The organism is Spiribacter salilacus (assembly GCF_009649225.1).
In the GTDB taxonomy this organism is placed as follows: domain Bacteria; phylum Pseudomonadota; class Gammaproteobacteria; order Nitrococcales; family Nitrococcaceae; genus Spiribacter; species Spiribacter salilacus.
The window spans coordinates 569718-619072 of the sequence record NZ_WJPP01000001.1 but is presented as its reverse complement, the minus strand read 5'-3'; the positions used below and the strand labels follow the sequence as shown (position 1 = coordinate 619072).

Sequence of the window (49355 nt, the reverse complement as noted above, 5' to 3'; positions counted from 1 at the left end):
ACGCCATGTGGTCGGGCAATGGATCCGGTTTTACAATAACGAACGGCCGCATCAGTCTCTGGGCTATGCGGCACCCAGTGCACACCCAGCATTAGGGTCATAAGGTGTGCAGAAACCCGGGGGTCATTACAGCACGCTACAAGCGAAAAAAGTAGTATAGGAAAAACTATACTACTTTTAAATAAAAAAATAGCGCCGATATGGCGCTAAATTGTTGATTGGATTGGTAAAAAATTGGTGGGCGGTACTGGGATTGAACCAGTGACCCCTGCCGTGTGAAGGCAGTGCTCTCCCGCTGAGCTAACTGCCCATCTGCCTTGGAAGTTTAGAAACTCCCCGACAAGCTGTCAACGAAACGGTTCTGGTAAACTAGGCGCTATGACAGTTATTACTCGTTTTGCGCCTAGTCCTACCGGCTTTCTTCATATCGGCGGGGCTCGTACCGCCTTATTTTCTTGGCTCTACGCGCGCCGGCACGGCGGTCGGTTCGTTTTGCGTATTGAAGATACCGATTTGGAGCGATCCACGCCCGAGGCCATTAACGCCATCTTAGAAGGGATGAGCTGGCTGGGTCTTGATTATGATGATGGGCCGTTTTACCAAACCCATCGATTTGATCGTTACAAAGAAGTGCTGGATCAGATGTTAGCTGATGGCACCGCTTATCGATGTTATTGCTCACGAGAGAGACTCGATGCCCTGCGTGCCGGTCAAATTGAGGCCAAGGTTAAAGCCCGCTATGACGGGCGCTGTCGCGACCTTGATGCGCCACCCACCGGTGATGATGTATCAGATCAGCCCGTTATCCGTTTTCGTCAGCCACGCGAAGGCCATACGGTTGTGCATGATCAGGTGAAAGGGAATGTGGTGTTTGATAACCACGAACTTGATGATCTGATTATTGCACGGGGCGATGGTACCCCCACCTATAATTTTGTGGTGGTGGTTGATGATATGGATATGAAGGTGAGCCATGTCATTCGTGGCGATGATCATCTAAATAACAGCGCCCGGCAGTCCAATATTTTACAGGCGCTTGGCGTAGAGCCGCCCGTGTATGCGCATGTGCCAATGATTTTGGATGAAGAAGGTAAAAAGCTCTCTAAGCGCACCGGCGCTGCTAACGTGATGGAGTTTCGGGACGCCGGCTATCTGCCGGAGGCAATGATTAATTATTTGGTGCGCTTGGGCTGGGCGCATGGTGATCAAGAAATATTTAGTCTAGATGAGATGGTTGAGCTGTTTGATGTGGCTGATATCAATCATTCAGCAAGCAGTATTAACCCCTCTAAACTCGACTGGCTTAATCAGCACTACATTAAAACACTACCGGTTGCCTATGTAGCAAGGCATTTGGCCTGGCATTTAGGGGCGATTGGGTTAGATCCGGCCGCTGAGGGTGCACCGGATATTGAAACCTTGGTGCAAGCGCAGGCCGAGCGCAGTCGCACGTTGGTTGAAATGGCGCAAAACAGTCGGTTTTTTTATGAAGCGCCGCAAAGCTATGATGAAAAAGCGGGGCGTAAGCATCTGTGTGGCGCAGAAGACACGCTAGAGGCGCTCTATCATGCGCTGTCTTTAGTTGAACATTGGACGGCAGAAAGCGCGCATCAAGCCGTACTCGGCGTGGCAGAAGAGCACGACCTAAAGCTGGGCAAAGTTGCCCAGCCACTGCGCGTAGCAGTTGCTGGTGGCCCGGTGTCTCCACCTATCGATATAACTTTGGCGTTGCTAGGCCGCGATGCCACGTTAAGCCGCATCAAAAGCGCAATTGCCTGGGCAAAAGCGCAAGTTGAAGCTTGACATTAACCCGTCTGATTTCTAGACTCTGCGTTCCTTTCGGGGGCCATAGCTCAGCTGGGAGAGCGCCTGCATGGCATGCAGGAGGTCGGCGGTTCGATCCCGCCTGGCTCCACCACTTATTTCTAACGTTTCAATTGCCCCGTTACTGCGGCAGAGAACACTTGGGTGTACTCCTCGGCCGATAGTTTACGCGGGTTTGACATGGCCGGCGGGTCAACGGCCGCCAGAGCCCCAATTTCGTCGGCCAGCGCTAAATCAACGTCTAAATCACTCAGGGTATGTGGAATGCCGAGTTGCTCACGGAATGTAAGAACCCAATCAAGCACGGCATCGAATGACTCAGCCTTTAGGCCAAGCGTGCGCGCAATTGGATACATTCTATCTTCAATCTCAGGCCGATTATGAAGCATCATATAAGGCAGGATGACCGCATTAGTTAGGCCGTGATGCGTGCCAAAACGTGCACCAACGGGGTGGGCAATCGCATGCACACCACCGAGTCCTTTTTGGAACGCAACGGCACCCATGCTCGCGGCAGCCAGCATTTTTGTTCTGGCCTCTAAGTCAGCCCCGTGACTCGTCGCTTTGGGTAGAGCTTCTGCAACAAGGCGCATGCCCTCTAGGGCAATGCCATCTGCCATGGGATGAAAACCGGGTGCACACCATGCTTCAAAGCAGTGCACAAAAGCATCCATGCCGGTTGCGGCCGTTAATCCAGCCGGTAAGCCGACGGTTAGCTCAGGATCGAGAATGACGGTTTTTGGCAGCATCAACGGGTGAAAGATAATCACTTTGCGATGCGTCTGAGTATTGGTGATAACGCTGGCACGACCCACCTCCGATCCTGTTCCAGCCGTTGTTGGAATCGCGATAACGGGTGCAATCACATCCGGGTTGGCGCGTTTCCAATAATCTCCAATATCCTCAAAGTCCCAAATTGGGCGGTTTTGGCCCAGCATCAGTGCAATGGCTTTGCCCACATCCAAGGCGCTACCGCCGCCAATGGCAATCACGCCATCATGACTGCCCTGCTGATAGGCCGTTACGCCGGCATCAACGTTGCTGTCTACCGGGTTACCATCAACATCGGAGAAGAGCGCACTTTTTACTCCGGCCTTATCGAGCGTCTGCATTGTCTCGTGAACCGGTGGAAGTTCTCGTAAGCCCGGGTCGGTAACAACTAACGGATTGGTGATACCCAAATCGCTGCAAACTTGCGCCAATTCAGATAGACGCCCAGGCCCCACCAAGATTTGGTTTGGAAACCCCCAGTTACCGGTTACCGCAGCGGGGTCAAACGCATTAGTCATAGAGTTACTCCGTTATATCTTTTTAAAGTGAAAACTTTTGGCACGGGTCAGTTGTTCAAAGCCCACCACGGATAGGCTGCAGCCCCGGCCGGTATTCTTAACGCCAACCCAAGCTAATGCGGGGTCTAGGTAATCGCAGCGGTTCATATAAACCGTTCCGGTTTGCAGTTGTTCGCCAATCTCTCGTGCACGCTCAATATCTTTTGTCCAAACCGAAGCAGTTAAGCCAAACTCACTATCGTTCATTAGCTCAATGGCTTGTTCGTCTGAGTCAACCGGCATGACGCCGACTACCGGCCCAAAGCTTTCCTCTGTCATAACGCGCATGTCATGGTTCACATCAACCAAGACCTGTGGCGCCAGATAGGGCGTGCCCGGTGCATCGGCGGGGAACTCGGCAACATCGATGAGTGCACGAGCGCCCATTTTAATGGCGTCATCAATTTGGCCTCGTACGAAAGCGGCAGCCTCTGTGTTTACAACAGGCCCGAGTGAGGTATCAGGCGCCATGGGGTTGCCCAGTTTGAGCGCGTTGACCTCGGCACAAAGCTTCTCGAGAAATGTTTCATACACCGACCGATCAACATAAATCCGCTCGATAGAACAGCAGGATTGACCGCTATTAAATAGGGCACCATCTGCAAGGCCTGCTGCGGCAACATCTAGGTCTGCATCGGAGCGGACATAGGCGGGGTCTTTGCCCCCAAGCTCAAGACCTGAGCCTGCAAAATTACCGCCATCAGCAATGGCTCGTTGCACTGCTTGGCCACCTTTTACGGAGCCTGTAAAACAGACCAGCCTAACTGGCTCTGCTTGCATAATTCGGGCTGCGGTGGCGTGCGACATATCGTATGCCTGAAAAACCCCTTCGGGTAAGCCCGCCTTTGTGAGCACACGTGCAATTCGATCAGAGCAAACGGCAGTTTGCTTAGCCTGTTTTAAAATCACGGCGTTACCCGACAGCAGGGCAGGCCAAATGGTGTTCACTGCCGTCATGTAGGGAAAATTCCACGGGGCAATGGTAAACACTACACCAACGGGTACCCTTTGAATGCAACGCTCAAAGCCAGCCTTTTCGCCAGGGTTGATGTCGGCAAGCGCGGCCGGGGCGGCCTCTATCATGTATTGAGCACGCTCCGTGAAGCCGCCAACCTCACCGCCACCTTGGCTGATTGGGCGGCCGATCGTCCATGCCAGCTCTTCGGTAATGGATGCTTTGTCTTCGTTAAAGTAATCCACTGCTGCAGAGAGGATTTGTTGGCGCTCTGCAAGCGGTACGCGTTGCCATTGGGCCTGAGCGGCATGCGCGGTAGCAACAGCTGCATCCGCTTTTGCATCAGAAATCAATGGTCGTTCTGCGTAAACCGATCCATCAACGGGTGTAATAATTTGAAACGTATCGCTCACGAGTGCTCCTAAGAAGGGTTGTGACTTTACAGGCGTTCAAAGCTGCGCACGTGCTCCCAGTCCGTTACGGCGGCATTGAACGCAGCAATTTCTACGTCAGCCATATTGAGATAGTGCGCTACAACATCATCACCAAAGGCCTGCCTTGCAAGGGTGCTTTCGGCAAATAAGTTGCGGGCTTCTTGTAGTGTTGAGGGTATCTGCGGCTTGCCTGATTCGTAGGCATTGCCGATGTTTTCTGGCTCTAAGGCGAGTTTCTGTTCGATGCCATTAATACCGGCCGCAATGAGTGCAGCAAGGCCAAGATAAGGGTTAACGTCGCCACCCGGCACTCGGTTTTCGATGCGTAATGAATGCCCCGATCCCACCAGTCGCAACGCACAGGTTCGATTATCACGCCCCCATGCAACCGAGGTTGGCGCAAAGCTGCCCGGCACGTAGCGCTTGTAGGAATTGATGTTTGGTGCACTAAACAGACTCATCTCACGAAGGCTTTGCAGCATGCCCGCAACAAAATGCTGACCGAGTTCAGACAGATCATGTCCGTCTGCCATCACTGGCTTATTCTCAAGATCCCGCACACTCAGGTGGATATGGCATGAATTACCTTCACGCGCGTTGAATTTCGGCATGAAGGTTAAGGAATATCTTTGTTGTGCCGCAATTTCCTTGGCGCCGTTTCGGTAAATAGCATGTCCGTCTGCCGTGCGCAGGGCCTCGTTATAGAGGAAATTGACTTCGTGCTGCCCAAAATTACATTCGCCTTTTGAGTCAAGCACAGTCAGGCCTGCCGCCTGCATATTGTTACGAATGCGGGTGAGCAGGGGCTCTATACCTGCCGTGTCCAATAGTGAGTAATCAACGTTATATAGATTGGCGGGCGTCAGGTTTCGATACCCTTGTTGCCATGCCTGCTCATAGGTTTCTCGGAAGATGATGAACTCAAGCTCGGTGCCAGCAAGCGGTTTAAGACCATGCTCGGCAAGACGTTCAATTTGGTGACGTAAAATTTGCCGAGGAGACACACGAACAGGGCTACCATCCTCCCACTCAAGGTCGCACATCACTAGCGCCGCGCCCGGGTGCCACGGTAACCGACGAAGGGTGGTCAGATCGGGCGCAAACACAAAATCACCGTAACCCGAAGACCAAGAGGCATGCTCATAGCCGCCCACGGTGTTCATCTCGACATCAACTGCAAGCTGGTAGTTACAGCCTTCCGCTTTGGCATTAATAACTTCGTTAACAAAATGCTCGGCAGTTAAACGCTTACCCTGCAGCCTTCCCTGCATGTCGACCATGGCCATGGCAACGGTGTGGAATTCGCCGGTATCGATGCCAGCACGCAATTCTTCAACCGTTAAAAATCCTCGAGTTTCGCGATCAGACATCGCCATCTCCCTACGTTAATTTTGTGTTTTGTACCATATATTGCAGACTTGAAAACAGTCTGTACAATCCAGAACAGGTACGAGGAGGGAATATTACCTGTGAATCTGCCGGCAAGACCCGATGCAACGGGTGCAGAAAAAGAGCCACTATTAACGGTGGCCGACCGTGTTCATAAACTGCTCGATCGGTTAACACCCGCTGAGCACAAAGCGGCTCGTGTGTTGCTGGATAACTATCCACTGATCGGGCTTGAGTCACTGGGTAAAGTTGCTGCTCGTGCAAAGGTGAGCCATCCCACGGTGCTGCGTTTTGTTAATAAGCTGGGCTACGATGGCTATCCGGCCTTTCAAAGTGCGCTCAGAACAGAACTTAAAAGCCGACTGCAGTCACCACTTTCTAAAAAAACAAAGCATGATTTGCGTGGGGATGCGCCAGATTTTTTGCAGAACTTTGCGGATGCAATTTGCAGCAATGTTCAACAAGGCATTGGCTCGTTACCCCGGCAACAGTTTGAGAGTGTCTTGGCAATGCTCGCGGATCCCTCTCAATCAATTTACCTGCTCGGCGGTCGGATTACCGATGCGATTGCCCAATACTTTTATATGCATCTTCGAGTGCTAAGAAGTGGAGTTAACCAGATCACTGGGCCGTCAATTTCCTGGCCGGATTATCTGGTTGATTTGGATAGCACTAAGCGGCTGATTGTATTTGACGTTCGTCGCTATCAGCCGGATGTTATCCAGTTTGCGCAAGAGGCAGCACGCCGTGATTGTCATGTTGTGTTATTCACCGACCAGTGGCTTTCACCCATTGCATCGGTCGCAAAAGATGTGTTTATCGCACATATCGATGTGCCCTCTAATTGGGATTCGATGAGCGCGATGATGGCGCAGGTTGAAGCGCTCATTGCGGCGCTGAATTATCGAGATTGGCCACGCCTTGAGCCGCGCATGCAGGAGCATGAAGCGGTACGCATGCACTATCAACAAATTATGAAGCCCCCATCCTAGGAGCAGTTGAATGCATATTGGGATTTTGCAGTGTGACCATGTAGTGGATGAGCTGATGCCAACGTTTGGAGATTATCCAGACATGTTTCGTCGTCTTTTGCTGCGCACTGATCCAACCCTCCAGTTTACGGTCTACGACCTGACTCGTAACCAATTCCCCGCCTCAGCGAATGCTCACGATGCCTGGCTTATCACCGGCAGTAAGTGGTCAACCTACGATGCTGACCCATGGATACGCCGTGCCGAAGAGTTTATTCGTGAGCTGCATGCACATAAAAGCCGCACCGTTGGTATTTGTTTTGGGCATCAGCTGATTGCACAGTCACTAGGGGGGAAGGTTGAGCAAGCCGGTCATGTTGGTTGGGGTGTCGGCGTGCATGAGGCAGAGATTAAGGTTCAGCGACCGTGGATGGATCCCCCCGCGTCAACCCTATCCTTATTGGTCAGTCATCAAGACCAAGTGACGGCTTTGCCTGAGGGGGCTCAAGTTTTGGCCAGCCATGATTTTTGCCCGATTGATATGTATGAGCTGGAAGGCCATATGCTCGGATTTCAGGGTCACCCTGAATTTCCAAAAGAATACTCGCGCTCCACGATGGTTCGTCGCAGGCACCTTATTGGTGAAGACACCTTCGAGTCTGGTGTGTCATCGCTGGAGAATCCCATAAACGAGTCCATTGCAGCTCAGTGGATCTTGCGATTTATGTCGGCATAGATCGTGCATAAACCTAAACTATGAGACGAGTGAACGTATGCCAAAAGTAATCCAACTTTACGTGCGAGCAGTCGATCGAATATCGCATTTAACCGGTTTGGTTGCGATGTATCTGATATTCGCAATGATCGCTGTGCTGCTTACCGATACCCTCACTCGAAACATCTTTGATGTTTATGTGCACTGGGCTTTGGAAATGGGGCAGTTTTTGCTGGCGGCGTACTACATTCTTGGAGGGGCTTATTCGTTGCAGGCCGGTCAGCATGTGCGCATGGATCTTATCTATTCACACCTATCTGTTAAGGGTCGAGCTTGGGTTGATGTGTTCACCAGCAGCTTCATGCTGTTTTATTTAGTAATTTTACTAATCGGTTCAATCTCAAGTGCGATGTATGCCATCGAGACGGGAGAGCGGAAATTTTCGATGTGGAGTCCATCGATGATTCCGATAAAGATCATTATGGTGATCGGCATTACGTTGATGTTGCTACAGGCAATAGCCATGTTGTTTAAAGACCTGGCTCGGGCTCGTGGTCAGCGCATCGAAGGGGTTTACCAACCATGAGTTATGAAGCGATTGCCCTTTTGATGTTTACAACGATGCTGGTCATGCTGCTGACCGGTCAGCGCGTTTTTGCAGCGATTGGCTTTGTTGCCGCTGCGGCAGCTCTACTGCTATATGGCACAGGCAGCTATGAGATGCCCTTTAATGCCGCCTTCAAGCTATTTAACTGGTTCCCGCTGCTTACACTGCCCTTGTTTGTGTACATGGGCTACATCATGTCTGAATCTGGCATTGCCGATGATCTTTATCGAATGTTTCATGTGTGGTTTGGGCGCATTCGCGGTGGGCTAGCGATTGGCACCATTTTGCTGATGGTGGTTATTTCGGCGATGAACGGGTTGAGTGTTGCGGGTATGGCCATTGGCACCACAATTGCTCTGCCCGAGTTGCTTAAGCGTAACTACGACAAACGAATGGTAACGGGCGTTATTCAGGCCGGCAGTTCATTAGGTATTTTGGTGCCCCCCAGTATTGTGTTGGTGCTTTACGGCATGATCGCCCGTCAGCCGGTCAGTCAGTTGTGGCTAGCAGGTGCCGTACCAGGCTTGCTGATGGCATTCATCTTTATCGTGTATATCGCGATTCGCTGTCGCATCCAGCCGAGCCTAGGCCCGGTGTTGGATCGATCTGAACTCGACATTCCAATGCGTGAAAAACTCGCAACGCTGCGTGCGGGTATTACGCCATTTCTCATTTTCTTCTTTATGACGGGGCTTTTCGTTATGGGGGTAACGAGCCTTGTAGAGAGTTCGGCGGTTGGCGCAACGGCCGCCACGATTGCCGCTCTGGTGCGGCGGCGGCTGACATTCAAGATCCTGCATGAAACGGCTAAGAAAACCTTGGGCATCTCATGCATGTTTTTATGGATTATTTTGGCAGCGCTGGCATTTGGCGCCATTTTTGATGGTATCGGGGCCGGTAATGCCATTGAGGCTTTCTTTGTAGACCGCATGGAGATGACGCCGCTAGAGATTTTGATCTTGATGCAGATCTCTTATTTGGTGCTGGGTATGTTTTTGGATGACACGGCAATGCTTGTGATTGTGGCGCCGCTGTATGTTCCGTTGGTCATTGCACTGGGTTTTGATCCGATTTGGTACGGCGTGCTGTACACCATTACCTGCCAGATCGCGTATATGACGCCACCATTTGGTTACAACTTATTTTTAATGCGCTCAATGGCGCCGTCTGAAGTCACGTTAATGGATATTTATCGCTCGATAATTCCATTTGTGCTGCTGATGGTGTTTACGCTTGGGCTGTTGATCGCATTTCCTGAAATTGCCCTGTGGTTGCCAAACAAGGTAGCTGGGTAATGGGGCAAGTGCCTCGCCATTGTAAAAAGGAGAAGTTGATGAGCAAGAAACTGACTGATAACAATGCACAGATCGACAAGCCCGAGAAGGGCCGGCGTGACTTTCTAAAAACTGCAGGTGTTGGCGGTGTCGCCCTTGCCTCGGGTTTTGGTGCTCCCGCCGTTATCTCTCAGACAGGCCCAATTCGTTGGCGTCTACAGACTTACTCTGGTGCACCACTGGGCGCGCATGTCATCAAGCCGCAGATTGAGGCCTTTAACAAGGCAGCAAACGGTGAGATGGAGATCGAGCTTTATTATGCGGATCAGTTAGTCTCAACGAATGAGCTGTTCCGCTCTTTACAGAATGGAACCCTTGATGCGGTGCAGTCTGACGATGCCACTATGGCCTCGCCAGTCGATGTGTCCGTGTTTGGCGGTTATTTCCCATTCTCTACTCGTTATAGCCTTGACCTGCCCGTTTTATTTCAGCGCTATGGGCTGAACGAGATTTGGGCTGAGGCATATGGTGAGGTAGATGGCGTTGAGTGGTTAAGCGCCGGTGCGTGGGATCCGCTGCATATCTTTACCAAAGAGCCGATTAACTCGTTGGCAGATATGCGTGGCAAGCGCGTATTTGGTGTGCCAACCGCAGGTCGCTTCCTATCCCGCTATGGGCTTATCCCGGTCACAGTGCCATGGGATGATGTGGAAGTGGCGCTCCAGACGGGTGAGCTGGATGGCGTTGCTTGGTGTGGATTCACCGAGGCTTATGAGGTGGGTTGGGCAGATATCTGCAACTACGCTCTGAGTAACAACGTGACGGGTGCTTGGTGTGGTTCGTACTTTGCGAACAGCGATAGCTGGGCTAACCTGCCAGAGCATCTCAAGCAGTTATTCCTCTCAACCATTGATCAGTCGCATTACTATCGCCAGGTTTGGTACTGGGGCGGTGAGGCTGATCTTCGGGTTAACGGCGATAAGCTTCAGCTGACCGAGATTCCGTCAGAGGAATGGGATCAGGTGAATGCCGATGCCGAAGAGTTCTGGGAGGAGATCGCGGCTCAAAGTGATCGTAATCGTCGGGTTGTGGATATCTTCCGTGAGTACAATGCACTCATGGGTAAAGCGGGTATTCCTTACCGCTACTCCTAATAGTTGCGGTTGAAATAACGACAACGCTGCCAAGGTGTTCTTTGGCAGCGTTTTTTATGATGTTGACGACGTTGGCCACTGACTTGTTAGGGCAATCGCCTGCTCTAAAATGCCGATTAAGTCAGATTGATCCTGCTTGGGGCTGACCTGATGGGTTTTCTGAGTGATAGTGAGTGGCGTATTCATTGCGTCTGCGATTAGCGCCAGCACACCAGCGGCTGTGAGCTCTGCTAAGTTGGGTACTTTGATTGTTTGCTGTGTTACATCAGCCATCAGCTGCTGAAACCAAGTATTGGCAGCAAGCCCGCCATCCATGCCTAGCTGATTTAAAGCAACACCGCTCTGGGAAATAGCACTAAGCACCTGCGCACTGCGGCAAGCAACGCCCTCTAAGGCTACACGAATGAGATCATCTCTTGATGTATCGAGCGTGAGCCCTAGCCAACTGCCGCGTACATCACGGCGCCAATAAGGGCATGCCAGCCCTGCAAGCGCCGGGACAAAGACGGTGCCACGGCGCATGGGCGACTCACCCGCGAACTGGGATAGGGCTGCTAGATCCTCAATTACACCTATTCTCTCGAGCCAGCTAATCACCGCGCTGGCGGTATAGACGCCCCCCTCAAGTGCGTAAACGGGAGCGGCGTCATGATGCTGCCAGGCAATCGTTGGCAGCAGTCCGGAGTTGGGTGGTAATTGGGGTTTTTCCCCAGTCAGCATTAACGCAAAGGCGCCTGTCCCAAAGGTGATCTTTCCATCGCCAGCGGCTCGGCAGCCATGCCCGTACAATGCGGCCTGTTGGTCGACAACACTGGCGGCAAGTGGGGTGGATTGCCCGCTCAAATCACAAATACCTAACTCACCCGTGGTGGGCTGTATTTCTGGCAGACAATTAATTGGCACCTCAAATAACTGACAGAGGCTTTCATCCCATTGCCCGGTCTCTAAATTGAGTAAGGCCGTGCGAGAGGCGGTACTCGGGTCGGTGGCAAATTGATCGGTCAGGACATCTCTGAAATAGGCATCGGTGGTGCCAAGGCGCAAATGACCACTAGCAGCAAGCTGACGAGCAGCGGGAATTTCTCTAATAATCCAGCCAAGCTTGCTGGCTGAGAAGTAAGAATCAAGGGGTAATCCGCTGATGGATTGGACCAGCGATTCAGCACCTTCAGCTTTGAGCTTTTCGATTTCACTGGCGGTTCGATTATCCTGCCAAACAATTACCGGGCAAATAGGCCGCTTATTACGTGCATCCCAGGCAAGGCAGCTTTCGCCCTGATTGGCTAAGCCAATCGCATCAACCTGACCTGCAGCGCTAAGGCAGGTCTTAATCGCCTTTAGTAATTCGTCTGGGTCATGTTCAACCCAGCCGTTATGAGGGTAATACTGTTTATGCGTAACGGAAGCGGCAATTTGCGCATGGCCTGAAGCATCAACCACCAACGATCGTGTGCTTGTTGTTCCCTGATCAACCGCAACCAAACGCATAAGCTTGCCTATTCCGATAATCCAATTTCAATGGCCTCGCCACCATCTAATACAGAAAAGATTTTTATTGGAATGGTAATGCGACGTTCGGGCAGAGAATGAAGTCGACGGCTCCAAATCATCTTGCCATTAATCTTTACAAAGAGTTTCCCTTTTACAGGACGGGAGACCCGGAGCTGCACATCCCCTAAGTTATTTTTACTCAATGGTAGGCGGATTCGCTGAGGAACGACGTAGCGAATCGGCTCATGCACCATAATGGAGCATTCCGGCAGAGTGTCAGCCGGTTCATTGAGTAGGTCTTCTGCCAGTAGTTGACCAATTTTAACGCCTTCACGCCAGCTCCAGCCGGCTGTTTCGACTGGGCGCAACGCATTACCGGCAACAAAAATGCGTGAATCACTTGTGCGACCATATTGATCGACGGCGGCGCCGCCGCTAGCGGGGTCAAGCATAAGGCCGCCCATGCGAGCTAATGTAGATTCAGGCGTAAAGCGACCGCTAACAATGACGCCATCGGCATCAATCGTTTCTTCTTTTCCACTGTTTAAATTTCGAACCACCACGCCGGTTACACGGCCATCGCCTAAGATTCGGACTACCTCGGTGTGGGTCATTACCGAAACGCCGCGCACAAAAGGCAGGCCGAGGGCAAAGAGTCGTGCTGTAATGCGGGGGTTTTGTTCAATGATCGCGCATGGCTTGATACCCGCATGCTGGCAGGTAAGCAAAGCGGAGAAAGACACGAGTTCGCTGCCAATGATGATTGGGCGCTTAAACGGCCGCATTTTTTCAAGATAGACCAGCGACTGTAGCGCCCCGGTGCTAACGATACCCCGCGTTCGATCACCTCCGATAAATCGGGCCGCCCGGCTCCCCTCGCGCACCCCTGTGGCCAGTACCACACGCTCTGCCTTGAGGTGTGACTGTCCGTTATTATCTGAAAGGGTGAGCACACCGTGTGGCTGCAGTGAAACCACGCTGGTGCTACAACGAATATCAACACCGAGCTTATCAGCACGTTCAACTAAGCGGCGTGCGTAACGTGGCCCATCAAGCACACGGCCAAACTCTCGCATACCGAATGGTGGATGACCGCAATGGCGAGGAATGCCGCCTGCTTGGGCCTCCCGTTCAATGAGTGTGACCCGCTCAACACCAAGGCGTTTTAACGTGGTTGCAGCAGCAAGCCCGGATGGGCCCCCACCAATAATCGCGACCTCTTTATTCATAGTGTTCAGCGATGGGCTCGTCTAAGTGCTGCTCCGAGAGCGCTGCAAGCCGAGCCGTGCAATAAAAACCCTGACAGCGGCCCATGGTCGCACGCGTGCGGCGCTTTAGCCCTGCTAATGTCTTGGCTGGTAAAGGGCCACAGAGCGCACGGTCAATGTCTGCCTGAGTCACGAGTTCACAGTGACAAACAATGCCGCCATTATCAGCGGCCTGCCATAAACGCGGTCCATATTCTGAAATTTGGGGTAATTCACTGGGTATCGCGGGTTCGGCAATGGCCTTATGCGCTGCCCCGATTTCACGCTGATAGAGGTTGTAAACATATTGCGCGATACCCAGTGCGCTGCTGAGCCCCGTTGATCGAATACCCCCAACGGCTACGTAGCGTTGATCGGCCAGCGCACGAATCCGATACTCTTTTTCTTCGGTAGCTGGCCTGACCCCGGCATATGTTGCGGTGATGGGAATGTCAGCAAGTGCTGGCAACATTCGCACCGCCGTTGCATGCAACATTTCTAGTGTTTGCGAATCGGTACTCCAGTCTTCACGACTATCTTGTTCTTCTGCGGTTGGGCCAACCAAGAGGTTTCCAAAGACTGTCCTAGTTAGCACAATTCCCTTAGTCGTCTCAGTGGGTACCGGTAAAAGTATCGAAGACAGTAAAGCTGATGCGGCCTTGTCATACACAACAAATTGCCCTTTGCGTGGCCTGATAGAAAACGCTGAACGACCGATTAGACGCTGTTCGAGCGTATCTCCATAAAGTCCTGCTGCATTGATAACAACATCGGCGGTGCACTGGCCAGTCGTAGTTTTTAAATGCCATTGCGCCCCATCAAAGCTTCCTTCTAGCACTTCGCTATTACGCGTTACGGTTGCACCATTGCATAGGGCTTGTAAGAGATACGCGTACGGAGTTGTCCAAGGGTCGATAATGTATTCTTGGGGTACCTCAAAGCCACCGGTCACGCCTGGTGCTAATGCGGGCTCTCTTTGTTGGATTTCTGCACGGCTGAGCATTCGCACATCATCAACGCCATTGGCATTGGCTTTTTCAAGCAGGCTTGGAAGGCGTTGTTGCTCTTCTTTTGACCAGGCCACCACCAGGGCTCCGGTTTTTACTAATGGCAGGCCAAGCGCTTCATGAATATCTAGAAACTCCTTGCGCCCTTGTCGTATACACCAGTGTTCAACCGAATCAGTGGGTGCATCAAAGCCGGTGTGCAAAATGGCGCTATTTCCCTTACTCGCTCCGTCGAGTATGTCGGGCGCTTTTTCCAATAACAGCGCCTTCGCACCCTCAAGCGTAAACCTTCTCAGTAGCGCAGCACCCACCACGCCACCGCCAATAACGACAACGTCGAAATGTTGATTGGACCAGCTTAGGTTAGGATCGGACATGAGTTACCTTTTCGGCGTTTTTCTTGCCATTCACAAAAGTACCATTTACTGCTCATTGGCAACAATTCATATAAACTTGACGACAGTGCCTTGGCTGCCTATCATTCCGCTTCGGTCACGCAACGTCCCCATCGTCTAGCCGGCCTAGGACACCACCCTTTCAAGGTGGCGACACGGGTTCGAATCCCGTTGGGGACGCCATTTTCCTTCCGAGTTGAATCATGAGTCTCATTAGCCTCGAGAATATCGAGATTGCGGTGGGCGGACCACCGCTGCTTGATCATGCCAATCTAGTCGTCGAACCGGGCGAGCGGGTTTGCGTGGTCGGACGTAATGGGGCGGGTAAGTCTACGCTGCTGCGTTTAATGGCTGGTGAGATTGCTCCTGATGATGGCCAAATACGCCGTCATGATTCGGTGGTGGTGGCGCGCTTAGAGCAGGCGGTGCCCGATGGCCTTGATGGCAGCATCTTTGATGTGGTGGCCGCTGGCCTCGGTGAGGTGGGTGCGCTATTGGCGCAACACCATGCGCTAACTGAGCAGCTGGTGGCCGGGGGTGAGGCGCCAGAGCTGGGCGAGGTTCAGGCAGCATTAGATGCCGCTGATGGCTGGCAGCTGGATCAGCGGGTCAGCTCAATTTTGACGCGACTAGAGCTGCCCGAGTCGGTGGCATTTGATTCTCTTTCGGGTGGGTTACGACGGCGGGTGCTCTTGGCCCGTGCGCTCGTGCGGCGGCCTGATCTGTTATTACTCGATGAGCCCACCAACCACTTAGATATCGAAGCCATTCAGTGGCTTGAGGGTTTTTTGCGTGACTACCCCGGTGCGATTGTGTTTGTTACCCACGACCGGGCTTTTTTGCAGGCAGTGGCCACGCGCATTGTTGAAATTGATAGGGGTGAGCTAACGAGCTGGCCGGGTGATTACGCCAACTTCCTGCGGCGTAAGGCTGAGCGCGCGCATGCTGAGGCCATTGAGCAAGCTCGGTTTGATAAAAAGCTGGCTGAAGAGGAAGCCTGGATTCGTCAGGGCATTGAAGCCCGCCGCACGCGTAATGAAGGGCGGGTGCGTGCGCTTGAGGCGATGCGTGCAGCACGCCGCGAGCGCCGCAGTGGCCCGGGTGAGGCGCGCATTGCAGTGGCCGAGGCTGAGCGCTCAGGCAAACGCGTGATTGAGGTAGAAAATGCCTCGGTGGCGTATGGCGATAAACCGGTGGTGGTGGATTTTAGTACCCGCATTGTGCGTGGCGACCGGGTGGGCATTATTGGGCCCAATGGAGCCGGCAAAACCACCTTGCTGCGCTTGATGCTCGGTGAGATCGAGCCAGATAGCGGCACCGTACAGCTCGGCACACGCCTAGAGATTGCCTACTTTGATCAACATCGCCAAGCACTGGACGACACACAAACCGCCCGCGACAATGTAGCTGGCGGTGAAGATTTTATTGAACTCGGTGACGGCCGGCGCCGCCATGTGATGGGTTACTTGCAGGATTTTTTATTCACGCCTGATCGCGCCAATGCGCCAATCTCGCGCTTATCGGGCGGAGAGCGCAATCGTTTGTTACTGGCCCGATTGTTCTCGCGCCCCAGCAATCTCTTAGTGCTTGATGAGCCCACTAACGACTTAGATGTGGAAACGCTGGAGTTGCTCGAAGAGCGCCTAGTGGATTATGAGGGTACGTTGTTATTGGTCTCTCATGACCGTGCGTTTTTGGACAATGTGGTCACCAGCGTTATCGCCCCTGAGGGCGGCGGGCATTTTGCCGAATATGTGGGCGGCTATGCCGATTGGCAGCGGCAAACCGCAGCAGCGCGATCAAGCGAAAGCGAGGCGCCGAGCAAGCCGGTGGGGCAATCTAAGCCGCCGGCGCAACCCAAGCCAGCGCCCAAAAAGCCCCTTGGCAAAAAGCTCAGCTCAAAAGAGCTGCGCGAGCTGGAGGCCTTGCCTGCGCAAATCGAAGCCCTTGAGCAGGCCGTAGCGCGCGCCGCCGAGGCGGTGAATGATCCAGCGCTTTATCAGCAGGGCGATGAAGCCGCCATTAAAGCGGCAGCGGCTCAATTAAAAGCCGCTGAAGCCGATTTTGAGGCCGCGTTTAACCGCTGGGAGGCCTTAGAGGCCCGCCACACTGGGTAAACCCGCTAGCGCCATGGATTGCTCCGCCGCACTGGCGTCTTCTTCCTTGAGCTTGCCAGCTAGGTAGTCCGTGTACGCCTGCATATCAAAGTTGCCATGCCCGCAGAGATTAAATAGCAGCGCCTTTGATTCGCCCGTTTCACGGCAGCGAATAGCCTCATCGATGGTGGCTTTGACGGCATGATTGGCCTCAGGTGCCGGAATAATGCCCTCAGCACGAGCAAATTCTAAACCCGCAGCAAAGCATTCGAGCTGCCCGTAAGCGCGCGGTTTGATATAGCCCAAATCGGTCAGATGACTAATTTGCGGCGCCATACCGTGATAGCGCAAACCGCCGGCATGAAAGCCGGGTGGTACAAAGGCTGAGCCTAGCGTGTGCATTTTAGTGAGCGGTGTCATATGCGCGGTATCACCCCAGTCATACGCAAACTTTCCTTGCGTGAGTGTGGGGCAGGAGGCCGGCTCAACGGCAATAAACTCAACGGCCTTGCCGCCGCGTAGCTGCTCACCTAAAAATGGAAAGGCAATGCCGGCAAAGTTAGAGCCACCACCGGTGCAACCGATGACCATATCGGGGTAGTCGTCGACCATTTCTAGCTGCCGGCGGGCTTCGATGCCCGCGATGGTCTGATGCAGCAGCACATGATTGAGCACACTGCCTAGGGCGTATTTGGTGTCATCTCGCTGCACCGCAAGCTCCACCGCTTCGCTAATCGCGATACCTAAGCTGCCGGTGCTATCGGGGTTGTCGGCCAAAATGGCTCGGCCCGCGGCGGTTAGGTTACTTGGGCTTGCCGTACACGTCGCGCCAAAGCTCTCCATAAAGGCTCGGCGATAGGGCTTTTGGTTAAAGCTAACCTTCACCATAAAGACTTCGATTTCTAAATCAAACATGGCCCCGGCCAGCGCCAGTGACGAACCCCATTGTCCCGCGCCCGTTTCGGTGGTGATGCGCTTGACGCCCTCGGCCTTGTTATAGAAAGCCTGCGCAATGGCCGTGTTGGGTTTATGGCTGCCGGCCGGGCTGACGCCCTCGTATTTATAGTAAATGCGAGCAGGCGTGTTGAGCGCTTTTTCTAGCCGTCGTGCTCTAAATAACGGCGATGGGCGCCATTGGCGATAGACCTCGCGCACCGGGTCGGGAATATCGATGTTCCGCTCGGTACTCATCTCCTGCTCGATTACGGCCATCGGAAAAAGCGGTGCTAAGTCATCCGGCCCAACGGGCTTATGGGTGACCGGGTGTAATACGGGTGCCAGCGGTACCGGCAGATCCGCATTAATGTTGTACCACTGCTTGGGCATCTCGGTTTCTGGCAGCAGGATTTTTACGGTATCGCTCATGACGACAGCAGCCTCTTTATTCAGTTGGTTTAATACCGCAATTTTATCACGGCTGACTTAATGCCGATGCCAGCGCGTTATGTTTGGCAATGTGCTCTGCTAGGTCATGCTCGAGCAGCGTGGCGTTTTTAACTAATGTCTTGCCGTTGACCATCACCCAATCTGCCCGCGCCGGCGCACAAAACACAAGGGCGCCAAGCGGGTCATGCACGGCGGCACCCGCCAGTTCTAAGCGGTCAAGCCGGTAGCCGACGATGTCTGCGGCTTTGCCGACTGCCAGCTCGCCAATGTCGCTGCGGCCCAATAATGCGGCGCCTTCACGGGTTGCCATGCTTAATGCCTGCTCGGCGGTCAGTGCGCTTGCCCCATGGGTTACCCGTTGTAGGAGTAGTGCTTGGCGCACTTCGCCCAGTAAGTTGGCTGTGTCATTAGAGGCCGCACCATCAACCCCTAAGCCCACTGGAATGCCATGGCCACGCAGCGATTGCACGGGGGCAATGCCATTGCCAAGACGCATATTCGAGCAAGGGCAATGGGTAATGCCGCAGCCATTAACGCTAAGCCGCACGATATCGCTGTTGGATAAGTACACGCCATGGGCAAACCACACATCGTCGGCTAACCACCCCAGAGATTCCACGTAGCTTACTGGGGTTTCGCCAAGGTTTTCTCGGCACCAGTCAATCTCATGCTGGCTTTCTGCCAGATGGGTATGCAGGCGCAGGTCATGTTGGCGGGCCAATGCGGCTGTGTTGCGCATGGACTCAGCCGAAACGGAGTAGGGCGAGCAAGGAGCAAGTATTACCTGCAACATACTGCCAGGGCGAGGATCATGAAATTGCTCAATCACACGCTCATCCTGATCGCAGGCAACATGAAAACGCATGCCCATGCTCTGCATCACCTCAACCTGATCATCAACGCGACAGCCATTTGGCCAGAGATAGTTATGATCCATGCTGGTCGTGCAGCCGCTAAGCAACAACTCAGCCGCGGCAATGCGCGTGGCGCTTTGTAGCGCTTCTGGTGTGACTTTTTGCCATAACGGGTCGTGCAGGCGTTGCCATTCAATAACTCCTGCGTTTTGGGCAGCGGGTAATGCGCGCGTCAGTGTTTGTAAAAAGTGCCCGTGGGTATTAATGAGCCCCGGTATTAACACCATGCCGCTGGCATCAATTAGCTCGCAGCCATCCGTGGACAGCTCATGGGCGGGCCCCATCGCCTCAATCCATCCGTCTTTAACGATCAGGCTGGCGTTTTGGAGTGCGGGGCTATCGGCGCCGGGGTTAATAATCCAATCGGCGTTTAAAATGGCAAGCGGTGTCATGGGCTCTCTCCATGCGGCATGGCGCGCGTGATTGCGGCACCAAAAAGCAGGATTAGTGCCGAGGCATAAATCCACACCAACAATAATACGAGAGAGCCGGCGGCACCATAAGCAGAAGCAGGGGCCGTGAGTGTCAAATATTGAGCAATTAAGTGCCGGCCAATTAAGAATAAAAATGCAGTAATGATTGCGCCCGGCAACACATCGCGCCACCGCAGAGAAACATTCGGCAAAATCCGAAATACCAGTGCAAATAGCAATGTCATCAGCGCTAAGCTTAAGCCTGTTTCAAGCCCGGCAATCAAAGAAAAATCAGTCGCCCTTAAGACAACAGTCATTAGCAGCGATGCCATGATGATCAACGCAAACACCAGCGCAATCACCAAGGAGAGCAGTCGATTAATGGCGAGTGTGATCAGGTTATTGCTATGCCGTGGCTCGGTAACATCCCAGATGCCATTTAAAGCTCGCTGTAGCTGAACAAAGACTGCGGAGGCGCCGACGAGCATGGCAAAAATGCCGGCCACAGTAGGCAGCCAACCGGTTTGTGTGATTTGCGTGCTGGCAATCACTTGCTCAACTACCTGCGCAGGCTCAGGACCAATCAGCCCCTCAAGCTGACCGATAATCCGCCCGGCAGCCGCCTCGGGGCCCAGCACAATGCCCGTGGCGGTCACGGCAAAAATCATAATCGGTGCTAGCGAGAAGAGCGTATAAAAAGCCAGTGCCGCGGCATTGGCAAATACATTACCCGTAATCCAAATTTTGACTGCGCCCTTAATCACCCGAAGTGGCGCACTTAGACCCATCGTCTCACCCGTCTGCAGTAGGCACGGTAATCTTCGCCAAACTTAACCGCTAATGCTTGCTCCTCAGGCCGAATCTGAAAGTAATTAAGATAGATAACGAAGGCTGGCAACAACACAACACTCACGATGTTGGCCAGCCAAACCAACCAAGCTGCCAGTAGCAGTGCATCGGCTAGGTAAATTGGATTGCGGCTGCGCCGAAAAGGGCCACTGGTGATTAAGTGGCTGGCCTTTTCGGGGTGCATTGGGTTAAGCGTGGTGTGGTGGCGAATAATCCACCAGGCGGCAGCAAACATGAGTGTGAGCGCGGCCCCTGTCAACATTCCCGCAAGCGTATGCATGCCTTCAATCGGCAGCCGCCAGCTCGGCAGCAGCCAATCAATCACCCAAGCAATACCGCCGGCAATAAGAAGTACTAAGGGCGGTGGAAGTTTTGTTTTCATGCCACTCAACGCGGCGCGATACCTCGCAGCCGTTCTGAGCGACGGCGCAGCAGCTCAACCACGGTGAGCAGGGCAACAGAAATCATCACCAAAATGGTGGCCGCCGCTAGAATGGTGGGGCTAATTTGCTCGCGGATGCCAGACCACATTTCGCGTGGAATGGTGCGTTGTTCAACGCCGGCAATAAACAACACAATCACGATTTCATCAAACGACGTGATAAAGGCGAATAGTGCACCAGAGATAACCCCGGGCAGGATGAGCGGCATCGTGACTCGCCGGAAAACCGTGGTGGGCGGTGCCCCAAGCCCTGCTGCTGCACGCGTTAGTGTGTGATCAAAGCCCACAAGCGTGGCGGTAACGGTGATTACCACAAAAGGCGTGCCGAGCGCAGTGTGAGCAAGCACAACGCCTAGGAAGGTTTGCGCTAAGTTGATCGATGAGAAGAAAAAGAACATACCCGCGGCGGAAATAATCAGCGGTACCACCATTGGCGAGATTAAGATGCCCATGATCAGGCCTTTAAACGGCATGTGGGCCCGGCTTAAGCCTAGAGCCGCTAGCGTGCCCAGTGTGGTGGCTAATACGGTAGAAGCAATGCCAATCAAAAATGAGTTTCTAATTGAGCGCATCCAGCTATCCGAGCTAAATAATTCCGCATACCAGCGTAGCGAGTAACCCTCAGGATTGAGCGTGAGCATCTTCTGGCTAAACGTAAAGTAGGGCTCAGCGTTAAAGCTCAGCGGTATCATGATCAGGATGGGCGCCATCAAAAAGAAAAAGATTAGCGCGCAAATCACTCGAAAGGCGTAATACCAAAATCGTTCGAATGGTGAGGCGTAACTTGGCAGTGCCATGGCGTGCTTTACTCCCTCAACCTAGCTTTAGACTGTCAGCACCAACCAAACGGTTGTACGCCCAATAAAGAATGAGTACGCCCACCAGCAGCATGCTGCCAAGCGCGGCTGCTAGCCCCCAGTTCAGCGATTGCTGCATATGCCGAGCAATTTCATTTGAAATCATGCGCCCAGACTGCCCGCCAACCAGGGCGGGTGTAATGTAATAGCCAATCGAGATGATAAAAACCAGCACACCTCCAGCCCCAATGCCAGGCAGCGTCAGCGGGAAATAAACCCGCCGAAACGCAGTCCAGGGTTTTGCGCCAAGGCTTTTAGCCGCTCTCATATAAGAGGGCGGAATGTTTTTCATGACCGAATAAAGGGGCAGCACCATAAAGGGCAGCAGTATGTGCGTCATGGCGATGATTGTGCCCTGCATGTTGTACATCAACGAGTAGCGCTGATCATCGCTAATGAAATTCATGGCAACCGCCGCATTGTTAATCACGCCTTGCTGCTGCAGCAGCACAATCCAAGAGGTGGTGCGCACAAGCAAAGACGTCCAAAAGGGCAGTAGCACGCAAATCATTAACAGATTTGCATAGCGCATTGGCAGCGTGGACATATAAAACGCAATAGGAAAGCCCAGCGCAAAGGTCAAAAACAAAATGATGCCGGATAGCGCTAAGGTTCTGCCAAACAGGCTGACGTAGATGCGTCGATTTTCGTCACGAAGCACAATTTTGCCTTCGCTGTCATATTCACGGTCGAGTGCAGCCACGTAATACGAGGCGGTTAGGGGTCTGCCCTCTCGCTCAAGAATTTGCCAAAGCTCTGGGTTGCCCCAGTTGCGATGGGCATCTAGAAACGCTTCTTTAAAGGGTGGCTCAAATTCGTCAACCGCACGGCTGGTGCGTGCAATTGCACCGCGGGCGCCACTAAGTTCGTAGTTCAGGCGCACACCCATGCGGCCCATCCACTGTTCGCGGCGCGGCAGCTCAGCATCTGCGCGCATATCTTCGGCTAGCGCAGCATAGACGGGTTCATCAGGCAGGCCTTCGCCATCCCACTCCTGCAGCGCCTCTAAAGTGCGCGGAATGGCATTGACGATTTGCGGGTTATCCACGCTTCGCCACATCATTTGGCCAATCGGGAAAATAAAAATCACTAATAAAAAGGCCAGTAACGGCCCGACGAGCGCCAGAGCGGTTAGCTTACGCGTCCGCTCTGCCCGCTGAAGACTGCGCTTTAGCGGTTGCCCGTCGGCCGTTACTAGGCCGGATGATGTTGTTTGATCATCCATACGTCGTTAATTGCTTACTGCAGCATCCAGTTAGCAAAACGCTCACGCAACTCATCACCATAGTCCGCCCAGAAGTCGTTATTCAGGACGATTGGCGCATAGTAGTTGTCAGGATTGGTGGGCATATGTGGGCCCATCTCAATCCCTAAATCAGCGTGAGTTGACACCAAGGGTGCCGAAGAGGCGCGAGCAGGGCCGTACGAAATGTACTTAGCCTGATCGGCCAGACGCTGCGTATCGGTGGCAAAGTACAAGTAGTCCATCACCTGATCGACGTTTTCGCCATCAGCGGGTACAACCCAGCCGTCCCACTCAACAATTTGGCCATCCCAAATAATGTCAAATGGCTGGCCTTCTACCTCAGAGGCAGCAAACATACGACCGTTGTAGCCGGTTGCGAATGCGACTTCACCGTCTGCGAGCAGCTGAGGTGCTTGTGCGCCTTCCGTCCAGAACACAATATGTTCTTTAATGGTGTCGAGTTTGGCAAACGCACGATCAACACCCTCTGGCGTGGCCAGCACGTCGTAGATGTCTTCGATTGGCACACCATCAGCGTACAGAGCCCATTCTAGGTTTGTGCCAGGGCGATCCTGCAGGGCACGACGGCCTGGATAGTTCTCTACGTCAAACAAATGTTCGATCGTGGTGGGCTGCTTGTCATCTGGGAACTGCTCATGATTAACCGTGAGCACCGTTGAGTACACGATCTGGGGAATAAAGCATTCGCCCAAGCTGCCCGGCAGGAAATCTTCGCTGGCTGGGGTGCCGTCTGGCGCGGGTGCGAGCATGGCATCATGATCAATTGGCATGATGATGCCTTCGTCACAGGCAAGCTGCGCATCGGATGGCAGCATGTCAACCAAGTCCCAAGTTACATTGCCGGCTTGCGCCTGAGCGCGTAGGCCCGCTAATGCGTTGGCGGAGCCATCATCGTTAATGATGGTGACATGAGGATTTGCCTCCATATACGGGTCATGGTAGGCGCGCTGCTGACTTTCAGTGTACGCACCACCCCAAGAGACAACAGTCATATTGACCGGATCATCAGCTTTAACGACACCGCCTACAGCCATAATTGCTGCTGCAGCGCCAAGGGCTGTCATTGTTCTTGTCTTCATCTTCCTTGCTCCTATCTATGGATTTCACTCGTTGTGGGTTGAGTGTTCATGAAGCATCGAGGGCATGGCAGTCTGCAACTGACCACCCCACATCGATGCGCCGGCCTTTTGCGAGGTGATGACCTGCGCCGGTATTCGGAACTTTGACGATAAATTCATCATCGCCACACACGCGAACGCGTGTTCTGATGTGATCGCCAAGGTATATAAGCTCAAGGACCTCTGCCTCAAACACGTTTTCCATGTGGTCAGGCATATCTTTTTCGGGAATGACCATCACACGCTCTGGGCGTAGGGATAGCGTGGTTTTGCTACCTACCCCGTCAATATTGACGGCGCTTGCTTTGATGACATCACCATTGTCTAACTGCACGGTACAGGTGCCGTTGTTGGCCTCTGTGACCGTGCCGATTAACTTATTATTTTCACCAATAAATGCGGCCACAAAGGCATTTTTTGGATGTTCATAGAGTTCGGTGGGTGAAGCCAGCTGTTGAACAACACCATCTTCAAACACCGCAATGCGGTTAGACATCGTGAGCGCTTCTGACTGATCGTGGGTCACGTAAACCACCGTCACGCCGAGCTGCTCATGGATATGTTTAATCTCATACTGCATTTGCTCACGCAGATTTTTATCGAGCGCGCCCAGCGGCTCGTCCATCAGCACAAGGCTAGGTTCAAACACCAACGCTCTGGCAACGGCCACGCGCTGTTGCTGCCCGCCGGAGAGCTGTGCTGGCATTCGGTCGCCCAAATCACCGAGCTCGACCATATCGAGCACCCGCTGAACGCGACTTTTTATTTCTGAACGGTTGATTTTGCGAACTTCGAGAGGAAAGGCGAGATTTTCGGCAACGGACATGTGGGGGAAGAGGGCGTAATTCTGAAAGACCATCCCAATGCCGCGTTTATGCGGGGCCGTGTTATCAATCTTTTCGCCATCTAAAAAAATGTTGCCGTGAGTGGCGGTTTCAAACCCTGCCAGCATCATGAGGCAGGTTGTTTTGCCTGAGCCGGAAGGGCCAAGCATTGTTAGAAACTCACCTTGTGCGATGTCGAGGTTAAGGTTTTTTACAACCAGTGCCTCGCCGTCGTAGCTTTTTTGAACATTTTCAAATCGCACAAAGGCAGTGTCGTCTCCTGCCGTAGAATCCATTCGCTAATTGCCCCGTTATCCCCAATAGACAGTATTAACCTTTACCATTTTGTGACTGAATGCAACCGTCAATTATGTTGCGGCGCAGCAAAAGGGCCCGGAGAGCTAGTCAACCTCTGGGATTGTTTCCTCGAGGATGGAGCAGATCGTATCTACTTGATCACGCTCGATAATAAAGGGTGGGCCGAGCTGCAAACTATCGGCCGTAAAGCGCACATAGAGGCCTTTTTTCCAGCATCGCATGGCAATTTCCCAAGGCCGCCGCGCAGCCTCTTTTGGATGCGGTGCTAACTGAATGGCTGCCGCCATTCCTAAATTTCGAATGTCAACAACGTGCTTCAAATCAGCCAGTCGATGCACTTGCTCTTCAAAATAGGGCGCCATCGCGGCCGCTCGATCAGCCATTTTGTCTTTTTCAAACACATCCATTGCCGCTAGCCCCGCAGCACATGCCAGCGGGTGCCCTGAATAGGTATAACCATGCGCAAATTCGGGAATATATGCAGGCGTATCGCCGTGCATAAACGCTTCATAAACCTCGCTTGAGGCCACAACGGCCCCCATTGGCACAGCGCCGTTGGTAATGTTTTTGGCCAAGGTCATGATGTCGGGCTGAACGTTAAATAACGTGGCGCCAAAATCCGCACCCGTGCGCCCAAACCCAGTGAGCACTTCATCAAAGATCAGTAAAATATTGTGCTGATCGCAGATTGCGCGTAATCGCTGCAGATACCCTTCAGGAGGTACTATTACTCCGGCAGATCCCGACATGGGCTCAACAATCACTGCGGCAATGGTGCTGGGATCATGCAGCGCAATACGCTCTTCGAGTTGATCGGCCAGATGCAACCCATGGGGTGGCAATCCGCGGCTAAATCGGTTTTCTGGCAAAAGGGTGGCAGAGAGGTGATCGGCCTCCATCATTGGGCCAAACATTTTCCGGTTTGGCGTAATGCCGCCAACACTGGTGCCACCCACATTCACGCCGTGATAGCCCTTTACGCGGCCAATCAACCGTGTTTTGGCAGGCTCGCCTTTGAGCCGCCAGTACGCGCGTGCCATTTTGATGGCGGTATCGGCTGACTCTGAGCCGGAATTGGTGAAGAACACATGATCAAGCCCAGCGGGTGTGAGATCTCGCACGCGCTCAGCCAGTTGAAACGCCCCCGGGTGCCCAAACTGAAACTGGGGGGCATAGTCCAGTGTTTTGGCTTGCTTGGCGATGGCCTCTGCAATTTCTGGCCGACCATGGCCAAAGCTACAGCACCACAGGCCCGAGAGGCTATCCAGAATCTTGCGCCCATCATCGCTGTGTAAATAGCAGCCCTCAGCCCCTACGATAATGCGCGGGTCTTGTTTGAATTGCCGGTTGCCGGTAAAGGGCATCCACTGGGCTTGAAGTTGTGAATTTGTGAGCATGCTGTTTTGCCCTTAAGTGACCTGATGAGGCTTTGGGCTAGTAAAGCATATTTGCGATGAGAGTGTGAGGAGTCGCAAATCCCCCCGAAAAATGATCGAGTCGATAAGTGGAATTTTGTGCCCTTCGGAGCACATGCTGATTAGTGGTTGATTCATTGGCGTGGTCGCGTAGTCGTTCAGGCGGACAGTTCATGTGTCAGATTGGGATGCTTGACGATCAGGTGCAGCAGGCAGACCACGGCGCCAGGCGGTGAAAATCGGCCCTGTTCCCAATCGCGGAGCGTCGCGACGGGCGTGGCGATCCGCTCGGCAAACGCGGCTTGGGTTAGACCAGATTTTTCCCGCGCTAAACGCACCAGTATTTGATCGGGGGTGGTCACGCGCCCCGTACCCTGTTGCGCTTCTTTGAGCGCCTGACGCAAATCTGGCAGCTTTTCACCAGCATCAGTTTCGATGGCTTTGGCTACGGCTTCAATATCAATAATCTTACCCATGTCGTATCACCTTTGTGATTTCAGAGGGATTCATGTTGCTTCGGTCGGCTTTGGCGTACACGGCCACGAGCATCACGACTTCCTCTTCAGTTAGATTGAAGTAGATCACGCGAGCGCCGCCGGACTTGCCCGAGCCGGCGCGGCTCCAGCGCACTTTGCGCGCCCCGTCAGCGCCAGGAATAACATTTCCAGCCTGTTTCTGGAATGTTGGGGTTTCGATCACAGTGCGCATGAGCCTATAGTATACGGGATTCCCGTATAAAAACAAAGCCGTTGTAAATTGCAAAGGGCTTGGGCGCTTTGTGCCTGCTCAGCTCTCAAAATCTCCCGCAAAGTTCTTTGGTATATGTAAAATCTTGCGGTCTACTTCGTTAATGTCGCGATGGCCGCACAGCGCCATGGTGGTGTCCATTTCCTTGTGCAGTACTTCAAGGGCTTTGGTTACGCCGGCCTCGCCCATGGCGCCAAGGCCATAAACCCAGGAGCGGCCGATCATCACGCCATTTGCGCCCAGGGCCAGCGCCTTGAGGATGTCTTGGCCAGAGCGGATGCCGCTATCGAAGTAGACTTCCATTTTATCGCCCACCTCATCGAGGATGGCGGGCAGCATGCGGATGGAACTCAGGGTGCCGTCGAGCTGGCGGCCGCCGTGGTTAGACACCACAATGGCATCGGCGCCAAGCTCTGCTGCGCGGCGGGCATCTTCAGGGTCCATAATGCCCTTAAGAACCACTTTGCCGCCCCACATATCCATGAGTTCTTTAACGCGGTTCCAATCAAGCGCATGGTCAAAGGCCTCAGCAGTCCATGACGACAGCGAGCTGGGGTTGGTAACGCCCTTGGCATGGCCTACCACGTTGCCAAAGGTGCGGCGCTTGGTTTGCAGCATGCCAAGACCCCAGCGAACTTTGGTCATCATGTCTGCAATAGAGCGCACGGTCAGCTTGGGTGGCGCGCTGAGGCCGTTTTTTAGGTCTTTGTGGCGCTGACCTTGTACCTGCAGATCAAGCGTGATGACGATTGCCGAACAGTTGGCTTTACGGGCGCGATCCATGAGGCGCTGCATAAAGTCATCATCCGTTAAGGTGTACACCTGAAACCAAAACGGCTTGGTGGTGGCCGCTGCCACATCTTCAATCGAGCATATTGATAGGGTGGAGAGCGTGAAAGGCACGCCAAACTTTTCTGCGGCACGGGCGGCATGAATTTCGCCATCGGCATGCTGCATACCGGTTAGGCCAACGGGGGCAAGGGCAACCGGCATGCTGACGTCTTGGCCCAGCATTTTGGTGGCGGTGGTGCGGTTGGTCATGTCAATCGCCACGCGCTGGCGGAAATACAAGTCGTTAAAATCGCTGGTATTTTCTTGAAAGGTTTGTTCAGACCAGCTGCCCGTTTCGCAGTAGTCGTAGAACATCTTTGGCACCCGGCGGTGATAGATTTTTTTCAAGTCATCAATACAGGTAATTACCGCCACGTGGGGGTCCTCCTCGTTTATTTACCAAGCCACAGGCTCTGCCAAAAATCGACTTCGCACTGGGCTGCTTTTGTGTATGCGCGCTGAATAATGGTTCGGTCTTGTTCGCTCTGCCCGCAGCGATCAATCTCTGCTTCAAACTGCAGTACGGCATCTTGAAATGCCGGATCCCGATAAGTATCGATCCAAGCTCGATAATCGGGGTCAGTGCAGCAATTGTTGGCATGAAGGCTTTGCGCAATTTGTGCATATCCTACCGCGCATGGGGTTAATGTGGCGACTATTGCCGGGTAATTTCCCCAGGTCGCTTGCAGAGTTTGCACATAAGCAACCGTGCCCGAAAAGGGGCTGGCCTGATCCAGATCAGCCGGATTTAGCCCAAATTTAGCCGCCAGGCCGCGGTGCAGGTCGAGCTCTTCTTCCTGCGTTAGGCGAAAGAGCTCTTGCCAGAACGCGCGGGCAGATGCATCAGGGGCGATCTGGCTGGCCTGCGCCAGCGTTTGCAGATAAGACTGCAAATAGAGCCAGTCTTGAACAATCCAGCGTGTGAATTGCGCCTTTGGCAGACTGCCATCCCCAATACCCTGCACAAATGGGTGGTGCAGGGCTGCTGAAAACAGTGCGGCATTGTCGGCCTTAATCTGCGCGGCGAGCGAGGATGGCAACATAATCACCTGCTTCATGGCCATCGCGCGGCTGCTCGGCAATTTCGCCGGCGCGCACGGGGTGGGTGGTTAGCGTTTGAGCGGTCTTAACAATCGAAAACCCGGCAGACTCCAGTGCGGCCACGCGTTCCGCGGTGGTCCACCAGTTTGCGGATTTTACGAAGGGCATGGGGTAGGGGCTTTGCGGTGCTACGCCTTGCATGAGCGGGTGATCCCATGTGCCCAGCTGTGCGGCAAGGCAATAGAGAATGCCAAAACTGCTTTCGCGCGGCACATCGATAACCAGAATAAATCCACCGGGTTTAAGGGCATCGTGCGCGCGTTTAAAAACGGGCGCCATCGCTTTGACATACGAGGTAGACCCATTAAACATGAGCATATCAAAGGTTTGGTCTCCAAAATCGGCGTTCTCCGCGGTGCTGATACTTACCTCCATGCCGCGGCTTTTGGCAATTTCTGCCATGCCCTCAGCAGGCTCAACGCCATCGGTTACTTCGATATCAAAATCGCGCTTGAGCACCGCTTCAAAAAGCCCAGTGCCGCATCCAACCGACAGCACGCGTGCCGGATGCGGGTTGGGCCAAATATGCGCCAGCAGTCGGACTTCACTTTCTAATAACGGCTGATTATCAGCAAACCAGACATCGTAATCGTTAGCAAAAAGCTCAAAGCCCGTTGATTCGGTCATCGGTGGTCACTCCGTTTTATATGTCAGAAGAGAATAGGGTAGCCTATAAATTAGTGTTGTAGAGGTGCTGACGATGATGATGCATAACCCCCCACATCCCGGTGAAGTTTTACGTGAACTTTGCCTTGAGCCAATGGGCTTGTCGGTAACGGCGGCAGCAGAGGCGTTGGGAGTTAGCCGCAAAACGCTTAGTGCCGTTTTGAACGGCAAGGCGGGCATCAGTCCAGAGATGGCGGTGAGGCTCTCGATCGCATTTGATACCTCTGCGGAGAGTTGGCTTAATCAGCAATCGCAGTATGAACTCTGGCATGCTGAGCAAAATCGTAAAGCGCTTAAGGTTAAGAGGCTTGTCGCTGCGTAGACCAACTGAGCTAGGGAAGGTGACGTTCGCTTATGACAGACACGTTAGTTCGGCAGCTGATTATGCTGCGGCGGATACCGCGCCATCCTCGTAAAATCACGGTGCGTGAGCTTGGTGAGCATCTTGACAATCAAGGTTATGCGGTAACACAGCGTACGATTCAGAGAGATCTTCTGACCCTATCGGGCCGGGTGTTTGGATTGATTTTGGATGATCGCAGCCGACCACATGGCTGGTGTTGGGATCAGTCAGCGGGTGTGATTGATATTCCAGGCATGGAGCCGCAAGCCGCGCTGGCGTTTAAGTTGGCGGAGCATTGGGGTGAGCAGCTGATGGCCCCATCCACCGTGAGTGCGCTTGAGCCGTATTTTCGTCAGGCAGAGCAAGTACTTAGCGATAGCGCCAGCCCAATTAGTGCGTGGCCGGATAAAATTTGCACCATCACACGCGGGCAGCGGTTGATTCCACCAGCCATCGACCCGCAGGTGCTACGCAGCGTTTACGATGGCTTGTTTAACGACCGCCAGCTCAAAGCTCGCTATCAACGCCGGTATGACGGCGAAGTTAATGACTATGTGATCGCGCCATTAGGGGTGGTGTTTCGTGACGGCGTGGTTTATTTGGTATGCCAGCGCAATGATGAGGCGGAAGTGGTGCATTTGGCGATGCATCGCTTCTTAGCTGCGGAGCGGCTGGATACCCCGGTTAAGCGGCCCACAGGCTTTGAGCTTGCGGATTATGTGGGTGGCGGTCGGCTTGATTTCAAGCTAAGCGATCAGGCGTTAACACTTGAGCTGCTCGTCACGGCAAAGACTGCCGTGCATTTAGAAGAAAGCCCCCTCAGTAAAGATCAGGTGCTGCAGCCAGCCGCAGACCAGCGCATGCGCCTAACGGCAACCGTGGCCGATACTTTGCAAATCCGCTGGTGGTTACTCGGGCTTGGCGATCAAGTGGAAGTAATCAGCCCCCCCGCGCTGCGCGTTGAAATTATCGAGCGGCTTGCGCAAGCGCTGGGGCAGTATCACTAAATTTGGTGCCATGACACATCCTTGTGCCGCCGGCACGTCCCTGTGCCATGGCATTTTCAATGTAAGCGGTGTGTGCGACAGGTTGCGTCGCTTAGTGACGTTGCCGGTGTTGAGTCCTTGATATCTGTTAACTATAGTTGGCAGATGCTAGAGCTGTATACGACTGAAGAGTTTGATAAATGGTTCAAAAAAATCCGTGATAGACGGGGGCGGGCGAGGATTCAGGCAAGAATCGACCGTTTGGAAATGGGCCATTTTGGTGATGCGGTATCTGTCGGCGATGGTGTTTTTGAGTTACGTATTTTTTTGGGCCTGGTTAGCGAGTTTACTGTGCGCAGCAGTCCTTGGTTGTTGTGATTCTTTTGATCGGGGGAGATAAAGACTCCCAACGTCAAGATATTGAGAAGGCGAAAGAATTGAAGTTATTACTTGAGGTGCAAAAGTGACCGTAAATTTAACTCGCTGGGATTCAGCAAAATACCTAGAAAATGAAGACGATGTTCAAGCCTACCTAGATGCGGTTCTTGCAGAGGCGAGTGATGATCCAGCCTATTTAATGCATGCACTCGCCGTGATCGCACGAGCAAAAAACATGAGTCAGTTGGCGAGAGATACCGGTATGTCCAGAGAGGGTCTGTATAAGGCGCTTTCAGGTGATGGTAATCCCGCCTTTGCAACCGTTACGAAGATTGCAAAGGCGTTGGGATTACAAATCAGATTTGAGACCGCTGCCTAACCGCTTACTCTCCCTGACCCATCGAAAAACCCGGTTCACCGTTAAAGGTGTAAAGATGCTCGGTTTTAATGAAGTCAAGTTTGGCTGCATCAAAAGCTGCGAGCAGGCTGAGTATTTGGCTGTGGCGCAGTGGTTGATTGTCTGCTGCTTTAAAGCGGCAGCGCCAGTGATCGGTGCAGGTGGTCTCTTGTAAGCCATGGGGGTACACCTTCACCCCACGATTGGTGATTAGGCTGAGCTTGAGCTCAGATGCCGCACTAATCGCCTCAATTCGCTTACCCAAAACTTGAGGGTTTCGATCCTCTTGGTCGTACTCGATGAACACATCCACACCCACCAGTTTTTTCTCGGCCACCTTGGGTGTCTTAGTTTTGAGTGCCTTTGGGTCAGGCCAGTCACTTTTTATGTTGGTATTGGTGGTTGCTTCAGGTAAACGCTCAATCACAGCTTGCGCAAAAGCCTGGGTGCCCAGCTTTTGGTTGGATTGCTCAGTGCTAAAGATGTCTGCGGTGTGGAGGCCGGCAGCCATGGTGGCCTGCCAAGCGGTTTGAATACGCTCGGCAACATCCGCCGCGCCCGTGTAGCGAAGCATTTGTAATGCGGCAAACAGCATGCCCGATGGGTTAGCGACGTCGCATCCCGCAATATCCGGAGCTGAGCCGTGAACGGCCTCAAACATTGCAAAGTCTTGCCCGATATTCGCTGATCCCCCCAAACCTACTGACCCGGTAAGCTGCGCGGCCACATCCGATAAAATATCGCCATACAAATTGGGTGCGATAATCACCTCAAACTGCTCGGGTTGGTCAGCTAGCAGCGCGCTGCCGATGTCGATAATTAAATGCTTGGCTTCTATGTTTGGATAATCTTCGGCAACCTCGTCAAAAACTTTATGAAAAAGCCCGTCGGTTAGCTTCATGATGTTGTCTTTGGTGAGGCAATGAACGGTTTTGCGGCCTTGCGCTTGCGCCAGCTCAAAACCATAGCGAATCAGGCGCTCACAGCCCGGGCGTGAGATAAGTTTTAGGCACTGCGTAACCTCTTGGGTTTGCCTGTGCTCAATGCCCGCGTAGGTGTCTTCCTCATTTTCACGAACGATGAGCACATCCATGGCGGGATGGCGGGTCTTAATCCACGGCGCCCAGCTTTGACACGGGCGAATGTTGGCAAATAGGCCCAAGCTCTTTCTTAAGGTGACGTTAATACTCTTATAACCACCCCCTTGAGGCGTGGTGATCGGGCCTTTTAAGAGGATGCGATGTTGGCGAAGCTTGGCCCACGCTTGCTCATCAATGCCTGAAGTGGCGCCGCTCAAATAACTTTGCTCGCCCATGGCGATCGGCACGAAATCGATGGGTGCATCGGCGGCTTTAAGAATATCCACTACTGCCTGTGTAATTTCAGGGCCAATGCCATCGCCCTGTGCAAGCCCAACGCTCACCCGTTGGTGGTTATTCTGGCTAAAGGGTTGAGTGTGCTGTGGTGCCTGCAATTTGCTGATCACGGTGTCATCTAACATGGTGTGCCCCTGCTTAGCTGTGAATTTGCACTAGCTTAAGCAGGTGGTATATTTGATAAAAGTTAAATTAAATTACTTTAAAATAGATAAAAGTCTACTTCATGCTCAAACCAACCTTAAACCAGCTCAAGATTTTGCAAACTGTGGCCGAAGAGGGCTCGATTGTGCGGGCCGCTGATCGGTTGCATCTAACGCCACCCACGCTATCAATCCAATTGAGCAAGCTGGCCGATCATTTAGGTGCGCCGCTGTACGAGATTGTTGGGCGGCGTGTTGAGCTGACCGGCGCTGGGCGCGACACCATCGCCGCAGCGCAAGCTATTCACCAAGAGTTGGGCTTGTTAGAGCAGCGATTGGCCGCGCGGGCTGGTATTGAGCGCGGGCGACTGCAGGTGGCCGCCGTATCGACCGCAGAATCGATTCTGCCAAGGCTGATTGGTGCGTTTCAAAACGAGCACCCCGGCTTGCAGATTCGGCTTAAAATTGTACCCCGCGATGAACTACTCGGGCGTATTGATCGCGGTGATGACGATCTATACCTGATGACCCGGCCACCCAAGCGGGAGGGGTTGCTGATTGAGGCTGTGGGAGTAAATCCGCTGGTTATTATCGCCCATCCCAGTCATCCCTGGCTCACAGAACCACACCATCCATTATCGGATTTGGGGCAGCAGCGGTTTGTTTCAAGAGAAATGGGCTCGGGTACTCATTATTGGATTGGGCAATGGCTGGCGAGCCGTGGCATTGAATTTGCGCCGTCGCTGGAGCTCGGTAGTAACGAGGCCATTAAACAGGCCGTGATGGCTGAGCATGGCATTGCAATGATTTCTTTGCATGCGGTGAGCGCAGAGGTAAAAGCCGGGCAATTAGCGCTATTGCAGCTGCCAGATGTGCCCATGCCAACGTGGTGGTACGCGGTTAGGCCTACCGCCCGACAAACCACTCCAGCCGCGCAAGCCTATTTGGATTTTTTAAAGCAGCGCTGGCCTGAGCTTGACGAATCGCTACTAGAATTACTGCAAGCGCGGGGCTTTCCAACCGCGCATATTAAAAAGACGAACGCGAAGGAGTATTGAATGAATGTAATTACTGCCACTGAGGCACGCAGTAACCGCTATCGGGTAACGGAAGTGCTCCGACTTTGGACTCATTTATGAGTCAATTATAACCCTAGAAATCGCATTGGCTCGGCGTGTTCAAATTGAGCAGACACCTCGCCGGTGTAAGTCTGGTGGTCAGATAGGTCTAATTTTCGAGTGCCGGCGTCTTCGCTGAAGTCGATTTTCTTAAGATCAACCCAAAAGATATTAGGGGTTAGAGCAGTCTCAAAGTAATAAACGAGGTCTTTTTGATCAGCTAACGAGCGCCACCGAGTGGTAGAGAGATTGGGGAAGCCCTCAATTTCAAAACCGTATGGGACTGAGACATTTCTAATGACACTAAAGACGCTAGCAACGGCGGTTCTGGTGTCGTCAGTTTGCGGGATCGCATCTAAGAAAAAAGACGCCCTAACGAAACGATCTGCCGCGGTGACGGAGCCTGGGAGAAACGCTTTTCCTGGGATGTTCTGCCAATACTTTGTGATGGCTAATTGTTCTTCAAAGGGCGGGCTGTTGGTCATAACCGTGTAGGCGGGGTCATGGTGTATCACGAGCCTGCCATCGATATATTCAAGAATGGCGCTATCGCCGCTGGCATCTGAGATTGATAGATGCACGGTGGTGAACTTCTCGGTGCCGGGGATAAAGTCGGAAACCACCGCAAACGATTCTTGACCCAACGCCTTAACGGCCTCGGCGACCGTTGCAAAATTATCCAGCACATACTGCGCCCAAAGCGAAATCGCCATACCTGGTGTGTCGCCCTGTTTGTCAAAAGTTGGGTATTCTGATTCCACCAACCAGAGCAGGTTAGTAACGAGGCCTTTTTCGTTCATTCCATCGGCGATAGCGATATCCCAAGTGCTAACACCCACGCTGCCATACTTGGACACCCACTCAATCGAGTTTTTTCCAACTTCACCGCTGCGCTTTGTGCCGCGCGGAAATATCCACTGGTTAGCCGGTATCTCGATGGAAAAATCCATCGTCCTACCTGTGATCACTGTGTCATTAGGTCCTTTGTAAACCACGCGCGTGCAGGCGGCAGCCTCGATACTGAACCCAATTGCCAAGCACACTAAAAAATAGATGCTGGCAATTGTTGTTTTTTTAGCGAGGGTGGTTGCCGTCAAGATCATGCTCCTTGCTGCTGCCCAGACAATACCGCGATGCGGTTGGCCTTGAAAGCCCAATCCTCTTTGGGTGAGCGCTACGCCTATTTTTAGCGCAGTTGGCTGTCTTTGCTGCCCCGGCGGTTGTAGCTCAAGACTAACGCCCTGCGGCAGGGCACTCTTGGCTCGCCTAACGGCGTCATTAACAGCACTTTCGATTTCTTCCTGTGCGGCATCTTCACTGCCAAATCCTTTAGCCATTTTTTCCTGCCTAAACTGTTGTGACCTTTGAAAATATAACCTGATCAACCATTAGGCTGTTGACGACTATATTGCTTTGTGTGAGGCGGAAGGTCGTAAGCCTGGATTCTGCTGAATAAGGTGCGCGATATTGCGCGCATCATCAATACCGCGATGCGGTTGGCCTTGAAAGCGCAATCCTCGTTGCCTGAGCGCTACGCCTAATGAGACGCGCCTACCGCCAAACACGCGTTGATAAGCCTTTTTGATATTGATGTGCTCTTCACCCAACGGGCTATCGATGCCGTGTAACGCACAGTCTTGATCAATTTGCCGCCGATCATAGGCCCCCCAGCTGGCCCAAGGAATGGATGAATCGGTATCGGTATAGCTCGCCTGCCAATCGGCAAGGTGCTTTGCAACCGTTGGGAAGAGGGCTGCCGCGTCCACATCGGCCTGCCCAATATGGGTGAGGGAGCGGCAAAAATCGCTCAGTACTGGATGTTTAATCGGTTTAACGAACTGCTGAAACTCGCTCACGATTTGGCAGCGGGCATCTAGCATTACCGCCCCAATCTCGATGATTTCCATTTCATTGGTTGGCAGCCTGCCATCGGTGTCGCAGGTGGCTTCTAAGTCTAAAACGATCAGGTGGTTGAGTAATTGCATCAAGCCTCCGACATGCTCTGTCACACCACTGTGTTTTACTGATCGGCTGAGTTTAATGGGAGTGGCTATGACTGAGTATCAAAAATATTGGCGTAAAGACCTTAGCAGTGTTTCCCCCAAAAAACTGCGGCTTGCCCGGCTGGCGCTCAATTTCTGCCGAGCAACCTTAGATGAAAAAGCACGTTTATCGATCTACTCCAGCGCCAATCGCGCTGCGCAATCGCTCTTACTGCCGCTCATTGACCCCGAGGGGCAGGCTGATCTGAGCAAGCTTGCTGATGATCTTGACGATCATGATCTGGATTTTCTCATTAACGATGAGAATAAACTGCATAAGCGAGAATGGGATCAGATCCTTGCGGCGATGCCCGAGAATCTCTTCGAAAACATTCGGCTGGTCGATCAGCAAGATCCATTTAATGAGGTGCCCAATCTCTTTTGTAAGGTGTTGGATCTCGATGAGGTGGATCGTCGCTTGTTGCTGTTTGTTGACTTACTCTGCTCATCCAAACCACTCAGGATGCTTTGCAGAGAGGGTGGAGTGGAAAACTCGCAAATTAATTCAGAGCGACTCGCGCTGCTGTTAGAAACCTCTGCATATGCCGTTCGCACGGCGCTTCGGCCCGAAGGGCGGCTGCGTCAGTTGGCCTTATTAAAGATGTCTGAAAACGCGGATCTGGAGGACTTTCTCCAGCCAGGTGTCGTTCTCAAACAAGCGAATGAACACTCACCTCGCAATGAAGCTGAGTTATTGGGCGTTTTTGTTGAGGAATTAACGCCGGCGCAGGTTGGGTTGAATGCCTTCCCGCATTTGGTGAATCAAGCAAATCGTGTGCGTAAGGTTTTTGAGCAGGCGCTTAAAATGCAGGAAGCCGGCGTGAACGCGTTGTTTTATGGCTCAGCCGGTACCGGTAAAACAGAGCTGGCGAAAGCGATCGTCTCATCGATGGGCTATACCGCTTACAACGTGCGCACAAGCGATGCCAATGGCAATCCTTTGAACCGCGAGGGGCGGTTAGGCGGCTACCAAATGGCGCAAATCCTGCTACAGGGGTCGCAGTCGAAATTGCTGATTTTTGACGAAATTGAAGACCTGCAAGGGACGGATGAGTTGATGCTGTCGGGCTTAACTGGGTATGCGCCAAGCCAGGATAAGGGGTGGTTCAACCGGGTATTAGAGTGTAATCAGGTGCCAACCATTTGGATCACAAATTACCTAGACTCCCTCGATCCAGCAGCACGCCGGCGCTTTTTGCTTTCGATTGCGTTTCGTACACCGCCGCGGGCAGTGCGCCGCGACATGGCGGCAGGGATTCTTGCGCAGACGGGCGTTTCCGATTGGCTGATCGACCAGGTGGCTGCCGATGTGCTGATTAATCCGGCGGCACTCAGCAATGCGCGGCGGGTTGTGCGCCTATGCCCTGATGAAGAGGTGAATGCGCTTGTGATTGACACGTTGGCCGACTGGCGCCGCACCATGCATCGGCAGGCTGCACCACGAAATCGTACCGTGAACACCACTATTGATTTGCGTTTACTCAATATGGAAGGGGCAAACACGCCGAGTGCGGTGGTTGAAGGCATCCGCAAAAGTGGGCAAGGGCGTTTATGCCTTTTTGGCAAGCCAGGCACCGGAAAAACACAGTTTGCCGAGTACCTTGCCGAGGCATTGGATCGAGAGCTCATCGTGGCAACTGCGTCCACCGTGATTAGCCCTTATGTGGGTGTGACAGAGCGTAACCTTGCGGATCTGTTTGAGGATGCAGACCCCGGCAGTGCGGTTATTTTGCTCGATGAAGTAGACAGTTTTCTGATTGATCGTCGGCATGCGGAGCATAGTTGGGAGAAAACGCAAGTTAATGAGCTTCTGCAGCAGATGGAGCGCTTTCCTGGCGTGTTTATTGCAGCCACTAATTTAATGGATGGCCTTGACGCCGCCGCCATGCGGCGCTTTGACCTTAAGCTTCAGTTTTTGCCGCTAACTACTGAGCAGCGCTATCGGGTGTTTGCACAAGAGGCGCTCGGCAATGCACAGGCCGCCGTGCCTGAGACCAGTATGCGGCTTTTGGATAACCTGAAAGGCTTAACGCTGGGCGATGTAGCGAATGTGCAGCGCCAACAAAAGGTGCTGGGTGAAGCCCTGTCGCCCGAGCAGTTCTTAAACCGCCTACGGGCGGAGTGGGAGTTGAAGGCCAAAGACGAGTAGTAAGTAGGTTAGATCACTGAGTTTAAATTTGAGGCTTCCCAAAGACCACGTCGGAGTTTCCTATATTGTTCCAAAATTTTGTGAACCAATTGCCTCCACCCGCTACTTGATCCAACGCTTCATCAGAGAGTTCGGTAAGATCGTCAGTGGTAATTTCATGGCCGACTTCGCTAGCTATTGCGATGACCGCTTTGGTGGCATCCGCGGCTGAGGCATTCTGGGTGGCTGCGGCTAATTTGGCTTGGAGGTTGGCATCATCGGTAACCTGAGCCATAAACGCGTTAAAACTTTCCTTAGACATTTCCTTCTCTCTTTTTAGGTAGATGAAGCTCTAGGTTACTGGATCGGATGATGCCGACATCACTACACGTCCATGTTTTATAGCCGTATGTGCGGGAGTCGGGCAATCATTGATCAGACCCTGCGCATCGGGCCAAGAAGCTTTTCGATCTCGCCAACCAGTTCGAGAAAAACAGGGTCGGCCTGGCGCTGGTGGGTATGGATACGCAGCGGCGGTTGATCGGTAATATGCAGCACGATCACCTCGCGCTGGTCGGAGCCAAAACCAGAACGTTGAACATGCCAGCGGCTGATGGCTTCCATGGCGACGCGGCGGGTGCCGTAGAGCCCGAAAGGCAGACGGGGAAAGCGTGGCCTAATTGTCTCAACCACTGCATCCGGTGTGACCGACCAGACCACAACCGCCATTTGGCTGAGCCCGACAACCACAATCCAGCCCAGCCCAATACCGATGGATAACACGCTCGGCTCGCCGCTGATAAGGAGAATCAATATCAGCCCAGATAGGGCAACGATTAGCGCAACAAACTGCCGCGGTTTGCTGGCGGTCTTTGCTTGATACTGCACGCGTGATGCCTCCACTGGTATCGCTATTGTTCGGCGCCGTTAATCGATGTCTTGTAACATTTCGCCTCACTCCTGACAAAACGCCTCCCGCGCCTCAAGTAACGTCGCGGCAAAATTATCCGGATTGTTCATGGTTTCAAGTAGCCTGCGAATATCGGCGCGATAGCGTTGTGGGGTGTTCACCCAAAACAGGCCATAGCGGTTGCCGGCCTTATCCAACACAACCGGTGGGTTTTTAGCGAATCGGTTCCAGGGGCTATATGGGCTAAATTGCCCGCCGTAGGTGCCGCCGCGATTCCAGATGCTTTGCGGGCTGAAGTGAGAACCATATTGCCCGCCAGCCCGGCAAACGGATTCTGGGTCAAATCGGATGCAGGTTAAACAGCCCAGATAAGTGGCTTGGTTGGCCCCGCCATAAATCACCAAGGCAGAGCGCTGGGCGTGAGCGGGGAGTGCTGCCAACAGTAGGCCGAGAATAAGTAAAAGGAGGGTGGTTTTCATGAGGGTAGATGCCGATCAACCATTTCCTTTGACGGCAATGACGGTGCCGCGCCGGCTTTGGTGACGGATAAACCGGCTGCCACGCAGGCCCGCCTGGCCCCATTCGGTAGTGATTGACCTGCAGCTAATGCCGCGGCTAGCGCGCCATTAAAGGCATCGCCGGCGCCGATCGTGTCGACCACGGGGCCGGCGTTAAACGCCGGGATGATGCCTTGAAAGGCATCGCTGTCGATATACACGCCCCGTTCGCCCAGTGTAATGAGCACACTTGTAACCCCGCGCTGACGCAAAGTGGCTGCCGCCGCGGCAATTTGAGTATCAGTTTCTAGCGCATGGCCCACCAGGGCTGCTGCTTCTGATTCATTGGGGGTGAGATAGTCAATCATTGGATATAAGGGCGCCGGCAGCTCAAGGGCGGGAGCCGGGTTGAGAACGACCGGTACATGGTGCGCTTTTGCGATGGCAATGGCGTGTTCGCAAACGGGCAGGGGTAGTTCAAGCTGACAGACGAAGATGTCTGCCGCTTGAATGCAGGCCGCCGCATCATCAATGTGTTGGTTGGTGATCTCGCGGCAGGCGCCGGTGTCGACCACGATGGCGTTATCGCCCTTATTCGCGTCTACCAAAATGGTGGCGGTGCCGGTGGGCAGGGCCTTGTCGGTAGTGACATGGGTAGTATCAATACCGGCTTGCGCAAACAACGCTTTGCCCATGGCAGCAAAGGCATCGTCGCCCAGCCGAGAGATAAAGCTGACCGCTGCGCCCTGATAGGCCGCGGCAACCGCCTGATTGGCGCCTTTGCCGCCGGGCTTTAAGCTAAACCCCTGCCCACGCAAGCTCTCTCCCCAGCCGGGGAGGCGCTCGGTGCGCGTTATCAGATCCACGCAAAAAAGCCCTAAAACGCAAACATTTGCCATAGCACGCATACTATCAGAGCGATTTCTGATGTTCTTACAAATATAAAGTTTAAACTTGGATTTGTAAGCTGATTCCGCGTACCGCTGCTAACACCCTCGCGCGCGCAGTCTTTGGCTGGCCCGCCGCAACGCGAAAGTGGCAAAGTTTTGCCGGTGATAAGGCCTTACTCCCGATTATTGTTTATGGCGGTGAGGGCGAATTCCAGCGTAAATCTTGCCGCGTTATGGGTTGGCGTGAAGCCTGCTTATCTGGCCGGCGGCAGTTGGGCTGATCGTTGTTTGTGGCGATTCAGCTCCCGCTAGGCGGTATGCCGAGAGGCCAAACGGCTTCATGAACTCCTCTCGAAGCAGTTTGAAAAAAGATCGTTTTGACGTACGTACGTAGTCACGTACAATTGATGGCGTTCAACATGTGAGGAACACACTATGGTCGGGATCACTGCCACTGAGGCGCGCAGCAACCTGTATCGATTGATTGATGAGACCGCCGAATCCCATCAGCCCATCATCATTATGGGTAAGCGAAACAAAGCCGTCTTAGTCTCCGAGGAAGACTGGTCCGCGATTCAGGAGACCCTCTACTTGCTCTCCATCCCCGGCATGCGGGAATCCATTCGTGAGGGGATGGATACCCCGGTGGACGAATGCGATGAGGAGCTGGATTGGTGACATGGCGATTGGTCTACACCAAACAAGCCCGAAAAGATGCCAAGAAGCTCGCCGCCAGCGGCCTTAGAGCCAAAGCGCAAGAACTCTTGGCGCTGATTGCCGAGGATCCATTTCGCAGGCCGCCACCGTTTGAGAGACTCATCGGTGACCTTGCTGGCGCTTACTCACGCCGAATTAACATCCAGCATCGACTCGTTTATCAAGTGCTCGAGGAGGCGCGGGTTGTGAAAGTCCTCAGGCTTTGGAGCTACTATGAGTAACTCTGTGTTTTCTAACCGAGTGGCTAAGGTGGATCTAAGGATGTGGTTATGAAAACACTGGGTCTGATCGGCGGGATGAGTTGGGAGTCTACCCAGCTATACTATCGGCTAATTAATGAAGGGGTGCGGGCAGAGTTGGGCGGGCTGCATTCGGCCTCATTAATTTTGCAGAGTGTGGACTTTGCCCCGATTGAGCAACTGCAGGCCGAAGGTCAATGGGCGCGTGCCGGCGCACAATTAGCGGGTATTGCCAAACGTCTTGAGATGGCCGGCGCCGATGGCGTGATCTTATGCACCAACACGATGCACAAGGTGGCCGAGCCGATTGCCGATGCCCTGTCGGTGCCTTTTCTGCACATCGGTGATGTCACGCGAGCGGCAATTGAGGCCGCCGGGTATTCACAGGTTAGTTTTTTGGGTACCCGCTTTACGATGGATGAGCCCTTTATGATCGATCGACTGCAGACCGATTCCTTGCGCGTTGATGTGCCTGATTTGGCAGATCGAGAGATCATTAACCGAGTGATTTTTGAGGAGCTCTGCCGCGGCAAGATCCTTGAGGCGTCACGCGCCGAGTATCACCGAATTATCCAGCAGCTTGCAGACCAGGGGGCTGAGGCCGTGGTCTTTGGCTGCACTGAAATTGGCATGTTGGTCGATCCAGCCAGCTTGCCGATCCCGTGCCTGGATACCACTCAGCTACATGCCGATGCAGCGGTTTCTTGGATGTTGTCTATTAAGCGTATGCCAGGTTAGGAGCACCAGCTATGAGCATGTATCGGAAAGCCATCACGCTGACTAAACAACAGAACGACTGGGTGAAAGGCCAGATCGAAAGCGGTCAATTCGGTAATGATAGTGAGTATATCCGCCATCTTATCCGTCGAGACCAGCAGGCCCAGGAACGCCTTGCCACGCTGAGGCAGGCCCTTGCGGAGGGTGAGTCAAGCGGAGAATCTAAACCGTTGAATATATCGGCTATCAAGGCGGCTGGGCGTAGGCGGATGAATACCTAGATCAGCTTGAATCAGAGGTGCTCGTTGTTCGTGTGCTGCACGAGGACATGTATGCACCTGAAAGGCTACTGGAGTAGCGGCGCTATGCTCTTTCCGGAAAGAATCGATGACATTCTTTGTGGACCAATCCCCCGCGCCTAATAACCTCGGGCGGCCAACCCGTATTCACTCCTGCTCCTACGATCATTTCTTCTTGCGGTCATTTAACGCATTGGCCACCGAGCCGATCACAGGGTTGGTCTTGGAGATGTTATCCAAGAGCAGGGCCGCCAGAATAAGCCCTGCAGAAGCGATTAAAGGATCAGGGCAATGATTGCTCCGACAATTAATAAAGCTTCTATGCTTGTTCTTCGTCGTCATTTCAAGAAACGTTGATCGTGAATCATCAGACCGCCAAGATTTGTCGGTATGCGGAGCTATACTCCGAGTTATGGCCGACCCTTTTTTTGAACGCATTGCCGTGATTGGTTCACGGGGTTTTGATGACTACGCCCGGCTAGAGGCCGTTCTGGCTCCTCATCTGCCGGCGATTCTCGTTTCCGGCGGCGCTCAGCACTGGCGCATGGATGACACGGTGACCGACTGATGTTGACTCCCGCACACTGGATTGCGCCTGATGGCGAGCGCCTCAACGTCTGCACGTCGCACATCGCGGCGGTGATTGCAGACCCTGAGCGCTTTGGCGTTACCGAGGGGTGGCTGCGAGCCGTTTATGCTGAGCATGGCGAGGGAGATCGGTTTGGCTGCGAAGGGCAGGCTCGTGAGGTGATTATTCGGCATGTGGTGTCTGAAGGCTGGATCCGTACTCGCCGATACATTCGCCCGAGTAGTTATTGGAGCCTGACTGTGGCCGCGCTGGATGTTAAGACGCAGGCGCGAGTGGGGGCTTGGGTAGTAGCCGGGTTAGTAGAGGGTTGGCTTAAGCCTGCCACTGAGCTGCGGATCTATGCCTTGCTCAATGGGCAGCTTTCAACGCTAGAGGTGGCGGATACGGCCAGTTGGCCTTCATAATGGCTGACGGTAAAACTGATAAGATCGATTAATCTTCTGGTTGGTGTATCCACGGATTTTGCTGGCCACCTCTTGGCTAATGCGATCGTACAAAGGTTCTTTTCGTTCAGTAGATGGGGAAATGGAAAAGAACCCGGGCCTAGCTCGGTTTACCCAGCCCGCAATGCGATTAACGCACTCGCGCTTGAGCGAAAATACATCAACACCAAGATCTTCGTCGCCGGTGAGGGCAAAGTCATCCGGGTCGTAGTCTTCCCATTTCTGAAAGGGATCGTACTCCTCAAAAGCGTTGCGTAGATCACCAACCTTTCGCGAATAACCGCCCATGAGTAGCAGGGCGATGGCGCCCGGTGAGCGCAGCAGTAGGCGGTATCTAAACGAACCAATCCAGAATTCTTGTACTTCGGTATCGTTCATAGGCGCAGTCCTGCAATCGGTAGTCGTGGCGCCCGATCTAGTGTTTCGAGGATTTGCCCATCTAGGGCATAAACCACAGCATGATCGGGCTGGTAGTTGATCGTGAAGCCAGTGATGCGGCCGAAAAAGGGTATGACGTCCGGGGCGTTGTCTTGGCAAAAGCGAATGTAGTCTGATTCGGCTAAGTCAGTGGGAAAGGACAGGTGTAAGTGGGCGGGGGCGTTTATCCACGCGGCCATGCTGATGGATGTGGGTCGGCTATGCTCGGTTTGCCAGATGGCATGGGGCTTAAAGGCGGCGCGGTAGGCCGCTTTAGCTGCTTTAGCTTTAGCCTGGTTTTGCGCATTAATCGTTTGCCTGAGTGCGTCAGACGGTACTTCGAGTGCCGTGGCCAGGTGGGCTGTGAAATCAGGGTGACCGCTGATGCCCTCGTGCATCAACTGATCGAGTCGGCGCAGCGCCTTGTTAGTGTTGTGCCCCAGTCGCTGACCAAGCTCGCCACGCGAGAGCCCCAGCTCGGCCATGCGAGTTTTCACAAAAGCCTCGATGGGAGTGGGTTGCCACATAAAGCCTCCTTACTTCGTGGAGCTTTAGTATAGGCAGCGGGTGCGACAGCATGTGTCGGATAGCGCGATAACTTAATTCATCTAACGTGGCACAATAGAAGTTATGAATGATCTGCTCTCCGCCACGGAACGTCAGGCAATTCTGGAGTACACCAGTCGCCGTTTTGTGTTGTCCGCCCGCAGCCCGCACGGGCCGGCGCATTGGGAGCGCGTGCGCTACAATGGCCTGCTGTTGGCTGAGACGACTGGCGCAAATCGTCGAGTTGTTGAGCTATTTGCCTTTTTTCATGACAGCTGTCGGCAAACGGATGGCTGGGACATTGAACATGGTCCGAGGGGTGCCGAGCTTGCGCGCGCTCATCATACCCAGGGGCTGCTCCCAGTTAGCGACGCTGAGCTTGAGTTACTGATTGTCGCCTGCCGCGGCCATACCGTTGAACGGACTCACGCCGATCTCACCGTGGCGACCTGCTGGGATGCAGATCGTTTGGATTTGCCGCGAGTCGGTATAACCGTTGATCCAGCCTATCTGTGTACTGACGCGGCCAAATCCCCATCCGTTATTCGTGCAGCCGAGGCGCGAGCACTGAGGCCTGCGCCTCGGCTGCACCGGCGATAAACAACCGGCTCAAAAGCCAACGCTAACACCTAGGCTAAGTGCATCGAGATCAGAGAAATAGCGCATGTACTCGCCGCCAATCCAAACGTTATCTGCGATTTGATATTCCACACCCAGCCCCCAGCTGCCCGAGGTTTCGCTTGCGCTCTCCGTGGCGCGGCCTGGCATCAGAGGCGGGCGTGTTTCAACCGTGACATCCGCACTTGCGCTCGTGAAACCGGCGGCCGCATAAAACACGGCTCTATCCACTGGTAGTGTGAAAAGCGAGTAGGCACCAGCGAAATTATCCAGTGAGTAGGTGCCGCGAAATGGCGATCCATTGATGGTGAAATCCTGTGTGTCATCGCCCAGCCCAGTGCCGAGTCTCGCCTCAATGCGCAGGGTGTCTGAAAACACATAGCCAAAGCGCCCAATCAATGCATCCAGCTCAAAATCGGCTTCATCCTCCAGCGTTGCTGCGGAAAATTGAAGCCCGGCATATAAGCTGCCTGGGTCTTTTGCGTGAGTGGCTTGCAGGCCAAGCGCGAATACCCCGGTTGTCAGAAGCGCCGCTAACCCAAGACGAGCTGTTGTTGTTGCCATTGTTCTATCTCCTGTGTTGGCTGATATCGTTTCTGCCATCGCAGTCTAGACGGTTCATTCCACCCAATGCTGAGGAAAAATAGGGGAAATTTTGCACGCGCTTGAACTAGCGAATCATTCCATTCAATGTTGTTTTGCCAACTGGAGGTGCGGGGATGAGTGGATTTTTGAAGAGTTTGCGAACACGGCTTGAGGCGCGTCGGCAACGTCACGCCGAAATGAGAAGTTATTTAAAGTCCGCGCAACCGCCTGAGCCGGTTTTGACCGGGACTGGGCGGGACTATAGCGTGATGAGTGAAAATGATCGGGCGCTCAAAGTCCATCTGCCAGAAGCCGTCCACGTTGCGCTCAGCGAATTGTGCGAGAAGCATGATTCCAACTTCTCCACCCTCATTCGCCATGTTTTATTTATCTACCTCTATGGGCGCTATGACCTCATCGCTTTGCTTGAGCGTGGAAAAGGGCAGTTCGATATCACAGATCGCGCTAGTGGTCACTTCATGCGGGTATCCAATGCAGACAACCGTACCGCGGACTTAGGCAAAAATGACCATGACATCAAGACGTGGATTCCATCGCAGATGTATGCTGATCTTAAGCAAGCCGCTGATAACAAGAGCATTCCACTATCCGTATTCGTGCGTGAGGTGATAATCACCTACCTGTTTGGTCATCAAGCGCTGCCGGAGCGGGAGTCGGCTGGGGGTGGAGAAGCGTAGATAGCGCCTTACTCGAGCTGATGCTTGATCTTTTTCTCAATCAACCGCTCCATGGGGCTCGTCTGCAGTGATCACAATGGTGACAGGCAGACCAAAGGGGCCATAGGGTTTGGGGGAGTCATTCATAGAAGTTCCCTCTTGGTAAATTTGATGTCGAATGATGTGATTTATCGTATAACTCGGATGCGACAGGTTTTGTCGGAGCGACGCGTTACATTACGCGCCGTGCTTGCAATGAGGTCCGGATATGACATCTCCCATCCAATGGTCTGACACCCTGAAAAATCAAACGCGCCAGGCGCTTGAGAGCCATGGACTGGATATGCCCGCCCCAGCGATGGAACAGGTCAGTTTCAAAAACGCCGATGGCGGCTATGGGCTGATGCCGATTGACGAGCTGCTCAAGGGCCGATTCGTGATCACCCGCCACGGGGCAGACGTCGGCGAATCCTTTGAGACGCCGGAAGCGGTCATCGAAGCAGGCTGGGTGATCGACTGATGGGGGATCTCGCGCTCAAACGCATTGCCGTGATTGGTTCACGGGATTTTGATGACTATGGCAAGCTTGAGTCCGTGCTCGAGCCCCATCTGCCCGCGGTGCTTGTCTCTGGCGGTGCCAGGGGCGCCGATGCACTCGCCGAGCGTCTGGCGGGCGAGCGTGGGCTGACCATCGACGTCATCCCCGCCGACTGGCAACGCTACGGTCGAGGGGCCGGTCCCATCCGTAATAAACAGATCGTTGAGTCGGCGGATCTTGTCATCGCCTTTTGGGATGGCAAATCCCGCGGCACCCGCTCGGCGCTAGCGCATGCGGACAAGGTGGGTGTGCCAGTGGAGGTTCATCACCCTGATGGATCGGTGACAGATTGATTTTCATTGCGGGCCACTTCGCCTCCAAGGACTATTAGGCGATAGCCCTCACGCTCAAACGCCTCTAGCACTAGTGGATTTTTAGCAACATGCCGGAATGCCATACCAAAAGCTGGGCTTTCAGGATCGAACCATATTTCAGGTGAACTAGACGGCCCTGATTGACGTAGCATCAGCAGTAAGGCGCCGAGCAATTGGCCAAGCGCCATAACGCCAGCCCGCGTGTTGCACCGGCTGTCGACGTAACGCCCCGCATCTTTTGATTGGTCACAGGCAGTCAGAAAGCAGACTGCGCCAATCGGTGTAATGTCGATTCGCCATGATCGCCCATCCACACGGATATAGGTGACCCACCAGCTTGCTTCTTCGTCCACACCGCTGTTGTAGATGGCTTGGTTCCCGCTATATGATTCTGATAGAACGGGCTTTACGTACTCGCTCAAGCAAAAATCTTTGAATGACCACAGTTCGCCAGATTCAGTCGCGATCAACATACTCATTTGGATAGTCTAAGCAGGGCTTGCGACCTATGCTGTCGGAGGGCAACGTTATGGAGGTTAACGCCGGGTCATATAGGACAAAGCGAGTTCTCAATCTAAGTGATCAATGTACGAACAATGGTTTACATAGTGTTCGATATCGTCAATCGCTTCTTCCATATGCTCAAAACGGTGACTGCCACCCTCAAAGCAGGTCATTGGGTAACTCTCGAGTAGGTTTTGTGTGGTGTGGGAATCGATGACCTCATCGCCCATGTCTAGCAGTACCAGTGGAAGAAACGTGTACTGTGCCGTCTGTTCATCCAATCTTTTTTCATAACTTAAAACCGATGCCTGACTAAGGGTTTTAGACTCACCAGTAACGTGGTTGGTTAATTCAGCGCCAATATATTTCCGGAGCGATGTTCGAGGTTCAACGCAGGGATTAATAATGACTGATGGTGCGGAAATTTGGCGTCCCATTTCGGCTGCCCAGAAACCTCCCAAAGAGGTTCCCACAAAGATAGTTTCATCCTGTATCGAAATCTGTGACGCTAACTTCCTGAGTATTTCCGGATAACTCCCAAAGCTATCGTATTCAATTCCGCGAACATCCCCAATCCTACATAGGTGTCTTATTTTTTCAGATGATGGGTCAAACGCTGAATTGAAGCCATGAATGTATACAAAATCCATCGCGCATCACCTGGTTTCCTGGGCGAACACCTGCGCACGCCCCAAATCAATCACTCTCAGGATTGGCGGAATGTTGCCATCCGAGGGTTCTCCCATCAGTGTGGTGATGCTGGTGACATATCCATCCTGTGAGGCGAGGATCGGGCCGTCGGAATTGGTCAATGTAGTGGAGTAAGTCGGCAGCGCATTCCAAAGCTTG

At 53.3% G+C, this 49355-nt stretch carries 57 protein-coding genes and 3 tRNA genes (1 of these 60 only partly in view); 26 read left to right on the top strand and 34 right to left on the bottom strand.

All coding sequences use genetic code 11. The features are described 5' to 3' along the window. Positions 1–7: 7 nt before the first annotated feature. A complete protein-coding gene (locus GH984_RS11060) occupies positions 8–103 on the top strand; it encodes an integrase core domain-containing protein (protein ID WP_369691914.1) in 96 nt (31 codons plus the stop codon). Between the two features lie 132 nt (positions 104–235). On the opposite strand, the gene GH984_RS03160 is transcribed toward GH984_RS11060, so the two are convergent. Then, positions 236–310 (bottom strand) — tRNA-Val (locus tag GH984_RS03160). Positions 311–378: 68 nt separating this feature from the next. On the opposite strand from GH984_RS03160, the gene gltX reads away from it, so the two are divergent. Both gltX and GH984_RS03150 read left to right on the top strand, forming a co-directional pair. Further along, on the top strand, positions 379–1803 hold the full coding sequence (gene gltX, locus GH984_RS03155; protein WP_153718726.1) for a glutamate--tRNA ligase: 1425 nt from the start codon (positions 379–381) through the stop codon (positions 1801–1803). Between the two features lie 39 nt (positions 1804–1842). Then, positions 1843–1918, top strand: a tRNA-Ala gene (locus GH984_RS03150). Positions 1919–1925: 7 nt separating this feature from the next. Here the strand turns inward: GH984_RS03150 and GH984_RS03145 are convergent. From GH984_RS03145 to GH984_RS03135, 3 genes are read right to left on the bottom strand one after another with little or no spacing between them, the layout of a single operon-like run. Then, complete coding sequence (locus GH984_RS03145; protein WP_153718725.1) at positions 1926–3113, bottom strand: iron-containing alcohol dehydrogenase; 1188 nt, start codon at positions 3111–3113, stop codon at positions 1926–1928. Between the two features lie 12 nt (positions 3114–3125). Next, positions 3126–4520, bottom strand: a complete 1395-nt coding sequence (locus tag GH984_RS03140; protein ID WP_369691905.1) for an aldehyde dehydrogenase family protein — start codon at positions 4518–4520, stop codon at positions 3126–3128. A 26-nt stretch (positions 4521–4546) separates the two neighbouring features. Then, positions 4547–5911 carry a glutamine synthetase family protein gene (locus GH984_RS03135; protein ID WP_153718724.1) on the bottom strand — a complete coding sequence of 455 codons (1365 nt, stop codon included), beginning with the start codon at positions 5909–5911 and terminating at the stop codon, positions 4547–4549. A 99-nt stretch (positions 5912–6010) separates the two neighbouring features. Here GH984_RS03135 and GH984_RS03130 point away from each other — a divergent pair, with 99 nt between their 5' ends. The 5 genes from GH984_RS03130 to dctP are packed head-to-tail and all read left to right on the top strand — an operon-like array spanning position 6011 to position 10651. Then, complete coding sequence (locus tag GH984_RS03130; protein WP_172973150.1) at positions 6011–6922, top strand: MurR/RpiR family transcriptional regulator; 912 nt, start codon at positions 6011–6013, stop codon at positions 6920–6922. 10 nt (positions 6923–6932) lie between these two features. Beyond that, positions 6933–7637, top strand: a complete 705-nt coding sequence (locus GH984_RS03125; protein WP_153718722.1) for a glutamine amidotransferase-related protein — start codon at positions 6933–6935, stop codon at positions 7635–7637. Positions 7638–7674: 37 nt separating this feature from the next. Beyond that, positions 7675–8202 (top strand): TRAP transporter small permease subunit, encoded by a 528-nt coding sequence (locus GH984_RS03120; protein ID WP_153718721.1) that lies wholly within the window; start codon positions 7675–7677, stop codon positions 8200–8202. After that, positions 8199–9518 carry a TRAP transporter large permease gene (locus GH984_RS03115; RefSeq protein ID WP_153718720.1) on the top strand — a complete coding sequence of 440 codons (1320 nt, stop codon included), beginning with the start codon at positions 8199–8201 and terminating at the stop codon, positions 9516–9518. Before GH984_RS03120 ends, GH984_RS03115 begins: the two co-directional genes overlap by 4 nt. A 38-nt stretch (positions 9519–9556) precedes the next feature. Continuing rightward, positions 9557–10651: a TRAP transporter substrate-binding protein DctP gene (gene dctP / locus GH984_RS03110; RefSeq protein WP_153718719.1), complete on the top strand. Its 1095-nt coding sequence runs from the start codon at positions 9557–9559 to the stop codon at positions 10649–10651. 54 nt (positions 10652–10705) lie between these two features. On the opposite strand, the gene GH984_RS03105 is transcribed toward dctP, so the two are convergent. The 3 genes from GH984_RS03105 to GH984_RS03095 are packed head-to-tail and all read right to left on the bottom strand — an operon-like array spanning position 10706 to position 14773. Next, a complete protein-coding gene (locus GH984_RS03105) occupies positions 10706–12139 on the bottom strand; it encodes an FGGY family carbohydrate kinase (RefSeq protein ID WP_153718718.1) in 1434 nt (477 codons plus the stop codon). Positions 12140–12147: 8 nt separating this feature from the next. Further along, positions 12148–13371, bottom strand: coding sequence for an NAD(P)/FAD-dependent oxidoreductase (locus tag GH984_RS03100; protein WP_153718717.1), 1224 nt, complete (start codon positions 13369–13371; stop codon positions 12148–12150). Continuing rightward, positions 13364–14773: an NAD(P)/FAD-dependent oxidoreductase gene (locus GH984_RS03095; RefSeq protein ID WP_153718716.1), complete on the bottom strand. Its 1410-nt coding sequence runs from the start codon at positions 14771–14773 to the stop codon at positions 13364–13366. Before GH984_RS03095 ends, GH984_RS03100 begins: the two co-directional genes overlap by 8 nt. Positions 14774–14897: 124 nt before the next feature. Between GH984_RS03095 and GH984_RS03090 the strand changes: the two genes are divergently transcribed. Both GH984_RS03090 and GH984_RS03085 read left to right on the top strand, forming a co-directional pair. Then, positions 14898–14974, top strand: a tRNA-Glu gene (locus tag GH984_RS03090). Between the two features lie 20 nt (positions 14975–14994). Beyond that, positions 14995–16908, top strand: a complete 1914-nt coding sequence (locus tag GH984_RS03085) for an ATP-binding cassette domain-containing protein (protein ID WP_153718715.1) — start codon at positions 14995–14997, stop codon at positions 16906–16908. Here GH984_RS03085 and GH984_RS03080 read toward each other — a convergent pair. From GH984_RS03080 to GH984_RS03015, 14 genes are all read right to left on the bottom strand, one after another. Next, on the bottom strand, positions 16885–18252 hold the full coding sequence (locus tag GH984_RS03080) for a TrpB-like pyridoxal phosphate-dependent enzyme (RefSeq protein ID WP_153718714.1): 1368 nt from the start codon (positions 18250–18252) through the stop codon (positions 16885–16887). The genes GH984_RS03085 and GH984_RS03080 overlap by 24 nt on opposite strands. 46 nt (positions 18253–18298) lie before the next feature. Beyond that, a complete protein-coding gene (locus GH984_RS03075) occupies positions 18299–19579 on the bottom strand; it encodes an amidohydrolase family protein (RefSeq protein WP_153718713.1) in 1281 nt (426 codons plus the stop codon). Continuing rightward, positions 19576–20388 carry a YihY/virulence factor BrkB family protein gene (locus GH984_RS03070; RefSeq protein WP_153718712.1) on the bottom strand — a complete coding sequence of 271 codons (813 nt, stop codon included), beginning with the start codon at positions 20386–20388 and terminating at the stop codon, positions 19576–19578. The genes GH984_RS03075 and GH984_RS03070 overlap by 4 nt, the downstream gene beginning before the upstream one ends. Next, on the bottom strand, positions 20379–20831 hold the full coding sequence (locus GH984_RS03065; RefSeq protein ID WP_153718711.1) for a methyltransferase family protein: 453 nt from the start codon (positions 20829–20831) through the stop codon (positions 20379–20381). Before GH984_RS03065 ends, GH984_RS03070 begins: the two co-directional genes overlap by 10 nt. Positions 20832–20836: 5 nt before the next feature. After that, entirely contained in the window at positions 20837–21688 is an 852-nt protein-coding gene (locus GH984_RS03060; protein ID WP_153718710.1) for an ABC transporter permease, read from the bottom strand. Between the two features lie 16 nt (positions 21689–21704). Then, positions 21705–22973, bottom strand: coding sequence for an ABC transporter permease (locus tag GH984_RS03055; protein WP_153718709.1), 1269 nt, complete (start codon positions 22971–22973; stop codon positions 21705–21707). Between the two features lie 14 nt (positions 22974–22987). Continuing rightward, entirely contained in the window at positions 22988–24094 is a 1107-nt protein-coding gene (locus tag GH984_RS03050) for an ABC transporter substrate-binding protein (RefSeq protein ID WP_153718708.1), read from the bottom strand. A 46-nt stretch (positions 24095–24140) separates the two neighbouring features. Next, complete coding sequence (locus GH984_RS03045) at positions 24141–25253, bottom strand: ABC transporter ATP-binding protein (protein WP_153718707.1); 1113 nt, start codon at positions 25251–25253, stop codon at positions 24141–24143. Between the two features lie 105 nt (positions 25254–25358). Then, positions 25359–26672, bottom strand: a complete 1314-nt coding sequence (gene aptA, locus GH984_RS03040) for an omega-aminotransferase AptA (protein ID WP_153718706.1) — start codon at positions 26670–26672, stop codon at positions 25359–25361. A 176-nt stretch (positions 26673–26848) separates the two neighbouring features. After that, positions 26849–27166 carry a helix-turn-helix domain-containing protein gene (locus tag GH984_RS03035; RefSeq protein ID WP_153718705.1) on the bottom strand — a complete coding sequence of 106 codons (318 nt, stop codon included), beginning with the start codon at positions 27164–27166 and terminating at the stop codon, positions 26849–26851. Continuing rightward, the gene (locus tag GH984_RS03030; protein WP_153718704.1) at positions 27159–27398 is read right to left on the bottom strand and encodes a type II toxin-antitoxin system RelE/ParE family toxin; all 240 of its coding nucleotides are present in this window, start codon (positions 27396–27398) and stop codon (positions 27159–27161) included. The genes GH984_RS03035 and GH984_RS03030 overlap by 8 nt, the downstream gene beginning before the upstream one ends. A 78-nt stretch (positions 27399–27476) precedes the next feature. Then, the gene (locus GH984_RS03025; protein WP_369691904.1) at positions 27477–28643 is read right to left on the bottom strand and encodes an alpha-hydroxy acid oxidase; all 1167 of its coding nucleotides are present in this window, start codon (positions 28641–28643) and stop codon (positions 27477–27479) included. A gap of 17 nt (positions 28644–28660) precedes the next feature. Then, positions 28661–29332: a TenA family protein gene (locus GH984_RS03020; RefSeq protein ID WP_153718703.1), complete on the bottom strand. Its 672-nt coding sequence runs from the start codon at positions 29330–29332 to the stop codon at positions 28661–28663. Continuing rightward, positions 29280–29996, bottom strand: a complete 717-nt coding sequence (locus tag GH984_RS03015; RefSeq protein WP_153718702.1) for a class I SAM-dependent DNA methyltransferase — start codon at positions 29994–29996, stop codon at positions 29280–29282. The genes GH984_RS03020 and GH984_RS03015 overlap by 53 nt, the downstream gene beginning before the upstream one ends. Before the next feature lie 73 nt (positions 29997–30069). Here GH984_RS03015 and GH984_RS03010 point away from each other — a divergent pair, with 73 nt between their 5' ends. From GH984_RS03010 to GH984_RS02995, 4 genes are all read left to right on the top strand, one after another. Next, on the top strand, positions 30070–30357 hold the full coding sequence (locus GH984_RS03010) for a HigA family addiction module antitoxin (protein ID WP_153718701.1): 288 nt from the start codon (positions 30070–30072) through the stop codon (positions 30355–30357). 32 nt (positions 30358–30389) lie between these two features. Next, positions 30390–31385 carry a helix-turn-helix transcriptional regulator gene (locus GH984_RS03005; RefSeq protein WP_153718700.1) on the top strand — a complete coding sequence of 332 codons (996 nt, stop codon included), beginning with the start codon at positions 30390–30392 and terminating at the stop codon, positions 31383–31385. Between the two features lie 144 nt (positions 31386–31529). Further along, the gene (locus GH984_RS03000; RefSeq protein WP_253939087.1) at positions 31530–31742 is read left to right on the top strand and encodes a type II toxin-antitoxin system RelE/ParE family toxin; all 213 of its coding nucleotides are present in this window, start codon (positions 31530–31532) and stop codon (positions 31740–31742) included. An 85-nt stretch (positions 31743–31827) separates the two neighbouring features. Beyond that, the gene (locus tag GH984_RS02995) at positions 31828–32121 is read left to right on the top strand and encodes an addiction module antidote protein (RefSeq protein WP_369691903.1); all 294 of its coding nucleotides are present in this window, start codon (positions 31828–31830) and stop codon (positions 32119–32121) included. Positions 32122–32125: 4 nt separating this feature from the next. On the opposite strand, the gene GH984_RS02990 is transcribed toward GH984_RS02995, so the two are convergent. Then, positions 32126–33640, bottom strand: coding sequence for an NADP-dependent isocitrate dehydrogenase (locus GH984_RS02990; protein WP_153718699.1), 1515 nt, complete (start codon positions 33638–33640; stop codon positions 32126–32128). Between the two features lie 101 nt (positions 33641–33741). Here GH984_RS02990 and GH984_RS02985 point away from each other — a divergent pair, with 101 nt between their 5' ends. Then, positions 33742–34716 carry a LysR family transcriptional regulator gene (locus tag GH984_RS02985; protein ID WP_153718698.1) on the top strand — a complete coding sequence of 325 codons (975 nt, stop codon included), beginning with the start codon at positions 33742–33744 and terminating at the stop codon, positions 34714–34716. 86 nt (positions 34717–34802) lie between these two features. On the opposite strand, the gene GH984_RS02980 is transcribed toward GH984_RS02985, so the two are convergent. Together GH984_RS02980 and GH984_RS02975 are read right to left on the bottom strand one after the other, a co-directional pair. Further along, positions 34803–36113: a linear amide C-N hydrolase gene (locus GH984_RS02980; protein ID WP_253939084.1), complete on the bottom strand. Its 1311-nt coding sequence runs from the start codon at positions 36111–36113 to the stop codon at positions 34803–34805. 66 nt (positions 36114–36179) lie between these two features. Then, entirely contained in the window at positions 36180–36761 is a 582-nt protein-coding gene (locus GH984_RS02975) for a 3'-5' exonuclease (RefSeq protein WP_153718697.1), read from the bottom strand. Positions 36762–36828: 67 nt separating this feature from the next. Here GH984_RS02975 and GH984_RS02970 point away from each other — a divergent pair, with 67 nt between their 5' ends. Further along, the gene (locus GH984_RS02970) at positions 36829–38967 is read left to right on the top strand and encodes an AAA family ATPase (protein WP_172973149.1); all 2139 of its coding nucleotides are present in this window, start codon (positions 36829–36831) and stop codon (positions 38965–38967) included. A gap of 22 nt (positions 38968–38989) precedes the next feature. Here the strand turns inward: GH984_RS02970 and GH984_RS02965 are convergent, their stop codons facing one another. The 4 genes from GH984_RS02965 to rbsK form a co-directional block, all read right to left on the bottom strand. Then, positions 38990–39268 carry a Nif11-like leader peptide family RiPP precursor gene (locus GH984_RS02965; protein WP_153718695.1) on the bottom strand — a complete coding sequence of 93 codons (279 nt, stop codon included), beginning with the start codon at positions 39266–39268 and terminating at the stop codon, positions 38990–38992. 113 nt (positions 39269–39381) lie between these two features. Further along, complete coding sequence (locus GH984_RS02960) at positions 39382–39834, bottom strand: hypothetical protein (RefSeq protein WP_153718694.1); 453 nt, start codon at positions 39832–39834, stop codon at positions 39382–39384. 66 nt (positions 39835–39900) lie between these two features. Further along, positions 39901–40335, bottom strand: a complete 435-nt coding sequence (locus GH984_RS02955; protein ID WP_153718693.1) for a hypothetical protein — start codon at positions 40333–40335, stop codon at positions 39901–39903. After that, complete coding sequence (gene rbsK / locus GH984_RS02950; RefSeq protein ID WP_256365591.1) at positions 40332–41252, bottom strand: ribokinase; 921 nt, start codon at positions 41250–41252, stop codon at positions 40332–40334. Before rbsK ends, GH984_RS02955 begins: the two co-directional genes overlap by 4 nt. A 426-nt stretch (positions 41253–41678) precedes the next feature. On the opposite strand from rbsK, the gene GH984_RS02945 reads away from it, so the two are divergent. The 6 genes from GH984_RS02945 (at position 41679) to GH984_RS02915 (ending at position 44208) form a co-directional block, all read left to right on the top strand. Then, entirely contained in the window at positions 41679–41921 is a 243-nt protein-coding gene (locus tag GH984_RS02945) for a type II toxin-antitoxin system Phd/YefM family antitoxin (protein WP_153718691.1), read from the top strand. Next, positions 41918–42181: a Txe/YoeB family addiction module toxin gene (locus GH984_RS02940; protein ID WP_369691901.1), complete on the top strand. Its 264-nt coding sequence runs from the start codon at positions 41918–41920 to the stop codon at positions 42179–42181. Before GH984_RS02945 ends, GH984_RS02940 begins: the two co-directional genes overlap by 4 nt. 48 nt (positions 42182–42229) lie before the next feature. Then, positions 42230–42937, top strand: coding sequence for an aspartate/glutamate racemase family protein (locus GH984_RS02935; RefSeq protein WP_153718689.1), 708 nt, complete (start codon positions 42230–42232; stop codon positions 42935–42937). 11 nt (positions 42938–42948) lie between these two features. Beyond that, on the top strand, positions 42949–43197 hold the full coding sequence (locus GH984_RS02930) for a type II toxin-antitoxin system ParD family antitoxin (protein WP_153718688.1): 249 nt from the start codon (positions 42949–42951) through the stop codon (positions 43195–43197). Between the two features lie 430 nt (positions 43198–43627). Beyond that, positions 43628–43783, top strand: coding sequence for a hypothetical protein (locus GH984_RS02920; RefSeq protein WP_153718686.1), 156 nt, complete (start codon positions 43628–43630; stop codon positions 43781–43783). Then, positions 43783–44208, top strand: a complete 426-nt coding sequence (locus GH984_RS02915) for a hypothetical protein (protein WP_153718685.1) — start codon at positions 43783–43785, stop codon at positions 44206–44208. The genes GH984_RS02920 and GH984_RS02915 overlap by 1 nt, the downstream gene beginning before the upstream one ends. On the opposite strand, the gene GH984_RS02910 is transcribed toward GH984_RS02915, so the two are convergent. Together GH984_RS02910 and GH984_RS02905 are read right to left on the bottom strand one after the other, a co-directional pair. Next, positions 44203–44625 (bottom strand): hypothetical protein, encoded by a 423-nt coding sequence (locus GH984_RS02910; protein WP_153718684.1) that lies wholly within the window; start codon positions 44623–44625, stop codon positions 44203–44205. The two genes, GH984_RS02915 and GH984_RS02910, sit on opposite strands and share 6 nt — an antisense overlap. Then, entirely contained in the window at positions 44622–45191 is a 570-nt protein-coding gene (locus tag GH984_RS02905; RefSeq protein WP_153718683.1) for a hypothetical protein, read from the bottom strand. The genes GH984_RS02910 and GH984_RS02905 overlap by 4 nt, the downstream gene beginning before the upstream one ends. A gap of 103 nt (positions 45192–45294) precedes the next feature. On the opposite strand from GH984_RS02905, the gene GH984_RS02900 reads away from it, so the two are divergent. Then, on the top strand, positions 45295–45810 hold the full coding sequence (locus tag GH984_RS02900; RefSeq protein WP_216643608.1) for an HD domain-containing protein: 516 nt from the start codon (positions 45295–45297) through the stop codon (positions 45808–45810). 9 nt (positions 45811–45819) lie between these two features. On the opposite strand, the gene GH984_RS02895 is transcribed toward GH984_RS02900, so the two are convergent. Next, a complete protein-coding gene (locus tag GH984_RS02895; RefSeq protein WP_172973147.1) occupies positions 45820–46392 on the bottom strand; it encodes an outer membrane beta-barrel protein in 573 nt (190 codons plus the stop codon). 155 nt (positions 46393–46547) lie between these two features. Between GH984_RS02895 and GH984_RS02890 the strand changes: the two genes are divergently transcribed. The 3 genes from GH984_RS02890 (at position 46548) to GH984_RS02880 (ending at position 47981) form a co-directional block, all read left to right on the top strand. Next, the gene (locus GH984_RS02890; RefSeq protein WP_153718681.1) at positions 46548–47111 is read left to right on the top strand and encodes a hypothetical protein; all 564 of its coding nucleotides are present in this window, start codon (positions 46548–46550) and stop codon (positions 47109–47111) included. 247 nt (positions 47112–47358) lie between these two features. Then, positions 47359–47610 (top strand): hypothetical protein, encoded by a 252-nt coding sequence (locus GH984_RS02885; protein ID WP_153718680.1) that lies wholly within the window; start codon positions 47359–47361, stop codon positions 47608–47610. Then, positions 47610–47981 (top strand): DUF2493 domain-containing protein, encoded by a 372-nt coding sequence (locus GH984_RS02880; RefSeq protein ID WP_153718679.1) that lies wholly within the window; start codon positions 47610–47612, stop codon positions 47979–47981. The genes GH984_RS02885 and GH984_RS02880 overlap by 1 nt, the downstream gene beginning before the upstream one ends. On the opposite strand, the gene GH984_RS02875 is transcribed toward GH984_RS02880, so the two are convergent. The 3 genes from GH984_RS02875 to GH984_RS02865 all read right to left on the bottom strand — a co-directional run. Further along, complete coding sequence (locus GH984_RS02875) at positions 47954–48424, bottom strand: hypothetical protein (RefSeq protein ID WP_172973146.1); 471 nt, start codon at positions 48422–48424, stop codon at positions 47954–47956. The genes GH984_RS02880 and GH984_RS02875 overlap by 28 nt on opposite strands. Before the next feature lie 147 nt (positions 48425–48571). Further along, entirely contained in the window at positions 48572–49156 is a 585-nt protein-coding gene (locus GH984_RS02870; protein ID WP_153718677.1) for a YqiA/YcfP family alpha/beta fold hydrolase, read from the bottom strand. Positions 49157–49162: 6 nt separating this feature from the next. Then, on the bottom strand, positions 49163–49355 hold the 3' portion of the coding sequence (locus GH984_RS02865) for a hypothetical protein (RefSeq protein WP_153718676.1). The gene runs 602 nt beyond the window's last position; 193 of the gene's 795 nt are visible here — the last part of the coding sequence; the start codon falls outside the window, past its right edge; it ends in the stop codon at positions 49163–49165.

Excerpts from the sequence above, each read along its gene's own strand:
- gltX (WP_153718726.1), top strand. The coding sequence starts at position 379 with ATGACAGTTATTACTCGTTTTGCGCCTAGTCCTACCGGCTTTCTTCAT.
- GH984_RS03145 (WP_153718725.1), bottom strand. The coding sequence starts at position 3,113 with ATGACTAATGCGTTTGACCCCGCTGCGGTAACCGGTAACTGGGGGTTT.
- GH984_RS03135 (WP_153718724.1), bottom strand. The coding sequence starts at position 5,911 with ATGTCTGATCGCGAAACTCGAGGATTTTTAACGGTTGAAGAATTGCGT.
- GH984_RS03125 (WP_153718722.1), top strand. The coding sequence starts at position 6,933 with ATGCATATTGGGATTTTGCAGTGTGACCATGTAGTGGATGAGCTGATG.
- GH984_RS03120 (WP_153718721.1), top strand. The coding sequence starts at position 7,675 with ATGCCAAAAGTAATCCAACTTTACGTGCGAGCAGTCGATCGAATATCG.
- GH984_RS03115 (WP_153718720.1), top strand. The coding sequence starts at position 8,199 with ATGAGTTATGAAGCGATTGCCCTTTTGATGTTTACAACGATGCTGGTC.
- dctP (WP_153718719.1), top strand. The coding sequence starts at position 9,557 with ATGAGCAAGAAACTGACTGATAACAATGCACAGATCGACAAGCCCGAG.
- GH984_RS03105 (WP_153718718.1), bottom strand. The coding sequence starts at position 12,139 with ATGCGTTTGGTTGCGGTTGATCAGGGAACAACAAGCACACGATCGTTG.
- GH984_RS03100 (WP_153718717.1), bottom strand. The coding sequence starts at position 13,371 with ATGAATAAAGAGGTCGCGATTATTGGTGGGGGCCCATCCGGGCTTGCT.
- GH984_RS03095 (WP_153718716.1), bottom strand. The coding sequence starts at position 14,773 with ATGTCCGATCCTAACCTAAGCTGGTCCAATCAACATTTCGACGTTGTC.
- GH984_RS03085 (WP_153718715.1), top strand. The coding sequence starts at position 14,995 with ATGAGTCTCATTAGCCTCGAGAATATCGAGATTGCGGTGGGCGGACCA.
- GH984_RS03080 (WP_153718714.1), bottom strand. The coding sequence starts at position 18,252 with ATGAGCGATACCGTAAAAATCCTGCTGCCAGAAACCGAGATGCCCAAG.
- GH984_RS03075 (WP_153718713.1), bottom strand. The coding sequence starts at position 19,579 with ATGACACCGCTTGCCATTTTAAACGCCGATTGGATTATTAACCCCGGC.
- GH984_RS03070 (WP_153718712.1), bottom strand. The coding sequence starts at position 20,388 with ATGGGTCTAAGTGCGCCACTTCGGGTGATTAAGGGCGCAGTCAAAATT.
- GH984_RS03065 (WP_153718711.1), bottom strand. The coding sequence starts at position 20,831 with ATGAAAACAAAACTTCCACCGCCCTTAGTACTTCTTATTGCCGGCGGT.
- GH984_RS03060 (WP_153718710.1), bottom strand. The coding sequence starts at position 21,688 with ATGGCACTGCCAAGTTACGCCTCACCATTCGAACGATTTTGGTATTAC.
- GH984_RS03055 (WP_153718709.1), bottom strand. The coding sequence starts at position 22,973 with ATGGATGATCAAACAACATCATCCGGCCTAGTAACGGCCGACGGGCAA.
- GH984_RS03050 (WP_153718708.1), bottom strand. The coding sequence starts at position 24,094 with ATGAAGACAAGAACAATGACAGCCCTTGGCGCTGCAGCAGCAATTATG.
- GH984_RS03045 (WP_153718707.1), bottom strand. The coding sequence starts at position 25,253 with ATGGATTCTACGGCAGGAGACGACACTGCCTTTGTGCGATTTGAAAAT.
- aptA (WP_153718706.1), bottom strand. The coding sequence starts at position 26,672 with ATGCTCACAAATTCACAACTTCAAGCCCAGTGGATGCCCTTTACCGGC.
- GH984_RS03035 (WP_153718705.1), bottom strand. The coding sequence starts at position 27,166 with ATGGGTAAGATTATTGATATTGAAGCCGTAGCCAAAGCCATCGAAACT.
- GH984_RS03030 (WP_153718704.1), bottom strand. The coding sequence starts at position 27,398 with ATGCGCACTGTGATCGAAACCCCAACATTCCAGAAACAGGCTGGAAAT.
- GH984_RS03020 (WP_153718703.1), bottom strand. The coding sequence starts at position 29,332 with ATGGCCATGAAGCAGGTGATTATGTTGCCATCCTCGCTCGCCGCGCAG.
- GH984_RS03015 (WP_153718702.1), bottom strand. The coding sequence starts at position 29,996 with ATGACCGAATCAACGGGCTTTGAGCTTTTTGCTAACGATTACGATGTC.
- GH984_RS03010 (WP_153718701.1), top strand. The coding sequence starts at position 30,070 with ATGATGATGCATAACCCCCCACATCCCGGTGAAGTTTTACGTGAACTT.
- GH984_RS03005 (WP_153718700.1), top strand. The coding sequence starts at position 30,390 with ATGACAGACACGTTAGTTCGGCAGCTGATTATGCTGCGGCGGATACCG.
- GH984_RS03000 (WP_253939087.1), top strand. The coding sequence starts at position 31,530 with ATGCTAGAGCTGTATACGACTGAAGAGTTTGATAAATGGTTCAAAAAA.
- GH984_RS02990 (WP_153718699.1), bottom strand. The coding sequence starts at position 33,640 with ATGTTAGATGACACCGTGATCAGCAAATTGCAGGCACCACAGCACACT.
- GH984_RS02985 (WP_153718698.1), top strand. The coding sequence starts at position 33,742 with ATGCTCAAACCAACCTTAAACCAGCTCAAGATTTTGCAAACTGTGGCC.
- GH984_RS02980 (WP_253939084.1), bottom strand. The coding sequence starts at position 36,113 with ATGGCTAAAGGATTTGGCAGTGAAGATGCCGCACAGGAAGAAATCGAA.
- GH984_RS02975 (WP_153718697.1), bottom strand. The coding sequence starts at position 36,761 with ATGCAATTACTCAACCACCTGATCGTTTTAGACTTAGAAGCCACCTGC.
- GH984_RS02970 (WP_172973149.1), top strand. The coding sequence starts at position 36,829 with ATGACTGAGTATCAAAAATATTGGCGTAAAGACCTTAGCAGTGTTTCC.
- GH984_RS02965 (WP_153718695.1), bottom strand. The coding sequence starts at position 39,268 with ATGTCTAAGGAAAGTTTTAACGCGTTTATGGCTCAGGTTACCGATGAT.
- GH984_RS02955 (WP_153718693.1), bottom strand. The coding sequence starts at position 40,335 with ATGAAAACCACCCTCCTTTTACTTATTCTCGGCCTACTGTTGGCAGCA.
- rbsK (WP_256365591.1), bottom strand. The coding sequence starts at position 41,252 with ATGGCAAATGTTTGCGTTTTAGGGCTTTTTTGCGTGGATCTGATAACG.
- GH984_RS02945 (WP_153718691.1), top strand. The coding sequence starts at position 41,679 with ATGGTCGGGATCACTGCCACTGAGGCGCGCAGCAACCTGTATCGATTG.
- GH984_RS02935 (WP_153718689.1), top strand. The coding sequence starts at position 42,230 with ATGAAAACACTGGGTCTGATCGGCGGGATGAGTTGGGAGTCTACCCAG.
- GH984_RS02930 (WP_153718688.1), top strand. The coding sequence starts at position 42,949 with ATGAGCATGTATCGGAAAGCCATCACGCTGACTAAACAACAGAACGAC.
- GH984_RS02920 (WP_153718686.1), top strand. The coding sequence starts at position 43,628 with ATGGCCGACCCTTTTTTTGAACGCATTGCCGTGATTGGTTCACGGGGT.
- GH984_RS02915 (WP_153718685.1), top strand. The coding sequence starts at position 43,783 with ATGTTGACTCCCGCACACTGGATTGCGCCTGATGGCGAGCGCCTCAAC.
- GH984_RS02910 (WP_153718684.1), bottom strand. The coding sequence starts at position 44,625 with ATGAACGATACCGAAGTACAAGAATTCTGGATTGGTTCGTTTAGATAC.
- GH984_RS02905 (WP_153718683.1), bottom strand. The coding sequence starts at position 45,191 with ATGTGGCAACCCACTCCCATCGAGGCTTTTGTGAAAACTCGCATGGCC.
- GH984_RS02900 (WP_216643608.1), top strand. The coding sequence starts at position 45,295 with ATGAATGATCTGCTCTCCGCCACGGAACGTCAGGCAATTCTGGAGTAC.
- GH984_RS02895 (WP_172973147.1), bottom strand. The coding sequence starts at position 46,392 with ATGGCAACAACAACAGCTCGTCTTGGGTTAGCGGCGCTTCTGACAACC.
- GH984_RS02890 (WP_153718681.1), top strand. The coding sequence starts at position 46,548 with ATGAGTGGATTTTTGAAGAGTTTGCGAACACGGCTTGAGGCGCGTCGG.
- GH984_RS02885 (WP_153718680.1), top strand. The coding sequence starts at position 47,359 with ATGACATCTCCCATCCAATGGTCTGACACCCTGAAAAATCAAACGCGC.
- GH984_RS02880 (WP_153718679.1), top strand. The coding sequence starts at position 47,610 with ATGGGGGATCTCGCGCTCAAACGCATTGCCGTGATTGGTTCACGGGAT.
- GH984_RS02870 (WP_153718677.1), bottom strand. The coding sequence starts at position 49,156 with ATGGATTTTGTATACATTCATGGCTTCAATTCAGCGTTTGACCCATCA.